Origin of the sequence: Planococcus sp. FY231025 (assembly GCF_052078085.1) — a bacterium.
Classification (GTDB): domain Bacteria; phylum Bacillota; class Bacilli; order Bacillales_A; family Planococcaceae; genus Planococcus.
This window is the reverse complement of the sequence record NZ_JBQJJG010000005.1, coordinates 287389-345059: the sequence shown is the minus strand read 5'-3', so window position 1 is coordinate 345059 and position 57671 is coordinate 287389. Positions and strand designations below refer to the sequence as shown.

Below are 57671 nucleotides of genomic sequence, written 5' to 3'. Positions count from 1 at the left end.
ATAGTCTACCAATTCAATAATGTTCTCGAAATGGTCGCCGATCCGTTCGATGTCGCGCACCGTTTCAAGCAATACCGTGTGGCGCGTCGAATCGGTCGCAGACAGCGATTCAGCAGAGATCAGGATCAGGTAATCCGTGATTTTGCCATCAAGATTGTTGATGGCGTCTTCGAGCTGATAGCCCATCTCTGCGTTCTTTTTGCTTTTCGATAGAAGATAAGCATAAGACTCTTCCAATCCCTGGACAGCGTAATTACCCATCCGCAAAATTTCTTCTTTCGCCTGTCCAAGCGCGATTGATGGAGAAGCTTCGATAAAGCTATTATCCAAATGCTTCGGTTTGAATTCGATCAGCACTTCTTCCCCCGGGATGACTTTCGTCACGAGGTATGCCCAAGCGCCGATCAATGGGAACTGGATCAATGTATTGGCAACGTTGAATGTTCCGTGGGCGAAAGCGATCTGCATTTTCGCTTCCAATGCCAGCACCCCTGCAATCCATTCTACGTAAGCCGTGAACGGCACTAGGAGAATCATGAAAATGATTGTTCCGACGATGTTGAACAGGACATGGACTGCTGCTGCACGGCGTGCCGCAATCGATGTACCGAGCGCCGCCAGCACTGCTGTGATGGTCGTTCCGATATTATCCCCGAAGAGGACCGGCAATGACGCATCCAGGTTCAGGATGCCTTCATCATACAATGCCTGCAAGATCGCAATCGTACCGCTCGAGCTTTGTACGATGAATGTGAATACTGTACCGGCCAACACGCCAAGGATCGGCTGCTCGCTCAGGCTGATGGTCATATCGATGAACGCCGGAAGTTCGCGCAGCGGCTTCATCGCGCCGCTCATCGTTTCCATCCCGAAGAACAATCCACCGAAACCGAAAATGACTTGCCCTATGTTTTGAATCTGGTTTTTCCTAAAGAAGAAGATCAGGAAAGCACCGACTGCCATGATCGGCAATGCGTATGCTCCGACGTCCAAACCGATGATGAACGCCGTGACCGTCGTACCGATGTTTGCACCCATGATGACACCGATTGCTTGTCTCAATGTCATAAATCCGGCGCTTACCAGGCCGACTACGATAACCGTCGTCCCTGAACTCGACTGGATCAGGATCGTCACCAGGATACCGACAAGCACACCCATGAAAGGATTGGTAGTGAAGCGGTCGAGGATTGCACGCAATTTATCGCCTGCCGCTTTCTGCAAAGCGTCTCCCATATACTTAATTGAAAAAAGGAATATCCCCAAACCTCCTAGGAAGGAAAAGAGAATTTCTTGCCAGTTCGTCTCCACGATTTTCATTCAACTCCTATATTTGTGATTTCACACCTTGTCTATTATGAAGAGTTCGCTACTTCTTTGTAAATACCTTTATGGAAAATTTACAATGCCGTAACAAAGCAGAATATTTTGAGGCCCTTCACATGGTACGATACTCTTTAATAGAACGAAAGGAAGATGGCTTTGAATTTATTTCAACTATTGAAAGCAAGTTTGATGGAACCAAAAAAACAGGCAGCCGTCCGTATTATGGGAATCGGAAAGATCATGCAGTTCGTGTTCATGGTGATTGCACTGATGACAATCGTCAGTTTCGCCGGCTTGGCCGCAGGACTCGGCGAAACGGCGAGCGGCGTTGAAGGGCTGCTCCAGTTTGTCGAAGAAATCGAGTGGCTGCTTTATCCGTTCGCCCTGATTTTCCTCTTCGTCTCGACGACGCTTTACCATTTCGTGAAAATCAGTTTGTTTGCGCTCGCCGGATTAGGGCTGGTGCGCTTGAAGAACAAAAAAGGCGAATACCGCCACCTTTGGCGGACAGCGGCCCTTGCCGTCACAATTCCGACATTAATCTCGTTTGCAGCGAGTTTTTTCGTGTCCGGTTTATGGGTTTCAGCCGCTTCAAGCGGGCTTACGCTCCTCTACCTCCACCTGGCGACGAATTATTACCCGAAAATGCCGCCTGCTAAGAAGCCGGCCTAGCCGTCTTCCTTGTATTTTGTAGAGGCAGACTGCTAAAATGTCTATAGGCAATGGAATAAACTAGTCATCTTTCTAGTTGCAGAAATGTGGGGCTGGACGAATGGTTCCAGTCATCCCTAAAAGGAGAGATTTTTAATGAGTGAAGTTATTCACCGTACAAAAACACGCCCCGTGAAAGTCGGAGACCTGACGGTTGGCGGAAGCAATGAATTATTCATTCAAAGCATGGCAACAACAAAAACCCACGATGTGGAAGCGACGGTTGCTGAAATCCTGCGCTTGGAAGAAGCGGGCTGCCAGATCGTCCGCGTCGCTTGCCCGGATGAACGTGCAGCGTATTCAATCGGCGAAATCAAGTCACGCATCAACATCCCGCTTGTTGTTGACATCCATTTCGATTATAAATTGGCGTTGATCGCCATCGAACAAGGCGCGGACAAAATCCGCATCAACCCGGGCAACATCGGCCGCCGCGAAAAAGTGGAAGCGGTCGTTAATGCGTGTAAAGCAAAAGGCATCCCAATCCGCATTGGCGTAAACGCCGGTTCATTGGAACGCAAAATCCTCGAGAAATACGGCTATCCGACAGCAGACGGAATGGTCGAAAGTGCCCTTCACCACATTAGAATTCTTGAAGACCTGGATTTCCACGATATCATCGTATCGATGAAAGCATCGGACGTCTCTCTGGCGATCGAAGCCTACGAAAAAGCGTCGAAAGCTTTTGATTACCCGCTTCATTTAGGAATCACCGAATCCGGCACGTTGTTCTCCGGAACTGTGAAAAGCGCAGCCGGCCTTGGCGCCCTGCTTTCTAAAGGAATCGGCAACACGCTCCGCATCTCGCTTAGCGCAGACCCGGTCGAAGAAGTGAAAGTGGCACGCGAATTGCTGAAAGTATTCGGCCTGTCTTCAAACGCAGCGACATTGATCTCCTGCCCGACCTGCGGACGCATCGAAATCGACTTGATCACCATCGCCAATGAAGTGGAAGAATACATCTCCCACATCAAAGCACCGATCAAAGTCGCGGTTCTCGGCTGTGCCGTGAACGGCCCCGGCGAAGCGCGCGAAGCCGATATCGGCATTGCAGGCGCACGCGGCGAAGGCCTCCTGTTCATGAAAGGCAAAACCGTCCGCAAAGTTCCGGAAGAGACGATGGTCGAGGAACTGAAAGTCGAAATCGACAAGATCGCTCAGGAATACTTCGACAAACAAGCAGCGGAAAAAGCAGAAAAAGAAGCGCTTGAACAACAAGTATAAGGTTGTGACAACATGAGATACCGTTTTGGCATTGACATTGACGGGACGGTGACCTCGCCGACGTCGCTCATCCCGCACATCAACGAAGCTTTCAACAGCACACTGACGCTTGACGACATCCGTGAATATGATCTGACAGCGGCACTTCCCCACTTGCCGAGAGGCGAATTCTATGACTGGTTCAGAGGCGCGGAAGCGAAAATCTACGCCGCCTCCCCTGTTTCGGAAAACGCAAAAGCGATACTCGATAAATGGAAAGAGCAGTATGAACTTTTCTATATCTCCGCACGCGGCGAAAACGTGCGGGATATCACGCACGACTGGTTTGCGGAACACGCGATCCATTACGACCATATCGAATTGATCGGCACGCATAAGAAAATCGAGACGGCGAAGCAGTTCAACGTCCACCTCTTTTTCGAGGACAAACACGATAACGCGGTGGAGATTTCAGAAGAACTCGACATCCCGGTTTTGCTGTTTGACACTCCTTATAACCGTGATCCGGTGCCGAAGAACGTCGTCCGCGTCTCCAATTGGCTCGAAGCCGAGCAATGGGTGGAAAAAGAATTCGCTCTCCAGAAGAGCTTAAGCTCCAAATAAAACGAGGAAAGCCATCTGCATATTTTGTGCGGATGGCTTTTTTTCATGGATTTAGTCAAGCGAGGTTTCATCCTCCTGAAGGAAACGATCGGTTATTTGCGTTCGTACGAATTTATTAGCGTTCGTGACCGGCTTTTTTGCGTTCCTTAAGTTTTATTTGCGTTCAAATGCATTTATTTGCGTTCACCATTTTTCGACAATAAAAAACACAAGCAGATGGAGTTCTGCTTGCGTGAGTTTATTTGCATTCCGGGCATTTCCCGTAGATTTCAAACTTGTGGTTGGCAATTTCATATGCCGGAAGCGCAGCTCCGACCATTTCCATCGGGCACATCGGAATTTCCTTGATCTTGCCGCAGTCCATGCAGATGAAATGGTGATGATGATGATCGCTTTCGCATTGCATGCGGAAATGGCGTTCGCCGGACAGCTCCGTCTCCTCGAGAATGCCGAGCGAAACGAACGTCGCCAAATTGCGGTAGACCGTGTCGAAGCTCATGCTCGGATAATCTTTCTGCATGACATCAAGCAAATCGCGCGCCGTCAGATAGCGGTCGTCCTGCGAAAACATTTCCAAAATCTGAGCCCGTTTAGAGGTTTCCTTATAGCCGTTTTCCTTCAAGATGTCCCAAGCTTTCGTGATGTTCATGCGACTGCCCCCTTTTTCATTGAAACAGAAACTTTTTTAAAGCCGATAACGGCTAGCAGCAGGCCGACCGACGTCACAACAATCGTGCCGCCCGGCGCCAAGTTGAAATAGAATGCCATGACAAGTCCGGCGATGACGGAAATTTCACCGAAGGCGATCGATAGGATGATCGTCCCTTTAAAGCTTTTTGCAAGGCGCATGGCGGTCGCTACCGGTATCGTCATGAGCGACGAAACCAGGAGGATGCCGACAATGCGCATCGAACCGGCAATAACCAGCGCTGTGACGATCATGAAGAGAAAATGGATCCATTTTGCCGGCAGGCCGGAAGCTCTCGCGTACTCGTCGTCAAACGACAGCACGAACAATTCCTTGAAGAACAGCGCGATGAACAGCATGACGACCAACGCGATGGCCAGGACGATGAACAGGTCTTCCCGGCTCACGGCCGAAACCGAGCCGAACAAATAGCCGAACAGGTCGTTTGAAAAGCCTTCCGCAAGCGAAATAAAAATCGCGCCGAAACCGATTCCCGCTGATAAAATGATCGGGATGGCCAGCTCTTCATAATGCTTGTATAACGAACGCAGGCGCTCGATAAGGATCGATCCGCCGACCGATGCCGCAATTCCGAGAAACAGCGGGTTCAACAGGGCGAAAGCGGCAACGCTCTGGCTCAAATACAGGCTTCCGGCAATTCCGGCAAGCGTCACATGGCTCAGAGCGTCCGCAATCAGCGATAGGCGCCTGACGACGATGAACACACCGAGCAGCGGTGCAATGATGCCGATAATCAAACCGGACGCAAATGCGTTTTGAAGAAATTCATAGGATAGGATGGCATCGATCATGGTCAATGGGCACTCCCTGCATGATGGATTTTCCGGACGGAATGGCCGTACCAGGCTTTCCGCTGCGCATCGCTCATGGAATCAAGCTGATTCTTATAGCCATGGAAGTGGATGGTCTGGTTCAGGCACGCCACATGGGTGATCTTGTCGGTCACCGTATCGACGTCGTGCGTGACGAGGACGAGGGTGATGCCTTTTTCCCGGTTCAGAGACGCCAACATGTCATAGAACGACTGGACGTTCTGGTGGTCGATGCCGACCGTCGGTTCATCAAGGATTAGCACTTTCGGTTTGGCGACCAGCGCCCGGGCGATGAACACCCGCTGCTGCTGCCCGCCGGAAAGTTCGCTGACGCTGCGGTCGCGGAAGCTTTCCATGCCGACCGCCTCCAGCGCTTCTCCGACCGATTCTTTGTAATCTTTCGGAAAACGGTGGAACAAGCCCGATTTTTTCGCCAGCCCGCCGGCGACGACTTCTTCCACTGTCGCCGGGAAACCGGAATTGAACGAATTCGATTTTTGCGAGACATAGCCGATCCATTCGCGGTGCTTGAAATTCTTGGCGTCCTGGCCGAACAATTCGATGCTTCCGCGCGTCGGCTTGATCAAACCGAGCATGATTTTCAGCAGCGTCGATTTGCCTGAGCCGTTCGGGCCGAGGATCGCTAAAAAGTCGCCTTCCTCCACTTTCAAGGAAATATGGTCGAGCGCTTTTGTCTGTTCATAGTCAAAACTGATGTCCTTGATATTGATCAATGGCGCGTTCATAACACAGCCTCTTTTCTAATTCATAATGATTACGATTTGGGTCATTAGAAAAGTATAGAACAGCATTCGGTCAATGTAAACCATAAAAGCTCAAAAAACCGCCTCTTAAGCAAGAGTAGTTTCAGACTGTAGTCAAAGTCTAATTAAGATGAATAGAGATGTATAAGCCCGACCGGGCTGGCCACTTCGCTTTCCGTGGGCTCGGCTTCAGCCGCTTCCCTCGCTTCGCTCAGTCCAGGGTCTTCAGCCCGAGCTGGTCCCACAGGAGTCTCCGTGGCCAGCCCAGTCGGGAGCGTCACCTGTATCTAAAATAAGGATTAAGACGCTTATCCTGCTTATTATTGCGGGGTCCAAGCCACTGGCTTCAGAATCCGCAACGGAAGGCGGCGACTCCAGCGGGATAGCGAAGTGCCGAAATCCACTCGGACGCAAGTCCGAGTTAGTTCGGCGCAAGCCCGCGGAAAGCGTCCGCCTGAAGTGGAGGATCTGATACAGCTTCTTCTAATTATATGTTTATTCTTAAAAAGATTTACACATAAAAACCCCTCTTAAGCAAGAGGGGTTTTCATGTCTTCTATGACGCCCGGCGAGAAGATGCCGTTTTTGAACATTTCGATTTCAAATGCGTAAGGCGCTTTTTTATTTTTGGCATCCGCCCCGACATACGGGGTTTCCAGGATTTTCGGCACATGCATCAAGTCCGGGTGATGGACGATGCCGTTCAGTGCTTCAAATCCGATTTCACCGAAGCCGATGTTTTCGTGCCGGTCTTTGCCCGCTCCGCGGACGTTCTTGCTGTCGTTGATGTGGAGGACCTGCAGCCGATCCTTGCCGACGATGCGGTCGAACTCTTCAAGCACGCCGTTGAAATCATGCTTGATGTCATATCCGGCATCGTGCGTGTGGCACGTGTCGAAGCACACCGACAAGCGTTCGTTATGCGTGACGCCGTTGATGATCGCAGCGATTTCTTCGAAGCTGCGGCCGATTTCCGTGCCTTTTCCGGCCATCGTCTCAAGCGCGATGTTCACCGGATAGTCCTGGGACAGCACTTCGTTGAGGCCTTCGATGATCTTCGCAGTCCCCACTTCCACTCCGCCGCCGACATGGGCGCCGGGATGGAGGACGATCTGTTTGGCGCCAAGCGCTGCAGTGCGCTCGATCTCCTTTTGCAGGAATTCGACGCCGTGTGCGAATGTGTCCGGCTTCAGGCTGTTGGCGATATTGATGATATACGGGGCATGGACGACGATATTCGACAGATTGTTCGCTGCCATATGCGCCTGCCCTGCCTCGATGTTCAATTCCTCTATCGGCTTGCGGCGCGTGTTCTGCGGCGCACCGGTATAGATCATGAACGTTGTGGCCCCATAAGAAAGGGCTTCTTCGCTTGCTCCGAGCAGCATTTTCTTGCCGCCCATCGATACGTGGGAACCTAATAGCATATTAAAAACTCCTTACTTTTTGCGGTTTTTGCGGCGTTCGATTTTCTTGATTTCATCCATTTGCCATTTCATTTTCTTTTTATAGCCCGGTTTCACGGCTTTCGGCTTATGGACCATCGTCTTCGCTTTAGCATCCGCTTCATTCTGTACTCTGACGCGCGTCTTCCGGCTGTGGCGGCTCTTCAGGTCGACAAATTCGCCTTTGACGATATCTTTCTGCTGGAATGGAATGCCCATTTTCTCAACGCGGACAATTGCATCTTCCTCTTCCGGATTGAAGATTGTGATGGCCAAGCCCTTCATGCCTGCACGGGCTGTACGGCCAACGCGGTGAATGAAGAATTCCAGGTCTTCCGGCAATTCGTAGTTGATGACGTGGCTGACGCCTTGGATGTCGATGCCGCGCGCTGCCAAGTCTGTAGCAACGATATACTGGTATTCCAAATCGCGGATCTGTTTCATCATCTTGACGCGCTCACGCGGCGCCAGGTCGCCATGGACGCGGCCGACACGGATGCCAGCTTTGCCAAGTTCTCCAGCGACGTAGTCGGCATTGGTCTTGGTGTTGACGAAGATGATGCACAAATACGGATTGATGATTTCCATGATTTCCTTCAGGCGCTCGACTTTGCGCTTGCTGCGCGACGGCACCAGATAGAAGTCCAACCCTTCAGCAGTCGGGCGCTTGTCGCCAATATTGATGTGCACCGGCGATTCCATGTATTTTTTCAGGAACGGCTTTAATTTTTCCGGAATGGTTGCTGAGAATACATACATCTCCAAATCATCCCGCATCTTGCCGGCGACTTGGTCGATTTCTTCGATAAATCCGAGGTCGAACGCCAGATCCGCTTCGTCGACAACCAGGATTTTCCCGGTGTGGACCAATAGCGCATTTTCGTTGACCAGGTCTTTCAACCGTCCAGGCGTACCGATGACGATATGCGGCTGGGTCTTGAGTTTGTTGATCGACCGCTTTTTGTCGGTTCCGCCGATAAAGCTTTTCACTTCGATATCGGATCCTTCAACGAGCTTCATCATTTCAGCGTAGATCTGCGTACCCAGCTCACGTGTCGGAGCACAAATGACCGCCTGCACTTCCTGGCGGCTTGTGTCGATGCGTTCTGCGATCGGGATGATAAAACTATGCGTTTTCCCGGTTCCTGTATGGGATTGTCCGATCGCGCTCGAGCCTTTCAATATATGGGGCATGATTTCTTTTTGGATCGGTGTCGGTTCTTGGAACCCTAATTTTTCGACCGCTTCAAGTATAAACGGCTTCAAGTCATAGTCTTTAAATTTTGTCATGGGATTGAATCCCCTCCTTATGCTCTTGACATTATAGCACGAATTCGCTTTTTCCGTATTGCAACTTTTGTAATGCCGCGGCGTCTCCGTTATAATGAAGATATGATTTTGAAAGGAGTGCGGTTATGAAAGTAATGAAAATATCGCCAAGAGGCTATTGCTACGGAGTCGTGGATGCAATGGTGATCGCGAAAAATGCAGCAATGGACGAGACACTGCCTCGGCCGATTTATATATTAGGGATGATTGTTCATAATAAACACGTGACCGACGCATTCGAACAGGACGGCATCATCACGCTCGACGGCAAAAACCGCCTGGAAATCCTGGAGAAGGTGGAAACCGGCACCGTCATTTTCACAGCGCACGGCGTATCGCCGCAAGTGCGTGAACTGGCGAAGCGCAAAGGTCTGGTATCGATCGATGCCACGTGCCCGGACGTCACCGTCACCCATGACCTGATCCGTGAAAAGACCGCTGAAGGCTACCACATCATCTACATCGGCAAAAACGGCCATCCGGAACCCGAAGGCGCAATCGGCGTCGCTCCCGACCTGGTCCACCTTGTCGAGACGGTTGAAGACGTAGAGAGACTGGAACTCGATTCCGATAAGATCATCGTCACCAACCAAACGACAATGAGCCAGTGGGATGTTGTCGAATTGATGGAACGCCTCAAAGAGAAGTTCCCGCAATCGGAAGTCCACAAGGAAATCTGTCTGGCTACCCAAGTACGCCAGGAAGCGGTCGCGACACAAGCCGTCGACGCAGACCTCTTGATCGTCATCGGCGACCCGATGAGCAATAACTCGAACCGCCTGGCACAAGTATCACAGGACATCGCCGGCACACCGGCTTACCGAATATCCGATTTGTCGGAACTGAACCTTGAATGGCTGAAAGGCATCGAAACGGTCGCCATTACGGCCGGAGCCTCGACGCCGACGCCGATCGTCAAAGAAGTGATGGCATTTTTGGACAAATACGACCCGGAAGACCCATCCACCCACGATTTGGCGCGCAGCGTGCCGCTCAACAAGATCTTGCCGAAAATCAAACACCCGAAACCGTCGGAACGCATTGAGCCGTATCCGGTCGGAGAATAACTTTTCAGGCGCGCCGGAACCTCCGGCGTGTTTTTTTAGGCCATTAATCTAAATTAATTTAATAATTATCATCTTTAATCCGCTTGAGCGCTTTGGGCATGGCTCTTGCATAGAGCCGGGAAAAAACACCCGCCTCCTTGCTTCGCCTAGCCCTTTAACGCGCCCGCGCTAGTTGAGCTCATTAACACGAATAAAGTCTCTTTTACAGCTTTGTTATAGTAGTTCAGCATTGTGTATTTCGGATATAACCTTTTGCACTCATAGTCAAAAGAAGGCGCCGCCCATTCGCCGGGCAGCGCCTTCTTTTATTCGAACCGGAAAGGTTCGGTATTCACTTCGGAAGGCAGGAACTCGCAAGCGAGTTTGCTGTTCTTCTTCATCCAGTCGACAACGCCCTGGATCATGATTTTCTCGACATGATGGCCGGGGTCGACGACGGATAGGCCCATTGCCTGTGCGTCCTGAGCGACGTGGAAATAAAGGTCCCCGGTCACGTAGACGTCAGCGCCCGAGCGTTTGGCTGCATTGATGTATTTATTGCCATCACCGCCGAGCACCGCGACTTTTTTGACGGGTTTGGACAAATCGCCGACAACGCGTGCTGCCGGTACGCCGAGCCGCTCTTTGACAAAAGCAGTGAATTCGCCGAGCGTCATTTCCTCGTTCAATCGGCCGACGCGGCCAAGACCCATCGGCAATTCCTTGTTTTCAAGCGTAAAGACGTCATAGGCCACTTCCTCGTATGGATGGGCCGCGATCATCGCCTTGATGGCGCGGTCTTTTTCGGTTTTGCGGATGACCACTTCGATTTTCGATTCCTCGGTCTTTTCCATCTTGCCTGCTTCCCCGATATACGGATCCGCATCTTTCGTCGGACGGAAGCGTCCGGTGCCGGACAAGGTATAGCTGCAGAACTCGTAATCGCCGATTGCGCCTGCACCGGCTTTGCCGAGCGCTTCCCGCACAGCTTCTTCGTGGCTTTCGGGCACGAATACGGCAATCTTCACCAGTTCCGCTTCGTAGGTCGTCACGAGCACGCTGGAATCGGACAAGCCGAGCGCTTCCGCCAGCATGTCATTGACGCCGCCCCAGGCGACATCCAGGTTAGTGTGCGCAGCATATACTGCTATATCATTTTTGATTAGTTTTTCCATCAAGCGCCCCTGCGGAAAATCGGTCTGCAGGTTGCCGAGCGGCCGGTAGATCGGCGGGTGGTGGGCGATGATCAGCCCTGCTCCCTGTTCGATCGCCTCATCAGCGACAGCTTCATTGACGTCAAGCGTCACAAGGACCCGCTCTACGCGTTTATTGAGCGTCCCGACATGCAGGCCGACCGGATCGCCTTCCATCGCCAGATATTTCGGCGACCATTTTTCAAACTCTTCGATGATTTGCTGTCCGTTAGGAATTTTCACCATGCAGCACCTCTTCAACCAGTTTTATTTTCCGTACAAGTTCATGTTTCTTTTCGACAATTTCCATTGTCTGTTCCGTGGATTCCATCGATGCAATGATGTTCTTCCATTGGGCGGCTTCCCTCTGCCATTTTGTGCGGAATACAGCTGTGCGTTCTGCCATCAGTTTCGGCCCGAGGATCAGCTCAGCTTCCGTGAAGCGGACCTCTTCTTCAGCCGGCTCCAGCACCACGATTTCGTAAATCTTCTGGTTCTCTTCGATAATTTCTTCTTCAGCGATGGCCCAGTTATTGGCCGCCGCCCATTCCCGGATTGCCCGCGCATGGACGTTCGGCTGCAGGATAAGGCGCTGGACGCCTTCGAGCCTGTCTTTGTCCTGTTCGAGGATCGATGCGATCAACGGACCGCCCATGCCGGCGATAACTACTGCTGTAACGCTGTCAACCGGTTCGATCGCAAGGAGCCCGCTTGCGAGCCGGACCGTGATCCGGTCTTCCAATCCTTCTTGCTGCACTTGTTTTTTGGCCGATTCGTACGGGCCTTTGACCACTTCACCTGCAACCGCACGATCCGCAAGGCCATTGCCGACGAGGTAGCACGGCAAATAGGCATGATCGCTGCCGATATCCGCCACGACGGCGTGCTTCGGAACAAAATGGGCCACCCGTTCGAGCCGATGTGATAATTGTTGAGCGTTCATAAAATCCTCCTGACTTGAAAAAAAACTGGGACAGCCTTCTGCCCTTCGTTCGCCTGACATGTATAGAAAAACCCTTAGCTCAAAGAACTAAGGGTTTTCATACTATTCGAGTGTTAAAATCCACTCAGCCATAGCCGGGATGTTTTCTTCTTCAACAAGCCCGCCTGGCATTGCGCCTTTACCGTTAGCAATAATCTCTTCGATTCCTGCCTGGTCAAGTTCTGTGTCGATAAGTGATGGCCCTACGCCGCCTTCATAGCTTGAACCGTGGCAAGAAATACATTGTGCTTGTGCAACAGATTCCGGATCGAATTCGCCGCCTGCGTTTTCTTCGCCGCCATCTGGTGCAGCGTCGCCGTTTTCTGCGCCTTCTTCTCCTGCTGCATGTTCTTCAGCGATTTCCTCTTGGTTGCCTGCTCCTTCTAATGATAAGAAGAAAATTAGACCAATACCGAACGCCATGATTAAGATATAAGGTACAATTGCATTTTTTTGCATCCGTTACCCCTCCCTCTTCAAGTTCTGCATTAATGATAGTAATCGTATCATTCATTATTGTACTGTATTATTTGCAAAACGAAAAGCGATATCGGATAACTTTTAGCCTTTTGTGACAAAATCAGCAATTTAACAACCGATTGCACGGGCGATGACCATGTGCTGGACTTCGGAAGTCCCTTCTCCGATTTCAAGAAGTTTCGCGTCGCGCATATAGCGCTCGACTTCGTATTCCTTCATATAGCCGTAGCCGCCGTGGATCTGGATGGCTTCGTCTGCCACTTCCATCGCCATTTCCGATGCGAAAAGTTTTGCCATGGAGGCCTCTTTTGTGAACGGGCGCCCCTCGTCTTTCAGCCAAGCCGCTTTGTAGACCATATTGCGGGCCAATTCGATTTTCAGCGCCATCTGCGCCAGCTTGAACTGCGTCACTTGGAATTCGGATAATGTTTTTCCGAACTGCTTGCGTTCTTTCGAGTAGTTCAAGGCTTTGTTGAATGCCGCTTGTGCGATTCCGACCGCCATCGCTGCGATGCCGATGCGACCGCCGTCCAATGTCACCATGAATTGCTTGAAGCCTTCTCCGCGCTTGCCGAGCAGGTTCTCTTTCGGCACACGTACGTTTTCAAGGACCAGCTCCGTCGTGTTGGAAGCATTCAAGCCCATTTTTTCATAGTTGTCGATGATCGTGAAGCCTTCTGCATCCGTCGGCACGATGATGGCACTAATTTCCTTTTTGCCGTCTTTCATGCCCGTGATTGCAGTGATTGCCAAATGCTTCGCATGGCTGGCATTGGTGATATAGACTTTCGATCCGTTGATGACCCAGTCATCGCCGTCTTCGATGGCACGGGTTTCCGTGCCGCCTGCATCCGATCCGGCATTCGGTTCAGTCAGTCCGAACGCGCCGAACGATTCGCCAGTACAGATCGGCGTCAGGTATTTCTGTTTCTGCTCTTCTGTGCCGAACAGGTTCAGCGGCGCGCCGCCGAGTGAAATATGCGCGGAATACGTGATGCCCGTCGAAGCGCATGCACGGCTCAATTCTTCTGTGACGATCGCGAAACTGACCGTATCCGCTCCTGCTCCGCCGTATTCTTCTCCAAACGGCAATCCCATCATCCCCATGTCGGATAGCTGTTTGAAGATCTCTTTCGGGAACTCCTTCGTCTTATCGCGTTCAATCGCCCCTGGTGCAACGGCCTTATCTGCGAATTCCTTGATCGTCTTTTTGATCATCTGTTGTTCTTGAGTCAAATCGAAATTCATTTGTCCTACATCCCCTTTGTTGTGTATACGCTTTCATTATTCATTATATAGGAAAAATTTAGACAAACTCAACCATTAACCGGATTTCATCGAAAAAAGCTTCCGGAAAGTCGGCTTTCAACAGTGAACAGGTGGAGAGGCATTGCGGTCAACAGCATTTTTAACAATAAAAAAAAGCTGTTCCTTCCATGGGAAGGAAACAGCCGTTTATTCTAGGAAATCTTTCAAGCGTTTGCTGCGTGACGGGTGGCGCAATTTGCGAAGCGCTTTCGCTTCGATCTGTCGGATCCGTTCGCGGGTCACGCCGAACACCTTGCCCACTTCTTCAAGTGTGCGTGTGCGTCCGTCATCAAGGCCGAAACGGAGGCGAAGCACGTTTTCTTCGCGGTCTGTCAACGTGTCGAGCACGTCTTCCAACTGCTCTTTCAGCAATTCATAGGCGGCGTGGTCGGACGGAGACTGTGCGTCCGAATCTTCGATGAAATCGCCGAGATGCGAATCGTCTTCTTCACCGATCGGCGTTTCAAGCGATACCGGCTCCTGTGCAATCTTCAGGATTTCACGCACCTTTTCTGGAAGCAGGTCCATTTCTTCCCCGATTTCTTCAGGCGACGGCTCGCGGCCCAAGTCCTGAAGCAATTGGCGCTGGACGCGGATCAGTTTATTGATCGTTTCGACCATATGCACCGGGATGCGGATGGTCCGCGCCTGGTCGGCAATCGCACGGGTGATGGCCTGGCGAATCCACCAAGTGGCATACGTACTGAATTTAAAGCCTTTTGAGTAATCGAATTTCTCGACTGCTTTGATCAAGCCCATATTCCCTTCCTGGATCAAATCCAGGAACAGCATGCCGCGGCCGACATAACGTTTCGCGATAGAGACCACAAGACGCAAGTTGGCTTCAGCCAAGCGTTTTTTCGCTTCTTCATCGCCCTGTTCGATCAATTTGGCCAAACGGACTTCTTCTTCCGCTTTCAAAAGGTCGACGCGGCCGATTTCTTTCAAGTACATCCGCACCGGGTCATTGATCTTGACGCCCGGCGGCACGCTCAAATCGTTCAAATCGAATTTCTCTTCGGTCGGTTTCATGAGGCGGTCCAAATGCTCTTCGTCATCGGATTTCCGCTCCAGCTCAATGCCATGGCCCTCCAGCTGGTCGATAAATTCTTCGACAGCGTCGGATTCCATTTCAAAAACGGCTAATTTATCGGCAATCTGCTCATAATTAAGTTCTCCGGTTTTCTTACCCACTTCAATCAGTTGTTTTTTTGCTTCTTCCACTGTCATTTCAGGGCCTTCCGTGCTCAATGAAACATTGCTTGCTTCAACTTCGTTTTGATGTTCTGATTTCTCAGCCATACAACTTCCTCCTTTAAAAAAACCGGAATTGACTTACAATGATTTCCGCAAGGCAATCGCTTCCTGCGCCAGCAGCAGCGCGCGTTTCATATCGTGCTGCTTTTCCGCTTCCTTCGACTGCTGGATCTTCAGATGGATCTGCTGCTCGATGCGGTGTTTGTCGAGATGCTTGAGGCAATCATCGATTTCTTCCTCCCCGTGATCGGGATCCCGTTCGGCCAGCGCTGTTTCCATCACCAATTTGCGGAGTTCGGGGTCTTGGAGCGTTTCCAGGAATTTATGGAAATCCGCTTTGTCCCATTCTTCATAAAAACCGAGCAGCTGGACATACAGCGCTTTGTATTCTTCACTGACAAACGGCATGCCGTCTGCGGCATTCGCCAATTTTTCCATGACCCGCGGTTCAGCGAGCGCATGGGCGAACAATAGGCGCTCCGCCCGGTTCAGGGAAGAGGTCCGCTTGGGCTCGCGCTTTGGCGGCCTTGCAGACGGCGCTTCTTCTGCCGGGCGCTGCGGGCGGCTGCGTTCGATCGACTTGTTTTCCAGCTTCCGGTATTGCTGAAGAATCGCTTCTTCCGACAATCCGGTTTCTTTCGATAATTGCTTGATATACAGGTCCCGCTCAATCGGCGAAGACCGGCCTGCCAGCAATTGAAGCACTTCCTGGATATATTGCAGCAGATCGTTTTCATACTGGAAGTTTTTATGCCTCCGGGCATGCATCATGGCAAACGCGATAAAAGCGTGCGGCTTGCCGATGATCTGCTCTCTAAAAGCCTCGCCGCCGTTCTCTCTGACAAAATCATCTGGATCCATTTTCCCAGGCAGGACGGCAACTTCAACTTTGAAATTTTCTTCATTCAATGCGATGGCGGCTTTTTTGGCCGCTTCCCATCCGGCGTCATCCCCGTCAAAGCAAACGACCACTTCCTGCGCAAAGCGCTTCATGGCCCGGATGTGCTGTGAGGTCAGCGATGTCCCCATTGTTGCAAGGGCGTTTTCCACGCCGGCCTTCGAAGCCGCAATGACGTCCATAAATCCTTCGAACAAAATGATTTTCCGATTTTTCCGGATGGCATTCCGTGCTTGGTGGACGTTGTAGAGCACTTGGCTTTTCTGGAATATCGGCGATTCAGGGCTGTTCATGTATTTCGCTTCCTGTTTCGTGTTCTCCAGGATACGGCCCGAAAAGGCAATTGTCTTGCCGCTTTCATTCATGATCGGGTACATTATTCTACCGCGAAAACGATCGAAAAAGCCATTCCCCTGCTCGCGCTCGATCGCCAGCCCGCTTTCGACCAGCTCCGCTTCGCTGTAGCCTTTTCGCTGCAGTGCTGTTGCCATATAATTCCATTCAGGCAATGACCAGCCGATGCGGTATTTCTCGATCAGTTCGCGGGTGAACCCGCGGTTCTCCAGGTAATCGAGCGCCGCCTGGCCTTCTTCTGTGTTCAACAGAATATGGTGGTACATCTCTGCTGCAAATTCGTGCATGGCGACCAATTGGCTGTCCGTTTTCGACAGCGCCTGGCTGGCTTCAGAGGGAACATTGACATCCACTTCGATTCCGGCCCGGCTGCCAAGCTTCGACAGCGCTTCCTGGAAAGAAAGGTTTTCGATATCCATCAGAAAAGTGATGACATTTCCGCCGGCGCCACAGCCGAAGCAATGGAAAATCTGCTTATCGGAAGTCACGGAAAAGGATGGCGTGCTTTCGCCGTGGAACGGGCATAGCCCGAACCAGTTGCGTCCGCGTTTTGTTAATTGGACATATTCACCGACGATATCGACAATATCCGCTGAAGTGCGGATCTGCTCAATGACTTCTTCAGGAACTCGGATTGACATTTCATCACCATCTTTTTTCGCTTAACATACTTAATTCGAGATTATGGGGTGAATTCCTTCATCTTTTTAAAAAAGATGGCATCCAAAACATTGGCCTCGTTATACTTTTATCCACAATTCTTCATTATAAAACGTTTTGATGAAATAATCCACATTTAAAACAGAAAAACCGCCTTTTCAGGTGGTTTCAACGCTTCTGCTATTTTATTAGGCTTTATTTTATTTTATTCATGATCAGGTTGGCGGTCTCTTCTACTGCGCGGTTTGTTACATCCAACACTTCGCAGCCGATGCGGTCCACCACTTTTCGGAAATGGGTGATTTCCTCATGAATGCGGTTGATCTGCGCATAGTTCGCGTCATCATTCAATCCGAGCGCGATCAGCCGTTCTTTGCGGATGTGGTTCAGCTTCTCAGGAGAGATGACCAGGCCGAAGCATTTGGCCGGATCGACTTGGTACAATTCTTCCGGCGGGTCCACTTCCGGCACCAGCGGCACGTTCGCCACTTTCAGCCGCTTGTGCGCCAGATACTGGGACAGCGGCGTCTTGGAGGTCCGGGAAATGCCGACGAGGACGATGTCGGCCATCAGGATGCCGCGCGGGTCGCGCCCGTCGTCGTACTTCACGGCAAATTCGATCGCTTCCACCTTCTTGAAGTAATCGTCGTCGAGTTTCCGGACAAGCCCTGCCTCCTGGAGCGGCACCGAGTCGAACTCCTTCTCGAGTGCATCCATCAACGGGCCCATTAGATCAATCGCCCGCACGTTGTACTTCGCGGTTTCTGAAATCAGGTACGTCCGCAATTCCTTTGAAACGAGTGTAAAGACGATGAATGCTTTCTGTTCAGCAGCCATTTTGATGATGTCCTGCAAATGGTCGACCGTATCAATATAGGGAAATCGTTTCATGACCGCATTCTGGTCAGCGTATAGGAACTGGCTGACTGCCGCTTTGGCGACAAGCTCCCCAGTTTCTCCGACTGAATCGGAGACGATGAACAAACGGAGTTGTTTCATTTTCTGCACCTCACAATTCATGGCTTTCCGACAAAGACAAAAATGCCCGTGTGATGTTGGTCTTCGTCAGGCGGCCTACTACTTTATAGCCTCCGGGCTGCTCATCCACGACCGGCAGCGCATCAATCTGCTGGTTGATCAGTCGGTTTGCGGCTTGGATCAGCGAATCATTCTTCATGCAAAACGTGATATTCGGCATCCGGGTCATGATGATATGTACAGGGATGGCGCTCAGGTTCTGGCTGCCGAGGCTGGTGCGAAGCAAATCCTTGCGCGACAGCACACCCGTCAGAAACGACTCTTTATCGACGACGAACAGCGTGCCGACATCGTCGAGGAACATCTGGCTGATGGCATCGTAGACGCTGACGTCTTCGCGCACAACCACCGGAATCGACTGGAAGTCCTTCACTTTCATGTTGTTCATCGTGTCGGTAATGTCGTGCCCCGGTTTTTTGCCGGAATAAAAATAGCCCACACGCGGACGGGCATCCAAAAAGCCTGCCATCGTCAGTATGGCCAAATCGGGTCTTAGCGTCGCACGCGTCAAATGCAGCCGGTCGGCAATCTGTTCGCCGGTGATCGGGCCATTGCCTTTCACGATGCGCAATATCTCTTCTTGTCTCTTATTGAGTTCGATCGGACTCACCGCCTCAAAATATGTTATACTCAATGTTAATTATTATATACTAATTGGCGGCATATTGCGAAGAAAAGAATGCCATGTTACAATACTATAGAATTTAATAGCCGGCAATGAAAGAGAAAAAAGTACTGTTGCATTCAGCGAGCGGGGATGGTGGAAGCCCGCAACCAAACAGGAAAAGGCACTCTGGAGCCGGATTTTTTCAAGAGGGCTGCTGCTGCAGCCAATCGGGGTGGAACCGCGGGTCATAACGTACTCGTCCTCGGACTTTATGTCCGGGACGGGTACGATTTTTTATTTTAATGGAGGTTTTTATATGTCAATGGAAGATGTAGTATCGTTAGCAAAACACAGAGGTTTCGTATTTCCAGGTTCGGAGATCTACGGCGGCCTGGCCAACACATGGGATTACGGCCCGCTTGGCGTCGAATTGAAAAACAACATCAAGAAAGCCTGGTGGAAGAAATTCGTCCAGGAATCCGTACATAATGTCGGATTGGACGCTGCGATCCTGATGAACCCGAAAACGTGGGTCGCGTCTGGACATGTCGGCAACTTCAACGACCCGATGATCGACTGCAAGAGCTGCAAGACGCGCCACCGCGCCGACAAATTGATCGAAGACGCACTGGATGCAAAAGGCATCGAGATGGTCGTCGACGGATTGTCGTTCGAGCGGATGGCGGAATTGATCCAGGAACACGAAATCAAATGCCCGGTATGCGGCAAGCAGGACTATACAGAAATCCGCCAGTTCAACTTGATGTTCAAGACATTCCAGGGTGTAACCGAGGCTTCTACAAACGAAATCTACCTGCGCCCGGAAACGGCGCAAGGGATCTTCGTCAACTATAAAAACGTCCAGCGTTCGATGCGCAAGAAAATGCCGTTCGGCATCGCCCAAATCGGCAAAAGCTTCCGCAACGAAATCACGCCCGGGAACTTCACGTTCCGCACGCGCGAATTCGAACAGATGGAACTTGAATTTTTCTGCAAGCCGGGCGAAGACCTGGAATGGTACGCCTACTGGCGCGATTTCTGCAAAAACTGGCTGCTTGACCTGAACATGACGGAAGACAATATGCGCCTGCGCGAACACGACGCAGACGAATTGTCCCATTACTCGAACGCGACAGTCGACATCGAATACAAATTCCCGTTCGGCTGGGGCGAGCTATGGGGCATCGCGGACCGCACCGACTTCGACTTGAAGCGCCATATGGAGCATTCCGGAGAAGACTTCAATTATATCGATCCGATCACGAACGAGCGCTACGTGCCGTATTGCATCGAGCCGTCACTAGGTGCTGACCGCGTGACACTTGCGTTCCTGGTCGACGCCTATAATGAAGAGGAACTGGAAAACGACGACAAACGCACCGTCTTGAAATTCCACCCGGCACTGGCGCCGTATAAAGCGGCTGTCCTTCCGTTGTCGAAGAAATTGGCAGAAGGCGCGACGGAAGTGTTCGCCGGCCTTGCCAAGCACTTCATGGTGGATTACGATGAGTCCCAGTCGATCGGCAAACGCTACCGCCGCCAGGACGAGATCGGTACGCCGTTCTGCATCACGTACGACTTCGATTCCGTGGAAGACGGCCAAGTAACTGTCCGCCACCGCGACTCAATGGAGCAAGTGCGCATGCCGATAGCCGACGTGCAGGCTTACATCTCTGAACGTATCCAATTCTAATTTTTACAACCCGAAGCCTCCTTGAGAGGCTCCGGGTTTTTTATTGACCTTGCTTGTTTTGTGAGGTTTTGTTGGGTCCGGACAGTATTATAGTGGTCGCGGACAGGTTTTCCGCCGAAAAGGCAGCCTTCTACGGTGAAAAGAAAGTATTTCATTGCAAATGGAAAGTATTTCACCTCGGACAGAAAGTATTCCACTCCGAAAGGGAAGTAAATGAAAATACGGGCAACAAAAAAGACCCGCTCAGGACAATTCGTCCTCCTGCGGGTCTTGCACTTCTTCTTTTTTCGGCAAAAATTCAGGCGTACGGTCGAGCTGCTCGAGAAAGCTCCTCGATTTCAGCCGGATTCCCGCCTGCTCTTCGTAGATCGTGCGGACGATCCCTTTCAACAGCGACTTGGACTCTTTTTTCAGCTTCACCGACCCGACCCGGTCAATCGGCACGAAATACAGCGTGCGGACCAATTTCACGAGCGACGGGCTCAGGCGGATGATATAGCGGTCGATATGGAAGCAGCGGTGGCACAGGAAGCCGAGTTCCTGGAACGAAAAAGCGAACTCCCCTTCCGTCGCACCGCAATTGGCGCATTGGTGGAGTGTCGGCGTCAAGCCGGCGTACGGCAGCATCTTCCATTCGACAAACAGCGAAATCGCTTCCGAGTCATAGCCTTCTTCGATGGCGTGGAGCGCCTGGTAGAGCATGTCGTATATAGACGGCTGCGGCTCGTCCTGTTCCGTCAGCCGGTCGATCAACTCGACGATATAGCTGGCATAGGCGGTCTTCATGATGTCTTCCCGGATATGCCGGAGCGATTCGAGCTGGTCGCCTCCCTGCAGCGTGCCCATGCCTTTCCCTTTGAATACCGAAAAGCTGCCATGGGTGAACGGCTGCGTCACTGCGGCTAAGCGGCTCGATGGTTTCTTTGCCCCGCGCGCCATGCAAGTGATCTTGCCGGCGTCGCGCGTGAACAGCGTGACGATTTTATTGTTCTCGCCGTAAGGGCGGGCCCGGATCACAATACCTTCTATTTGATTCAGCATGACACCGACTCCTTAGTATTCGTCGTCTCTGAAACCAAAGTCGCGAAGATGCATCGCTTTATTGCGCCAGTCTTTCTGTACTTTGACCCACAGCTCGAGGTACACGCGTGAACCGAGCAGGTTCTCGATGTCCTTGCGGGCGCGTGAGCCGATTTCCTTCAAGAGGACGCCCTTTTTGCCGATGACGATCCCCTTTTGGGAGTCGCGTTCGACCATGATCGTCGCCTGGACGCGGATCATGTCTTCGTGTTCGCTGTCCGGTGCGATCTTCTCTATTACGACCGCAATGGAATGCGGAATTTCTTCCCGCGTCAGATGAAGGGCTTTCTCGCGGATCAGTTCCGAGATGATAAAGCGCTCCGGATGGTCCGTCACTTGGTCGGACGGGTAATATTGCGGCCCTTCCGGCAGCCGTTCAGCGATTTTCGCCAGCAGGTTGTCGACATTATTGCCCTGGATGGCCGAAATCGGCACAGCTTCAGCGAAATCGAATTCCTTCTTGTACGACTCGATCATCTTCGGCAGATCGTCCGGGTGCACCTGATCGATCTTGTTGAGGACCAGGAAAACCGGTACGTCGATGCCGCGGAGCATATCGAGCACGAAACGGTCCTGTTTGCCGATGCGTTCATCCGCACTGGCAACAAACAGCAATACGTCCACTTCGCGGAACGTATTTTTCGCCACCTTCAGCATAAAGTCCCCGAGTTTATGGCGCGGTTCGTTGATGCCCGGCGTGTCGATGAAGACCATCTGGCTGTCATTTGTCGTCACGACGCCCTGGACTTTATTGCGTGTCGTCTGCGGCTTGTCGCTCATGATGGCGATCTTCTGCCCCACGACGCGGTTCAAAAACGTCGATTTCCCGACGTTCGGGCGGCCAATGATGGAAATGAACCCTGACTTGAAGCCTTTATTTTCTTGATGCATAATCGAGATCCTCCGTTGAAAACGCCCCAGGCAACAGTTCGCTGACTGTCGTTTCCTGAACGTCCCCGTTTAGATTTGTCAAATAGACCGGCATATCCGGCGCACAGAATTCGGCCAGCACCTGGCGGCAAGCGCCGCACGGGGAAACCGGGCCTTTTGTATCTGCCACGACAGCCAGTGCCGCGAAGGTTTTGTCGCCTTCGGAAACCGCCTTGAACATGGCCGTGCGCTCAGCGCAGTTGGTCATGGAGTAGCCGGCGTTTTCAATGTTGCAGCCGCCGTAGACTTTGCCGTCTGCTGTAAGGAGCGCAGCGCCGACCTGGAATTTCGAATACGGCACGTATGCCCGTTCTCTTGCTGATTTTGCTTCGTTGATCAATTGTTCTTTTTCCATTCCGAATCACCTCTGTAAGTTAAAACCATTTTGGTAGAAAGATTAGTAAACCAATTATAGCACTAGCGGCGGCAAATACCAAAACCGCACCTGCCGCAATGTCTTTCGCTTCTTTTGCGAGCGGATGGATGTCCGGCGAAGCCAGGTCGACCACCCGTTCAATCGCGGAGTTGACGAGTTCAAGCGCAATCATGCCGCCGACTAGGCCGATGACAACGAGCCATTCCGTGTAGGACAGGCCGGTGAAAAAGCCGGCAACAAAGACGATGATGCCTGCGAGCAGGTGGAAGCGGATGTTCTGCTCGCGCTTCACCGCCGACGCGATGCCTTGGGCGGCATAGGTGAACGACCGGAGGAACCTATTCAGCCCCATGCTCGCCACGCGTGATGCCGAGTGATGACAGGATTTCCTCCTGCTTGGAAAACATCTTTTTCTCGTCTTCTTCGGTCATGTGGTCATAGCCGAGCAGATGCAAGAACCCGTGCACAGCCAGGAATCCAAGCTCCCGTTCTAAGGAATGCCCGTAATCTGCCGCCTGTTCCTTTGTCCGGTCGAGCGAAATGATGATGTCGCCCAGCATGCGCGGCTCGGAAGAACCGAAGATTTCCGGTTCGCCTTCCCCCAGCTCCTCCATGGCAAATGAAATCACATCCGTCGGCGCGTCCTTGCCGCGGTATTCCTTGTTGATGTCCTGGATGGCTTCGTTCGTCACGAATGTCACCGACACTTCCGCCTCCCCGACCGCTTCTGCCGCTGCGGCATGCTGCAGGATCTTCTCCACAAATTCCAAATCCTTTTCAGCCAAAGTAGCTGTTTCATCCAGCAAGTCAATCGAAATCATCGCTGTCCACTCCTTTTATTTCGTCTCTTTCGGATATTCGATCCGCGAATGGAAAATGCCATTCAGCGTTTCACACATGATGTGCTTAACCGTTTTCAATTCCTTCATTGTAAGATCACATTCATCAAATTGTCCATCTTTCAGTTTATCTTCTACGATCGCATCGACCAATTTTTTTATTTTTTCTGAAGTCGGCTCTTTCATCGACCGCACCGCAGCTTCGATGCTGTCTGCTATCGTAATGACCGCGATTTCCTTGGTCTGCGGTTTCGGTCCGCTATAGCGGAAATCGGCTTCCGGAATCTCAGGATCCGCCTCTTTCGCTTTGTGATAGAAGAATTTCAGCAGGCTTGTGCCGTGGTGCTGCGCCGCGATATCGACGATTTCCTTCGGCAGCTTGTGTTTTCTGAGAATCGCCGCGCCGTCGGATCCGTGCGACAGGATGATATCTCGGCTCGTTTCCGGCGGCAGCGAATCATGCGGATTTTTCATGTTCACCTGGTTTTCGATGAAAAATTGCGGCCGCACGGTCTTGCCGACATCGTGGTAATAACAGCCGACGCGGGCGAGCAGCCCGTTTGCGCCGATCGCTTCGCATGAAGCGTCCGCCAGGTTCGCCACCATAACGCTATGATGATAGGTCCCTGGGGTTTCCGTCAGGATTTTCTTGATCAGCGGATGATTGGGGTTCGACAATTCAATGAGCTTCATTGTCGACAGGAGCCCGAATGCCGATTCGAAAAACGGCAGCAAGCCGATGGCCATGGCACCCGACAGGATGCCGGAAACAGCCGCTGCAGCGAAATAAAAGCCGATCTCCGTCAAGTCGTACTGGCTTTGCCCGATAAGCAGGTAAAAGCCGATGAACAGCGCATTGACTCCGCCGACAGCGAGGCTGGTCTGCAGCAGGCGGGCACGGCGGGCGTCCCTTTCGATCAGGTAGACGCCGGCCATTCCGCCGAACAGGATATACAGCGCAATCTCCATCTGCAGGGTCACCGCGCTGCCTTCCTGCAGCATCATGCCGCCGATCGCGCCGAGCAGGAACGTGACATAGACCGCAAGCCGTTCGTTCAGCAGCAGCCGGAGCAGCATGCCCGCAAGCGCCGTCGGAAACAGGAACGCGATGACGACATCAAAATTATCGCTGACAGCCGCGAGCAGCTTCATCAAGGCGAGCGTAATGAGGAGGACAGCGAGCAGGACGAGCAGCGACGTCACTTTCTCCGGCTGAGAGGCTTCGCGGCGCTCCAGAACCATCCACAAGAGGCCGGTGCTGGCCAGCACGAACAACGCAAGGCCGAATGCCGGCTTGTAATCCGCCTGTTCTTCGGTCATGCCGACAAGCTCAAGCTGCCGGTAGATTTCCCGGTCCACCACTTGGCCTTCCTGTACGAGCACCTGGCCTTGAAGGATACGCGTCGGCTCCACGCTCGCTTTTGCCTGTTCAACCTGCATCGACGTCAGCTCTTCATTGACGGTTTCCGTCGGGATAACCGCAAAACGCCCGATGGTAATGGCTGCCTGGAGAACCGCAGCCGGAATTCGTTCATTTTCCCGGATGTCCTGTTCGACTGCACTTCTGGCAGCCGCCACTTCTTCCGCCCGGATCGGCTGCTCGAGCCTAGAAGAAACGATGGATTCCAGGTTCTGCTGCAGCGATTCGAGTTCCTTCTCGCGCAGGCGAAGCAGTTCGCGCAGCATATCGTCCGTCAGCCGCAGCCCGTTTTCGCTGGTTTCCATAAGCCGCAGGTTTTCCCGAAGCTTTTCGAGCATCTGCGGGAGGGTCGGCTCTTTTCCGGCGATTTCATCCGGCGCTTCGCTGATATAGCCGAACAGCGAATCCATGACCGCGCTCTGGTTGTCCGCGATGCCGTCATTGAATTGATAGCTCGGCTCCAGGTCCGCTGCGACCCGCTGGCGCTCCTGCTCGGTTTTGACAGGGTCCACCACCGTTTTTGCGGAGCGCACTGTTTCACCTGAAAGCTGGAAAAGCTCCAAGTCGTAATGGTCGCTCCGCACCGCTCCGAATAGGAAAATGTACATGGCGATGCCGATCAACAAGATGATTGCTGCCGCTATCCAGCGGTAGCCGGCTTTGCGGCAAATTTTCTGAATCCACGTCTGCATAGGAACACCCCACCTTTAGTACTTTAATCATAACAATTAAAAGAGGGGTTATCACGGACAATTTCAATTTATTTCAAATTAATCAGAATTCAGCGCGCAAAAAACCAGCCCTAGGAACTCGGCTGGCTTTCGTATGCATGAATGATTTTAGTGACAAGCGGATGGCGGACAACATCTCCGCGCTCCAAATATTGGATATGGATGCCAGGTACGTCCAGCAAAATCTTCTCAGCGGCAATCAGGCCGGATTCCGCCCCGCGCGGCAAATCGATCTGCGTCTTGTCTCCGGTGATGATCATTTTCGAACCGAATCCGAGGCGCGTCAGGAACATTTTCATCTGCGCTTTTGTCGTATTCTGCGCTTCGTCGAGAATGACGAATGCTTCATCAAGCGTACGCCCTCTCATATAGGCAAGCGGCGCCACTTCAATCGTCCCGCGCTCAATGAACCGGTTGGTCTGTTCAAGCCCCAGTACGTCATGGAGTGCATCATAGAGCGGACGCAGATAAGGATCGACTTTTTCTTTCAAGTCGCCCGGCAAAAATCCGAGGCTTTCGCCGGCTTCAACAGCCGGACGCGTCAGGATGATTTTTTTGACATGGCCATTTTTCAGCGCCTGTACAGCCATGACGACCGCCAAATAGGTTTTCCCTGTGCCGGCCGGCCCGATAGCGAACACTAAGTCATTCGAGCGGATCGCATGGATATAGCGGCGCTGTCCGATCGTCTTCGCCCGGATCACTTTGCCTGTAGCACTGCGTGCCACTTCTTCGTCGTACAGTTCGGCGAAATACTCGATGGTTCCGGCTTTCGCCATTTCGATTGCTGAGACGATATCGCGCTGGTCGATGTTGATTCCTTTGCGGATGACTTTCAGCAATTGTTCTATTAATAATTTACCGACTTGTTTTCCTTCATCCGAACCTGATAGCCGGATGACCTCACCCCGGGTAATTATTTGAATTTGGAATGCTTCTTCGATCAATGTCATGTGGTTATCGGATATCCCCAGCAGCAGCACCGCTTCATTCGGGTCCTTCACATGTAGTTCTAACAACTGGTTTTCTGTCATGTAGTCGCTCCTTGAAACGTATTTTCTATTGATTAACTGTATCACTCTTTAGGAATAGTTGTAAAACAATTTACTTTTCATCGATTTTACATAATATAGTTATGATAAACATAAAGAGCTGTCTAAAAAGGCTGTTGTCCATTGCGGCGGACGCTTTCCGCGGGCTTGCGCCGAACTAACTAAGAACCTGTGCTCCTGCGCAAGCTCGTCGCAAATACTTGCCCTCGCAAGCTTCGGTCAAGCATTGACTGGCGTCCGAGTGGATTTCGACACTTCGTCGCTACGCTGCCCCGCTGGAAAAACCGATGCTCCTGTCTCTGCATCGCTGCGCTAGCTTCGAGACATGAAAGGGCGTTGCATCGCTGCGCTAGCTTCGAGACATGAAAGGGCGTTGCATCGCTTCGCTGCTTCGTCGCAAACAAGTTGGCCGAAGTGCCTTCGGCCAACTTGCTCGCCGCCTTCATTCCCAACAGCCATTTTAGAATAAAGAAAAAGCCAGAGGAGGAAAAGCAATTGCTTTTTCTCCTCTGGCTTATCGTTTTGGGCTTTTCAGACAGCCCCATGGTTCAACGTTTCGATTTTGGCGGCATTAAGATTTCCGCCAGAATGATCGCTTTTTTCATTTCGTCCGGGCGAAGTGAGAAGCCTTCGTCTGCCGGAGTTTCGGTTTCTATGGCAGGCGCACCGATTTCCTGATGTTCAATATGGCGCCCGACCGAATACGGCTGTGCGCGCGGCGGCCGTGTCGGTTCCTTGCGCGGCATCTTTTCGATCGCCTGCCTGCCCCGGTCTGCCGCCTGCTTTGCCCGCTCCCGTTCCCGTGCCGGCAGCCTTTCCATCATTTGATCCGCTTTTTCGGACAATTGCTTGGTTCGCTGCGGGTTTTCGTTCATCTGCCCCTGCAGTTCGCCATAGACGTTTTTGGCGTAATCCTCGACCCGCTTGAAGGTTCGCTGGCCGCGCTCGGCGGCTGACCCTTGGGCGCGCTTTACGGGATCCGGCAATTCTTTGTCCTCTTTCTTCTTGCCGCTGAAAAATGCTCCCAAAGCCATAATGATCAAGGCGAATATGAGACCTTCCATCTGAAATCACTCCCTTACAGCCGGCAGCTTTTATTTTTCGTCGGATTTCTCTGTTCCGGTCCGCGCGATCGAATCGCGCATGCCTGTGTCCGCTTGGATGTTTTTGTAATTCACGTAATCCATGACGCCGATATTGCCGCCCCGGAGCGCTTCTGACATTGCAAGCGGCACTTCCGCTTCCGCTTCGACGACTTTCGCTCTCATTTCGACAACTTTCGCTTTCATTTCCTGTTCGCTTGCAACAGCCATTGCCCGGCGTTCTTCCGCTTTTGCCTGGGCGATTTTCTTATCGGCTTCCGCTTGCTCCGTCTGGAGTTCGGCGCCGATGTTCTTGCCGATATCAACGTCCGCAATATCGATTGAAAGAATTTCGAACGCTGTACCGGAATCGAGCCCTTTGCTGAGGACCGTCTGGGAAATCAAATCCGGATTTTCCAGAACTTTTTTGTGGCTTGTGCTCGAACCTAGCGTCGATACGATCCCTTCACCGACACGGGCAACGATGGTTTCTTCCCCGGCGCCCCCGACGAGGCGGTCGATGTTGGCGCGCACCGTGATACGGGCTTTCGCCTTCACTTCGATCCCGTCCATTGCGACACCCGCGATAAACGGTGTTTCGATGACTTTCGGGTTTACGGACATCTGGACCGCTTCCAAAACGTCGCGTCCGGCCAAATCGATGGCCGCTGCGCGTTCGAACGGCAACTCAATGTTCGCCCGGTGTGCAGCGATCAGGGCGTTAACGACCCGGTCCACGTTCCCTCCTGCAAGGTAATGGCTCTCCAGCTGGTTGATATGGACATTCAAGCCGGCTTTTGATGCCTTGATCAACGGATTGACGATGCGCGAAGGGATTACCCGGCGCAAGCGCATTCCGATCAATGTGAAGATGCTGATGCGGACGCCAGCTGCTAAAGCCGAAATCCATAGGGTGATCGGTACGAATGTGAAGAATATTGCCAGTACGATAATAATACCAATTATTGCTGCGCCTAAACCAATCAGTTCAAAGCCCATAACTGTTATTCCTCCTCTTGTTTTTCAAGCTCCCTCACGACGATCCGGGAGCCTTCCACTTTAATGATTTTCACTTGCTTTTTCGGATCGATGAACCTGCCTTCAGAAACCGCATCGATCCGCTCTTCCCCAAGTACGATCGTTCCGGACGGACGCAGAGCGGTTGCCGTCACGGCTACCTGCCCGATCAGTTCGGGCCGGTTGACGGCGGAAACATAGCCGCTTTCCGTATCGGTGGCGTCTGTCAGAATCAGCCGTTTGAACAAATGGGGCCTTTTGCCAAAGAATTTCACTATGATCACCATCCCTGCTGTAGCTGCGATTAACGCGATGAAAACTGAAATGGCAGTCGACACCAGATCACTGCCGGCCAGCAGGATGCTGACCAGTATGGATGTGATGCCCAACACTCCCAGAATGCCGCCCGGAATCAAGAATTCTCCGAACAGCAGGCCGAGCCCAATGATCAGCAAGATGATCGAGCCGATCCCTGCATACCCTGCCGCAAAATGCCCGTAGAAGTATAGGAGCAGCGATGATAGGCCAAGTATTCCGGGAATGCCTAGACCGGGGGTGAAAAATTCCAGCATGAGCCCTAAAGCGGCGGCTGTCAGCAGAAGCGTCACGATCAGGGGATGCGTCAGAAACTCCACCAGCTGGTTTGCGGAAGCTTCAGCTGCCGGAGCAGCCAATGCCCCCGAAAAAGCCGAGGGTTCCGCTGCAAAAGCGGAAGAAGCGCCCCAGATTGCAGACAGCGCATCGGAAAGCAGCAAAAATGGAAAAACCAGAAGACTGGATGCCAGCAAACCTTTCAAGCCGTCCACAGAGATCGCCCCTTTCACTCTAACTGTACACTTTATATACGGACCAGCGCGCCGATGGTTTCAAAACTGCCATTAATATTATTATAGAGGAAACGCAGAAGAATAACGAAAGAATGCGCTTACAACCGCACCATAGAAAAACCGCCTGCACAAAGATTGTGCAGGCGGTTTCGGCTGTCGTTCATATTTTTTAATGTCGATTAGATGTCAATTAAAATTTACGTTTACGCGCAGCTTCTGATTTTAATTTGCGTTTTACGCTCGGCTTATCATAATACTCGCGCTTTCTTACCTCTTGCATTGTTCCGGACTTAGAAACAGTGCGTTTGAAGCGGCGAAGAGCATCTTCAATTGATTCGTTTTTACGAACAGTTGTTTTTGTCATCTCTTTTTCCCTCCCTCCGAACACACGTTGAAGCATACAACAACAAGTGTTATATACTAAAAAATTATATCGCAACTTGCAGAGTGAGTCAATAGTTAATAATCCGAATCAGACGATAAGCCCTGCATGATCTTGACGCCTGAACTTGCGCCGATCCGTGTCGCTCCGGCTTCAATCATCGCCTGGACATCTTCCAGGCTGCGGACGCCGCCGGAAGCTTTGACGCCAAGGTCCGGGCCGACAGTTTTGCGCATCAATTTCACGTCTTCTACCGTTGCTCCGCCAGTCGAGAACCCGGTGGATGTTTTAACGAAATCCGCTCCGGCTTCCTTCGATAGACGGGACGCAGTTTCTTTTTCTTCGTCCGTCAACAGGCTCGTTTCGATGATCACTTTGACGGTCGCTTTGCCTTTTGCCGCATCGACAACCGCTGCGATGTCGCTTTTCACCAATTCCACATCGCCGCTCTTCAATGCGCCGATATTGATGACCATGTCGATCTCTTCTGCGCCTTTTGAAATTGCGTCCGATGTTTCGAATGCTTTTGTTTCAGAAGTCGAAGCTCCCAACGGGAAGCCGATGACCGTGCATACCTTTACCGGGCTGTTTTCCAACTCGGCAGCAGCCGTCGCTACCCACGCCGGATTGACGCAGACAGAAGCGAATACATATTGCGCAGCTTCTTTGCATAATTCAACAATTTGTTCTTTTGTCGCTTCCGGTTTCAAAAGCGTGTGGTCAATGTACGAAGCAATGTTTGTCATATCAATAAACTCCATTCTGATTCTCTTCAAGATTTTAAGTAATCGCCAATTCGTCCAGGACTCGCACGAACTGGCCTTCGTTGTACGGATAACCTGCCTTGGAAATCTTCACTTTCACGAGTTTCCCGATGAGCGACTCATCCCCCGGCATAACGACTTTCAGGTAATTGTCGGTATAGCCTTCGAGGAGCTCGCTTTCGGGATTTTCTTTGAAGCGTTCTTCCGGGATGATTTCCAGAAGCTCGCCTTCGAATTTGGAAGCGTACTCTTTGGCAAGCTGGCCGTTCAAAGCAATCAGCCTGTGCACACGTTCGTTTTTCACTTCTTCGTCAATTTGGCCATCCATTCGCGCAGCTGGCGTGCCTGTGCGCTGCGAATACGGGAAGACGTGGAGTTCGGAAAATCCATGGGTCTGAATGAAATCATACGTTTCCATGAATTCCTCTTCGGTCTCCCCCGGGAAACCGACGATGACGTCCGTGGTAATCGCCAAATCCGGCAGCGCGCTTCTAAGCTTTTCGAGCCGGCCGGCGAAAAAGTCCATCGTGTACTTCCGGCGCATCCGCTTCAGCACGGTGTCCGACCCGGATTGGATCGGAATGTGGAGATGGCGCACGACGGTTGGGGATTCCCGCAGGACTTCAATCACTTCATCGGTCAATTGGCTTGCTTCGATCGACGAGATGCGGAGGCGCTTCAGCCCGGGAACTTCTCTTTCCAGGTCGCGCAGAAGCTTGGCCAGATTGTAGTTTTTCAGATCTTCCCCGTAGCCGCCGGTATGGATGCCGGTCAGGACAATCTCCAAATAGCCGGCCCCGACCAGCTGCCGGGCTTGTCGGACGACTTCTTCGGGATCACGCGAGCGCAAAAGCCCTCTTGCCCAGGGGATGATGCAGAAAGTGCAGAAATTATTGCAGCCTTCCTGGATTTTCAGCGAAGCACGCGTCCGGTCTGTAAAAGCCGGAACATCAAGCTCTTCATATACCCGGTTTTTCATGATGTTGCCAACGGCATTGATCGGCTGGCGTTCGGTTTTGAACCGCTCGATATAGCCGATCAACTCCTTCCGGTCCTGTGTGCCGACGACAATGTCTACTCCCGGAATCGCCATGATCTCCGCAGGGGACGTCTGTGCATAGCATCCAGTGACGCAGATGACGGCGTCCGGATTCGTGCGGACCGCGCGCCGGATGACCTGCCGGCTTTTCTTATCGCCGGTGTTCGTGACGGTGCATGTGTTGATGACGTATACATCTGAATGATGGTCGAAATCTCCGCGCTCATAGCCGTGTTCTTTGAACAATTGCCAGATTGCTTCGGTTTCATAATGATTCACTTTACAGCCTAAGGTATGGAATGCAACCGTTGACATAAGTGCCACCTCTTTCACTCAAATTCATAAGACATTGCAGACAATGCATATAATGGAGCGGTTTCTGTGCGCAGTATCCGGGGCCCGAGCGACGTGAACAAAGCGCCCGCCTCTTTCAGGAGGGCGACTTCGCTTTCGGAAATGCCGCCTTCGGGACCGAATACCAGGAGGATTGAGTCTTTATCATACAATGATTTCACGGTTTCAGCAAACCGCGTTCCGGTGCTGTCGCGCGCTTCTTCTTCATAGCCGACGACGACCGCATCGAACTTCCCGGCCGCAGCCAGGAGCTCTTTAAAGCTATGGATCGTATGTATTTGCGGAATATGTGTGCGGTGGGATTGCTCCGCTGCTTCCTTGGCAATTTTCTGCAGCCGGGCCGTCTTCTTCTCGCTTTTGGCAGCATCCCATTTGACGACGGAGCGTTCCGCCGCATATGGAATCATTGCATGCATGCCGAGCTCCGTGGCTTTTTGGACAATCAGGTCCAGCTTGTCGCCTTTCGGGAGACCGCAGGCAATGGTGAATTTCTTCGGCATCTCCACAACCGCATCCAGCGGTTCGCCAATCTCGATTTCCACATCATATTCCGCTGATAGGATGGTTGCGGCATAAGCCGCCTCCCCAACTACGGCAATCAGCCGATCCCCTTCCGTCTGGCGCATAACTTTGGCGATGTGCTTCGCATCATCGCCGGTTATGGTCATTTTTCGGTTGTCGGGAACGTTGCCTTCAATAAAATATCTTTGCATCTCAGCACCCCGTTATTCCGGTTTTTTTGAAATGATCGTGACCCAGTCTTCCATCATCATGACGTCTTCTACGACAAAGCCGGACGCTTCGAGCGCGTCTTTCACATCGTTTTTCTTCGCGGAAATGATGCCGGACGTGATGTAGATCCCGCCCGGTTTCACCACTTGGAACGCGTCATCAGTAAACGACATGATAATCTCCGCCAAAATATTGGCCACGACGACGTCGCCCGGCGCTTCGATCGTATCCAGCAGATTGCCCTTGACGACATTTACACGGTCCTGGACTTTGTTGAGCTTGACATTGATTTTCGCAGCATGCACTGCAATTTCATCAAGGTCCAAGGCATGCACTTCCCGGGCTCCTAAAAGCGCCGCGCCGATAGCCAGAACGCCCGAACCGGTGCCGACATCGATGACCCGTTCGCCCTTTTTGACTGTCTTCTCGAGCGCTTGCAGGCTCATGACAGTCGTCGGATGCGTGCCCGTACCGAACGCCATTCCGGGATCCAGCTCGATGATCAGTTCATCGCTCGATACCGGTTCATAGGTCTCCCACGTCGGGACGATTGTAAAGCGCTGTGAAATTTTCACCGGGTGGTAATACTTTTTCCACGCCGTCGCCCATTCCTCTTCATTCACTTCGCTGATCGTCACGATATTCGCACCGATGTTGATGTCGTACGTGACCAGGTTGGTGACGGCCAGCTTGATCGCTTCGACCGTCTCGCCCAAAAAGGAATTGACCGGAAGATACGCTTTTACGACCACGCCTTCTTTCGGGAAGTCATCCGGATCCAGCGCCCAGATCTCCCCGAACTGGTCTGCGCGCTCTTTCCCCAAATCTTCGGAGTCTTCGATGACAACGCCGCTTGCGCCTGCTTCGTGCAAAATATTCGAAACGGGTTCAACCGCTTCGTTCGTCGTGAGGATCGATAGTTCTGACCATTTCATATCGGACTGGCTCCTTTATTCACCTTTGATGGTGCGTTTGATTTTATCGAAAAGCGAGCTGCCTTGCTCTTCCGGAATATCCCCGCTGATCTCTGCGAATTCACGGAGCAGCTGCTTCTGGCGTTCGTTGAGTTTCGTCGGCGTCTTCACGCGCACGACGATGTGCTGGTCGCCGGTTCCGTAGCCATGGACGTTTTTGACGCCTTTGCCTTTCAGGCGGAACCGTGCACCGCTTTGCGTGCCGGCAGGAATTTTCAATTTCACTTTGCCGGAGACGGTCGGTACTTCGATTTCGTCGCCGAGCGCCGCCTGTGCGAACGTGATCGGCAAGTCAAGGTAGATATCATCGCCTTCACGCTCGAATTGCTTGTGCGCACGGACGCGGAAAACCACATACAAATCGCCGGCCGGACCGCCGTTGATGCCAGGACCGCCTTGTCCGCTTACGCGCAGCTGCTGACCGTCGTCAACGCCTGCAGGGATGGTGACTTTGATTTTCTTGACTTTCCGGACTGTACCTGCGCCTTGGCATGTTGCACATTTCTCTTCGATGATTTGCCCGCTGCCTTGGCAGTGGTGGCAGGCACGGCGGTTGACCATACGGCCGAACGGCGTGTCCTGTGCCACATTAAGCTGGCCGGAGCCTTCGCAATACGGGCATGTTTTCGGTGATGTGCCGGGCTTTGCGCCGGAACCGTGGCATGTGCCGCATGTTTCATCTTTCGGCAACTCGATTTCGCTTTCTTTGCCGAACACTGCATCCATGAAATCGATCGTCATGGAATACTGCAGATCGTCGCCTTTGCGCGGCGCGTTTGGATCGCGCCGGCGGGAGCCGCCGCCAAAGAACGTGCTGAAAATGTCTTCGAAGCCGAATCCGTCCGCGCCGCCGCCGAATCCGCCGAAGCCCTGGTTCGGATCTTGATGGCCGAACTGGTCGTATTGCGCCCGTTTCTGGTCATCGCTCAGCACTTCATAGGCTTCTTTGACTTCCTGGAACTTCTCTGAAGCATCCGCTTCTTTATTGATATCCGGATGGAACTGTTTGGACAGTTTCCGGTAGGCTTTTTTGATTTCTTCTTTTGAAGCGCTCTTGGAAACGCCGAGCACCTCGTAATAATCTCGCTTGTTCATAAGTCACTCTCCCTCTTGCAATCAATTGTAATTGTACACGGTTTGGATTGGGCTTGCAAAAACTCTTGCCGGTCCTTCCACCGCCGGTCAGGCAGGCATAAAGAAAACCAGCGAAGCGGCGCTACTTGCCACACAGCTGGTCTTCCTTATGCCCAGACCGGCTAGGCACTGGAAACTGGACGCCAGAGTGGCATAGACCAAAGAATCCGGGCGCTGAATCCGAGACATGGATCCGATATGGAAAGCTTTTGAAGCCGAATCAAACCGGCATCCATCCTAAAGTGGGAAAAAGCCAAAGCATGTTGCTTTGCTTTGACTTTTCCAGGCCTTACTTTTTGTTGTCGTCGTTCACTTCTTCGAATTCTGCATCGACGATGTCGTCGTTGCCAGGCGCTCCGCCTTCTTGGCCGCCGGCTGCTTGTTGTGCTGCAGCTGCCTGCTCATAAGCTTTCATCGCCAATCCTTGAAGAATTTCGTTCAATTTGTCTTTCTTCTCGCGGATTGTATCGATGCTGTCGCCTTCAAGAGCCGATTTCAACTCATCGCGCGCTGCTTCCGCTTGTTGCTTCTCTTCGTCAGTAACCACTTCGCCAAGGTCTGCAATCGTCTTGTCCGTTTGGAAAACAGCTTGGTCGGCTTCGTTGCGAAGTTCAACTTCTTCTTTCACTTTCGCATCCGCTTCCGCGTTTTCTTCCGCTTCTTTGATCATGCGTTCGATTTCTTCATCAGACAATGAAGTGTTCGATTGGATCGTGATTGTTTGTTCTTTCTGTGTGCCAAGGTCTTTCGCTTTAACGCTCACAATACCGTTTTTGTCGATATCGAAAGTCACTTCGATTTGCGGAATGCCGCGCGGTGCCGGTGGAATATCCGCCAATTGGAAACGGCCAAGCGTTTTGTTGGCTGCTGCCATCGGGCGCTCCCCTTGCAATACATGGATATCTACAGCTGGCTGGTTGTCAGCAGCAGTTGAGAATGTCTGTGATTTTGATGTCGGGATTGTCGTGTTGCGCTCGATCAGCTTTGTGAACACGCCGCCCATTGTTTCAATACCTAGAGACAATGGAGTTACGTCAAGAAGGACAACGTCTTTTACGTCTCCTGTCAGAACGCCGCCTTGAACAGCTGCACCCATCGCTACTACTTCATCCGGATTAACGCCTTTATGCGGATCTTTGCCAGTTTCTTTCTTCACTGCTTCCTGTACGGCAGGAATGCGAGTTGAACCACCGACAAGGATAACGCGGTCAAGTTCTGAAGCTGAGATGCCGGCGTCTTTCAATGCCTGGCGAGTCGGCCCCATCGTACGTTCAACCAACGGACGTGTCAATTCGTCAAATTTCGCACGGCTCATTGTCACTTCCAAGTGAAGCGGTCCAGCTTCCCCTGCAGTGATGAACGGCAATGAAATCTGTGTTGAAGAAACACCGGAAAGGTCTTTTTTGGCTTTTTCAGCAGCATCTTTCAAGCGCTGAGTCGCCATTTTGTCTTTCGATAGGTCGATGCCGTTTTCTTTTTTGAATTCCTGTACCAGGTAATCGATGATCACTTTATCGAAATCATCGCCGCCAAGGCGGTTGTCGCCGGCAGTTGATTTAACTTCGAATACACCATCGCCAAGTTCAAGGATTGAAACGTCGAACGTACCGCCCCCAAGGTCATAAACAAGGATTGTTTCATCTTTTTCCATTTTATCCAAACCGTATGCAAGAGCTGCTGCTGTCGGCTCGTTGATGATGCGTTCCACTTCAAGTCCTGCGATGCGGCCGGCGTCTTTTGTCGCCTGGCGCTCTGCATCGTTGAAATAAGCCGGTACAGTGATAACTGCGCGAGTGACTTTTTCGCCGAGATATTCTTCAGCATAGCCTTTCAAATATTGAAGGATCATTGCAGAAACTTCCTGCGGCGTATATTCTTTGCCTTCAGCAGTCACTTTCTGCTGCGTGCCCATCAAACGTTTGACGGATTGGATCGTGTTCGGGTTCGTGATGGATTGGCGTTTTGCAACTTCGCCGACTTGGCGTTCGCCGTTTTTAAATGCAACAACTGAAGGAGTTGTACGGTTGCCTTCAGGGTTTGGAATGATTTTTGGCTCGCCGCCTTCTAGGACTGCGACTGCTGAGTTTGTTGTACCTAAGTCAATACCGATAATTTTGCTCATTTAAAATTCCTCCATTACTAGTTTATTCGTTAACTTTAACCATTGCCGGACGGAGAACTCTGCCTTTAAGGGTATACCCTTTTTGAAGTTCCATTAACACGGAACCGGGCTCGGCGTTCTCGTCTTTTTCCTGCATGACTGCCTGATGGAAATTCGGGTCGAACGGTTCGCCGACCGCTTTGATTTCCTCGAGGCCTTCGCGTTTCACAGCTTCAAGCAGAGATTTCTGGATCATTTCAACACCCTTCACAAGCGAAGCGGTTTCTTCGCTCGTTCCGGCCGCAGCCAATGCTCGTTCGAAATTGTCGAGCACCGGCAGCAGGTCAGCTAGTAGGGATTGCGAACGGAATTTCTCCGCTTCCTGCCGGTCTTTCACGGCGCGGCGCTTGTAATTGTCGAAATCAGCCATCAGCCGCAAGTATTTGTTTTGCTCGGCTTCCAATTCTTCGCGAAGCTTCTGGGCTTCATCTTCTTGCGGGAGGTTGTCCGCTTCGCCTTCAGCAGGCTTAGCTTCAGCCGCTTCACTTTCCCCGGCTTCCACCACCGTTTCTCCGGAAGCGACTTTCTCTTCTTCCAAGAGTTCTTCAGTCTTTGTTTCTTCTTCAGTTTGAGGTTGTTTTTTCTTAGCCAAATCCTGTTCCTCCTTTTATTCACTTGCCCCGGATCATTCGGGTCAATTCTTTCGAGAGATCACCGCTTAAAATATCCAAAAGCGTGACTACGCGCTTATAGTCCATGCGTTTTGGCCCGACGATGGCGACTGAACCCGTCTGTTCTTCCCCGATGGCATAAGATACGGTAATGACGCTGCAATCTTCCATTGCCGTGAGCGCATTTTCCGATCCGATGCGGATCTGCAGGCCAAGGCTTCCGGCTGGCACGATCATCGGGATATGCTTGGCTTCTTCGATGACGTCCATCAAATCCCGGATTTTCTGGATATCATGGAAATCCGGCTGTTTCAGGATGTTCAGCTTGCCGCCGTAGTAGACGTTGTCTTCATGCGGCACAATCACCGCCTGGCGGAAAGTTGAGAGCAGCTCTGCGTAGCGGTTGACATGCTGGCGGAACACCGTCAATGTCTCCTGCTCGAGCCGTTTGTGCAACTCATTCAATGAAACACCTGTCAGCCGTTCGTTCAGGATATTGACCATTTTCTCGATATCGGAGGGATCAAGCCCTGCCGGAATCGGGAAGACGCGGTTTTCCACATGGCCGCTGTCCGTCACGATGATCGCCACTGCCGTATCTGCCCCTAAAGGGACGATCGACAGCCGCTTCACGGTGTGCTTCCGGATGTCCGGCCCCAAGAGAATCGCCGTGTAATTGGTCAGCTCCGAAAGGATCATCGCTGAACGCTTGATGATTTCTTCCGTTTCTGCAATTTTGTCGTCGAATATCGAATGGAGCTGCATGATATCTTGCTTTGGAAGCGCCCGCGGCGTCAATAGATGGTCGACGTAATAGCGGTAGCCTTTTTGGGAAGGTATCCTCCCCGAAGACGTATGGGTTTTTTCAAGAAAACCCATTTTCTCCAAGTCAGCCATTTCGTTGCGGATGGTTGCCGGACTAAATGGAAGTTCGGATTTTTTTGATAGTTGGTTCGATCCGACCGGCTGAGCAGATTGAATATAATCATCTACCGTCACTTTAAGAATGAGCAACTGCCGTTCTGTTAACATGATCATCACCTCTGTTAGCACTCTATGAGGTCGAGTGCTAATACTACATTAAAATTAACAAATTCCATTTGCCTTGTCAACGCAGAAGCTCTTGATTTCTTTTATCTCGTTTTACTCTTCATTCTTTGGGCATTGCAAGGCGCACCAGCTTTTCTTTTTGTCCAGCTCCAGCTGCCAGATTCTCGGGGTCATAAGCCGTTTCGTGTCCAGTCTCCAGTGCCCAGCTCTTCTGGTCATAAGTCAAACCTGCTTTGTGGCACAGTACGCCACTCCACTGGTTCACCTTATGCCTGCCAGAGCTAACCGGGCACTTCCGCTTTTCGAGGCTGTGCGGCTGGAAACACGCCGCTTCGGCAAACCGTCTTATGCCCTTCGAATCTACATGGCAGCTTCCGCTTTTCTTTTTGTCTAGCTCCAATGGCCAGATTCTCGGGTCATAAGCCACTTCGGCTGTGCGGCTGAAACCATGCCGCTTCGCCGAATCGTCTTATGCCTGTCGAATCTAAACGGCCATTTCCGCTTTTCTAGTCACCCAGTAAAAATTGTTCGAATACTTCGTTGCCAACGAAGCGGCCTTTGCGGGTCAGTTTCAGGCAGCCGTCTTCAAGTTCGAGGTTGCCTTTGCCAATCTCGGCTTCCAGGATCTTTCCGTAGATCTGCTCGAGCGATTCCCCGAATTTGGCGGTGAAGCCGCTGACGGATACGCCGGCAGTTTTGCGGAGCCCAAGGAACATCTCCTCTTCCATCGCTTCATGCACCGGCACTTCGTGCGTGCTAAGGATCGGGCGGACGCCTTCATCGAGCGGCCCCATGTATTTTTTCAACGGGCCGGCATTCGAATAGCGGATGCCGTTGACATAGCCGTGGGCGCCTGCACCGACGCCGATGTATTCGGCATTGTCCCAGTACAAAAGATTATGGCGGGATTCATGCCCGGGAAGGCCGAAATTGGAGATTTCGTATTGCTTCAGCCCGTGGGCTTCCATTTCATTCATCAGTTTGTCGTACATGTCGGCTTCCAGATCTTCCGTGACGGTGTTCAATTTTCCTTTTGTCATCAAATTATAGAAGACGGTCTTCGGCTCGATGATCAATGAATACGCGGAAAAATGCGGCAGGTCGAATGCAAATGCCTGCTTCAGCGTATCTTCCCATTCCTCCATCGTCTGTCCCGGCAGCCCGTACATCAAATCGAACGAGATGTTCGTGAAGCCGACTTCGCGAGCCGCTTTGACGGCATCCGCGACATCGTTGTTGCTGTGGGTGCGGCCGAGCCGTTTTAATAGATCTGCATCAAATGACTGCACGCCCATGCTCAGGCGGTTGACGCCTCCGTCAAAAAGCACCTGCATCTTCTCGCGCGTCAATTCATCGGGATTGGCTTCTGACGTCCATTCAAGGTTTGCAGCCATTGGGGCGTATTGATGGATGTATCCCAATAGCTTCTTGAGCTGCTCGGGCGTCAATGACGTCGGCGTCCCGCCGCCGAGGAAAATTGTCTCGAGCGGCTTGTCGAGCGCGCCTTCCGCTTTCCAAAGCGCCAGTTCTTTGCCGAGCGAATCGATATAAGCATCCACCGGCTGGTCTTTGAAAAAGACTTTATTGAAATCGCAGTAATGGCAGATTTGGTGGCAGAACGGTATGTGGATGTACAATCCCTTTACCATGTTAGTTCGTCCTTCTTTCTAATAGGAAAAGGAGGCTCAAAATCGGCCTCCTCCTTTTGTTTATTTTGATTGGTCGTCCATTTTCAGGATGGCCATGAATGCCTCTTGCGGCACTTCTACTGATCCTACCTGTTTCATGCGCTTTTTGCCTTCTTTTTGCTTGTCGAGAAGTTTCCGTTTACGGGAAATGTCCCCTCCGTAACATTTTGCCAGGACGTTTTTGCGCATCGCGCTGATGGTCTGGCGCGCCACGATCTTCTGTCCGATCGCTGCTTGGATCGGCACTTCGAATTGCTGGCGCGGAATAAGGCCTTTCAATTTGTCGACGATGACTTTGCCGCGTTCATACGCGAAATCGCGGTGGACGATAAAGCTTAGCGCATCGACTTGTTCACTGTTCAACAGGATATCCATCTTCACAAGTTTCGACTCTTTGTAGCCGATGAGCTCATAATCGAATGACGCATAGCCTTTCGTGCCGGATTTCAGCTGGTCGAAGAAATCGTAGACGATTTCCGCAAGCGGCAATTCGTAGACGATGCTGACCCGAGTCGCATCGATGTAGTCCATCGTCAGGAAGTTGCCGCGTTTCTTCTGGCAGATTTCCATGACCGCGCCGACATAATCGTTCGGCACCATGACCGTCGCTTTGACATAAGGCTCTTCAACTTTCGAGATTTTCTGTGCATCGGGCATCATCGCCGGGTTATCGACTTTGACGACTTCCCCGTCTGTCATGTGGACATCATAGATTACGCTTGGTGCAGTGGTGATCAAATCGATATTGAATTCGCGTTCGATGCGTTCCTGGATGATTTCCATGTGGAGAAGACCGAGGAATCCGCAGCGGTAGCCGAAGCCGAGCGCTTGTGACGATTCAGGTTCGAATTGAAGTGCTGCATCGTTCAATTCCAGCTTTTCCAAGGCATCGCGAAGGTCGTTGTATTTCGATGTATCAATCGGATACAGTCCGCAATAAACCATCGGGTTCAAGCGGCGGTAGCCCGGCAGCGCATCGGTCGCTGGGTTTTTTGCCAGCGTAATTGTGTCGCCGACTGTCGAATCGCCGACATTCTTGATGCCGGCTGAAATAAATCCAACATCGCCGACTGTCAATTCTTCCAATAATAAAGCGTGGGGCGTGAAGACGCCTGTTTCGATCACATCGAACTCTTTGCCTGATGCCATCATCTTGATGCGGTCTCCCGGTTTAACTGTACCTTCGACAATACGGATATATGCGATAACGCCTCTGTAAGGATCGTAAAGCGAATCAAAAATCAACGCTTTTAACGGTGCACTCGGGTCGCCAGTCGGTGCAGGAACTTTTTCCACAATCTGTTCCAAAATATCTTCAATGCCGATGCCTGCTTTCGCAGATGCAAGAACCGCCTCTGAGGCATCAAGACCGATCACTTCTTCTATTTCATGGCGGACGCGCTCAGGATCGGCGGCCGGCAAATCGATCTTGTTGATAACCGGCAAAATCTCCAGTTCGTTGTCCAGCGCCAAATAGACGTTCGCAAGCGTCTGGGCTTCAATCCCCTGTGCGGCATCCACAACAAGCACTGCGCCTTCACAGGCAGCCAGGCTTCGGGATACTTCATAGGTAAAGTCGACGTGTCCCGGAGTGTCGATCAAATGCATGATGTACGTTTCTCCGTCTTTCGCTTTATAATGCAGCTGCACGGCATTCAATTTGATGGTGATGCCGCGTTCGCGCTCCAAATCCATCGAATCCAGTGATTGTGCTTTCATTTCGCGGGAAGTCAACGCTTCCGTTTTTTCCAATATGCGGTCAGCAAGCGTAGATTTCCCATGGTCGATGTGCGCGATAATGGAAAAGTTACGGATCTTGCTTTGCCGTGCTAAACGTTCCTCATGATTCATTCTCTTCACTCCTATATAAACTACTCTGAATTATAACAGTACCGCCTCTATTGAGCAATGATAGCCTGTTGGGACTGCTTCTGTGTCAAGGGAAACTTCTTTGCACGTATCTATTGCATTCCTTTCCGGTATTTGATAAAATAACTCATGTTGTATAGAGACATAAAAGAGTCGAGACATCTTGTCTCTGTTCCTATTTGTCTAGGAGGTGAAATACATGCCAAACATTAAATCTGCTATCAAACGTGTACGCACGAATGAAACGAAAAATGCTCAAAACGCTCACATGAGATCGACTATGCGTTCAACTGTTAAAAAAGCTGAGCAAGCGATTCTTAACAAGGATGAAAACGCTAGCGACTCTATCAAAGCGGCAATCAAACAAGTGGAAAAAGCGGCTTCTAAAGGCCTTATCCACAAGAACACTGCAGCTCGTAGAAAATCTCGCTTGATGAAACAAGCGTAAAACACAAAAGGCCGGTTCCCTTCGGGGGACCGGCCTTTTTGCTTTGTTTATTGAACTTGCGGCGCTTTTTTTGCCTGTTTCCGCTTCATCAGGAAAAATTCCAGAATCCGCTCGCGGTTGCCGCTTTGGGTCTTCAGCTGCAGATCGATGTCCGCCAGGTCGTTCAAAACTTCAAGGAGGCGCTGCTCGGAAATCTGCTGCCTGCGCTCCACCAGAAGTTTGACGCGGTACGGATGGGCTTTCAGCTGCTTGGAGATGGCTTGGGCATGATAGCCTTTTTTCTGCAGGTAGAACACATGCACCATGAAACGGATCTGGGACGCCAGCAAAGCGGTCAGCGCGACCGGCTCCTCTTTTTGGCGGATCAGGTCGTAATACACACTGAGCGCTTCTGAAATATTGCCGTCCAGATAGGCCTGCAGCATCTTGAATGCATCCTGCTCAAGCGTACGGGCCGTCATCCCTTCGATCAGCGGCACTGTGATTTCTTCTTCTGCACCGAGGTACAGCGACATCTTCTCGATTTCAGAAGACAGGAGCGTCAGGTTCGTGCCGGCCATCTCGATGAGCTTCTGCGCCGAACGCCGGTCGATGTGCTTGCCGAAACTCTTCGCTTCGTGCTCCACCCAAACTTCGAGGTCGTTCGCCTGCAGCGCTTTCGCTTCGATCATCACCGCATGCTGCTTCATCAGCTTGGTGATTTTTTTCCGCTCGTCCAGTTTTTCATAAGGCGCGACAAAAATCGTCACCGAACTTGACGGCGGATTCAAGAGCCAGGCTTCGAGCGCTTTCATGTCGTGATTGATCTTCTCTTTGCCGCGCTCTGCCGCTCGCAGGAACGAAGCGTTTTTCGCGATGATCAATTTGCGGTCGCTGAAAAACGGAATCGTGTCCGCTTCGTCGATGACGTGGTCGACCGGCACTTCGTCAAGGTCGAAGTTGATGAATTCCGGCTCGCCTTCGGTCATTTTCTCTTTCAATAAATTCAAGGTTTTTTCAATGAAATAGCTTTCGGTCCCGGCGATGACATAGACCGGGTCTATTTGTCCGTTCCGGATGGCTTTCCATACTGAAGTAATCATGAATTGCACCCCCTCCTTCTACTATATCGGATTTCGGGCCGCTTTGGTAATTTGACATTTCTGTGTCAGCAGCTATTTTCATCCATTTATATTCAGTTCATTCTAGATTTTTCCCTTTGCTTCACTTATAATTAGAGGGAATTAGGAGGGGTAGCAATGAATGAATTTGAACAGAATGTACAGTCGAAGCGAAACGATGCGATAGACGCTGGAATGGGGTTTGTTGTTTCATTCGGTTTCTTTGCACTTGTCTTTATCATTGCGGCTGTCGTAGAATTCGTAGCACGCTAAATAGAAAGAAGGCTTCTGCTCCTGCAGAGGCCTTTTTTATTATCCGAAGCTTGATTCGGTTCGGCTAAATTCTTATGAATATAAATGAACGCAACAAATTAATTACACCGCTCCGGCTGCTTTGGGCAAGGCTTTCGCCATGAGCCGAGAAGGACACTCGTCTCATAGCTTCGTCCAGCCCCTGACGCGCCGGCGCTGGTTTCGCTCTTTAAAAACTTGATACCTTATCCGATTTAGTAGAGCTATCTGAGATATGAAGCAAAACAGCGGAGACGCCTGCGGGGCAGCGGAGCGACGAGACAGCCGAGACCCCGCAAGTCGCGTAAGCGACTGAGGAGGCTTGGCGCTCGCCCGCGGCAAAGAGATGGCTCTAAGGAAGTTTGAGCCATCTCTTTGCGACGAGCGCATAGCGCGCAGGAGCACAGGGTTTTACGAAGCTGTTTTGCGGAATATCGATAAAGAGACAAATATTTTATATCTTTCTCAACGAGCTAAAAGGCGGAATCCAGTTGTGGAACTGGATTCCGCCTTTTCTTTCTGCCATCAGCTGCCCGCTCAGTGGGTTTTATTCGGTTTCTGCCACATTTTGAGGTGCATTGTTCTTCAATAGTACTTTCAAGCCTTGGCCCATATCCGATGCGAGCACATAGTTGCGGTCCACGAATACGCCCCAGACATCTGCCTGGTCCGGCGTGTATTGGCCGATTTGCACAGGCTTGCTCGGATCCGTGATGTCGACAGCATAGACGCCGCCAGCATAATGGCTCAGATACAATGTGTTGCCCTGCACTTTCGGATCATGGACGGTATTTGCAAATGTCGGCCCATCTTCCACTTTTTCGGTCAAGTCCGTTTTGAACTCGCTCAATAGTTTCGGGTTCGCCTTGTCTTTGATGTCGAAGATCCGCGTATAACCATATGATTTCTCATAACCAGGTCTTACCGGACTCGAAACTTCGCGCGTTTCGATCAGCACATTGCCACCTTTGGCAAGCGCCGCCGAATGCGCCGCTCCTTGCTGTTCAGAAGAGAAATCTGTGCGTCCGACGTATACCGGATTTTCAGGGTCTTTGATGTCGAAGATGACCGTCCCTAAATCCCACATGGAGACATAAGCGAAATGCGCATTATGGTCGGTGATGACGCTGTGGTTGAATACTGCTCTCGTTTTGCCGTCCGGTGCGTTCCAGTTATAGCCGTTAAAGGAATCCGGCACTTCCGGAAGGGAGCGCGGATCAAACTGCCAAAGCGTTTCCGGATTTGCCGGGTCTGAAACATCGACAATCTGGAAATCCTTCTGCTCTCCGTGGCTGTAATAATCGGCGTACGGATTCGATGCAAACACCAACGCGCGGTCGCCTTGCATCGTCAAATAAAGTTCGTGCGTGCCGCGGGTGGAAGCATAGGTTTCCCAATAGCCTAGTTTTTCTGGGTTCGCAGGATCTGTAACGTCATACAGCAAAAATCCGCCTGACGTGTCGGGATTGTTCCGGTCGAGCTGCTGGACGCTGACCACTGCCAGGTCGCCTTTGAAATGAGGCGTGTTGATGCTCTTGACGATGACTTTTTCCTGCCAAGTCCCCGGCACGTCGTCATGTCCGAAAACGGCCACTTCTTCAGGGTTGGAAGGATCCTTCAAATCGAAGACACGGACGCCCCCGTTTCCGCCATTGGCCGTATGCGTCCCGAGGTATGCATAGCCTTTATGGGCATAGACATCTGCCGTGTTGTTCTGCACGCCGTTGATTTCCTTAAGCTGGGCGGCTGCGCCTTCGTTCAGGAACGACAGGTTCTTCGACCCGCTGATGCTCGGATCGCTCAAGTTCATGATTTGTTCATTGGAGAAAACACTGCGCTGCCCTTTCGACAAATCGCTGCCATCGAGCGCATCGTGCGCAAGGACGCCAGGCGCCGCCGACAGAAGCAAGAGAGCAGCGAGTGAAGCATTCAAAAACGGTTTCTTAATGACCAAATGAATTCCTCCTATTGGATGTATTATAATAATTACCAAATATAGTATATTCATTTCATCCAGAATAACGCAATGGCTTTTCCGTTTAATTGTTCCAATATTTAAAAAATAAACATTTTGGCTTATTCCGTTTTATTCCATATTGCTTAGTGTTCCGAAGAATACGCATTTATTTTTTGAACCTATTGGAAAATAGGACCAGAAGGCTTTTCTTTCTTCAAAATAAAAAAGGCTTCCGAATTGCAGAAGCCTCTACTCTGAGTTTTATCAGGAATTCCCCAAAAACCTTTTATCAGCTTAAAGATTAAACCTAAAAATGAAACTGTCCGGTCAGCGCATCGGCGAGATTTCCGCCCAGCCGCTTTCCACTTGTATCTCGATTGTCCCGTTTTCAGCTGTATTCATCGTCGTAAGTCCCAGTTTCTGAAACCGCTCCACAACTTCCGGTGCGGGGTGGCCATAGCGGTTGTCTTTCCCCGTTGAAAAAATTGACAGGGCCGGAGCGGCCACTGCCAAGAATTCCTTCGTGCTCGACGTCTTGCTGCCGTGGTGGGCGACTTTCAGGATGTCGAGGCCCGCGATTCTTGCGCCGCTTGAAGACAGAAGCTCCCGTTCGCCGCCGGCTTCCAGGTCGCCGGTTAACAGCAGCTTGAATTCCCCGCTTTCCAGCAGCAGGACGAGCGAGTCGTCATTGCCGCCGTATTTGAGGTCCCCGGGCGACAGGTAAGTGAAACGGACGCCTGCCTCTTGCCAAGACGCACCACGAAGCGGCCCTTCAACCGCCGCTTCTCCCGCAAAAGGGGCAAGCTCCTGCATAATACCCTCTTTTTCCGATCCGGGCGAAAGATGAAGTTTTTCGATTTCGAGAAGCTTGAACAATTCATCCGCACCTTCCACATGGTCAGCATCGGCATGGCTTAAGACCAGGAGGTCCACTTTTGAAATTCCGGATCCTTTCAAATAAGGCACCACGACTTGCCGCCCCACTTCATATGGGCGGTCGGTTTCCAGAAAACTCTCTGTCTGAAACCGCAGCACACCACCTGTGTCGATGACATAAACACCCCGCCGGTAAGGCAATTCGATAACGGCGCTATCCCCTTGCCCGACATCCAGGAATGCCACTTTCAGCGCCGGATCCAGATAAGGCGCCGCTGTAAACGCCGTTGCCGGGACCAGTATGAATGCCAGTTGCCGCCAGCGGAATCCCTTTTCCGCCAAACTGTAGAAAATGATAAGGCATGCAAAAAAAAGCAGGACCAGCCAAAGCGGCGGTTTTCCCGGATTCCACATCTGATGCGGGACTGCTGCCAGTACCTCCATGAAATCACCGACCCATCCCCTAACCGGCACATAGAGGGCGAACAGCCCTTCTGCAGCCGAGAGGTGGATCAGCGTCAAACCGAGCAGCACCAGGTTCACGGGCAGGATCACCGCCGTATAGAGCGGCACAAACAAGCTGTTCACGAAAAAAGCGGACAGCGACACTTCGTAAAAATGATAGAGCAGCAAGGGAAACAGCGTTAGTTGGGAGATGCAGGTGAGCAGCAGTCCCTGGACAATGGATGATTCAGCCCCGCCCAGGAATTTCGCTGAATAGATGATGGCGAAAGTTGCGCCATACGACAATTGGAAGCCGATATTGTACATCATATAAGGATCCCACAGGATGAATAAAATAAATGTTGAAAGCAGCACATCCGCAATCGCCACGTTGATCTTTATCAACCTGCCGAAAAGCACTATGCAGACCATCGCCACCGAGCGCAATACGGACGGTGCGGCGCCTGCCAGCACCGCGTAAAGCGGCAAGGCGAAGAGAAGCAGGACGAGTGCCGCTTCTTTCCGGACATGCAGGCGGACCAGCAGGAAATACAAAAGGCCCGAAAGAATCGCGACATGGAGCCCTGAGATGGCGAACAGATGCGTGATGCCGAGCGTCTGGTAGACCTGCCGCTCCTCCGGACCCATATTCCCCTGCTCGCCGATCAAAAGCGCTTCGGCTTCTGTGGCAAGGCTTTCCGGGAATGTTCCGCGGATATGGCGCTGCACCTTTTTCCGCTGGACGGCAAGCCGCGCGCCGATGGTATCAAGAGGCTCCATGCGCTCGAGCTTCCGGATTTCCAATATGGCGGACGCCTCGTTGTTTTTCAAATAGCGCGCCATATCGAATGAGAACCGGTGGGCAGCAGGCGGCGGCGGTTCGAATTGCCCCGCCGCGAAAAGGACGACACCCGGCATTGCTTCCTCAACCTTCTTCTTCTCCTCGGCCGAAGCGAATCGGTAGCGCACATAGGCGATCCGTCCGCCGTCCAGTTCCGCAAATCCCCGCATGCTGCCGCCGTCGATCGTGTAGCCGCCCTGAAACGCAAGTTTCCCGTTATAGGAAGCCGGCAATGCCGCGGCTTCTTCGGAGCGCAAATCCTGCACGACGAAAACCAGGACCGCGAATGCGCCAATCCGGATACATCGTCTGAGAGGTTCCTTTTTCCAACCCATCCAGCAAAAAAGCAGCGCTATGAACCCGAGAACCATCGGTGTTTCATGCGCTGCCAAACTGGCAATGGCAGCAGCTGCCGCCATGTACATCAATCCGTTTCCGTTTACACTTCGATTTCTCCGAATAATTCGCTCACCCGTTCAGTGTAATGGGCAATTTCTTCTTCGGTGCCGCCTTTTTCGCGCAGCTTTTCGAGCAATTCCATGTACAGGACCGATTTTTCGGCACTGAGGAAATCGATTTTCCGTTCGTCGAACATCACCTGGACCACTTCCACGCCGGCTTGTTCGAACAATTCAATGGCGTAGGAATGGTTTTTGTAATCCGCCGCATAATACAGGCGACCGATGCCCGCCTGGATGATCGATTTCGAGCACTGCAGGCACGGGAAATGGCTGACATACATGTCAGCCCCATTGACGCTGACGCCGTATTTGGCGCATTGCAGCAAGGCGTTCATTTCGGCATGGATAGTCCGGACGCAATGGTTGTCGACCACATAGCAGCCTTTGTCGATGCAATGGTCGCCGCCTGAAATGGAGCCGTTATAGCCCCCGGCCATGATGCGCCGGTCCCGGACGATGGTCGCTCCGACCGCCAGCCGTGTACATGTGCTTCTGAGTGCCAGCAAATGGCTTTGCGCCATGAAAAATTGATCCCAAGTTATTCGCTTCATCGTGAATGCCTCCTGCTTCTTTGTTTAAAATAAGTGTAGCAGAGGGGGGATTTTCGTCAACCGGCCGTTCGGCTCATCTGCCGTTCATTTGGCCGTGATGCCGTCTTTCAATTGCTCGAATGTCTTATCGCCGATGCCGGTGACATTGGTCAGGTCTTCGATTTTTGCAAACTTGCCGTTCTCGGTCCGGTACGCGATGATGGCTGCCGCCTTGGAAGGGCCGATGCCTGGAAGTTCCATCAATTGGGCTTCTGTCGCTGAATTCAGGTCGACCAGCGCCTCGCCGGATGGCGCAGCCGCTTGCGGCGGCAGGACCGCTTCTTCGCCTGTTTTCGGCACATACAGCACCATTTCATCTGCTACTTTCATCGCCAGATTGATCGCGCGAGAATCGGCTTCCGGCAAAAATCCGCCGGCCGCGGCGATGGCTTCCTGCGCACGCGCGCCGTTCGGCAATTCATAGACGCCGGGTTTGGCAACGTGGCCTTTGATGTCGACCATGACGTTTTCAGGGAGTTCTTCTTTTTGGGTGGGGGTTTCCGTCTGCTGAGAGGAATCAGCCTGGATCAGTTCTAAAGATGTGCCCGGAACGGTGTCCGGTTCTTCACGGGGAATGAAAAAATAGATTGCCAATGCGATCGCTGCCGCGGCCGGAATCACCAGCCAGCCGGCTTTGTCGCGAAGTTCGGATAGTTTCAGCCGTCATCCCTCATTTCTTCAGGAGGCAATCCGATAAAGCTGTCTGAATTGTATACGAACTCCCGGAATTTGTCCATACCTGATGGAGGGGTGCAGACGCCTTTTTTCCTTTGCTTTTTGCAAAACAAAAAACCCGCACAGAATCGCAATTCCATACAGGTTTGAATAGTATCCGGTTTTATTTTACAGCGTGGAAAAAGATCCGTTCACTTTCTGCTCCGGGCTCTTCAGCGGTGAAATCCGCTGTTACCGAACCAATCGTGAAGCCGGCATCCTTCAGCCACTGGACATACGTCTCCAGCGGATAGGTGCGCTGTTCATGGGTTTCTTCAAACCGCTCGAACCGCTCGCCTTGCCGCATGAAAAACGTGATGTCGTGGACCACGCTGTGCGGATGGTCGCCGGGCTCGGTGTGCCAGATATAAGCCACATCCTCCCCGTCCATGACGAACGGGCTGTCCATGTAGATCACATCCATCTTGAAGACGGAATGGACATCAAAGAAAAAATGCCCGCCTTCATTGAGGGCCGCGTAAACTTGGCGGAACGTCTCCTGGACTTGATCTTCCGTTTCCAGGTAGTTGAGCGAATCGATGGCGATTGTTACCGCATCGAATCCCTCCAGCCCTTCCAGATTGTCCATCGACAATTGCAGAACCGGAATATCCAGCCCTGCTTCCTGGAAGCGCTGATTCGCCACGGTCAGCATGTCTTCCGACAGATCGCTGGCCGTGACGTCAAAGCCCACTTCGCTGAACAGCTGCGAAAGGGTTCCGGTGCCGCATGCCAGGTCCAGGAGCTTCCCGGACCTGATATGGCCGCCGACCCATTCGACATAGCTTTCATACGGAATGTCAGCCATCAGTTCATCGTAAACCGAGGCGAATTTCCCGTATTTCATATTTCCATCGTCGGCGCTTCTCTCCACAGCCGCTCGAGGTTGTAATAAGACCGCTCGTCTTTATGGAAAACGTGGACAACCACATCGCCCAAATCGACAAGGATCCAGCGGGCTGCGTCAAAGCCTTCGACGCTTTTCACTTCGTTGCCCGCTTCGTTCGACTGCTCGATCACTTCGCGCGCAATCGCCTGCACTTGGCGGTCCGAGTTCCCCGTACAGATGATGAAGTAATCCGCCAATAGCGAGATTCCCTCCATGTTCAATACGACGATATCCTCGGCCTTTTTATCTTCAGCAGCGTTATACGCCATTTGCAATAATGTTTGTTTAGTCATTCGTTCACTTTCCCTTTCTGTTTTGTGAAGTCATTCAAGCACTTCAGTGAATCCGGATAAACCGGTTGATTTTTGGAAACCAGGAATTCAATCGTATGTTTGATGCTGGCTTCCATCATAACATCCAATCCCTGTTCTTTTAATTGTCGCAATTCATCGACTCCTGCAAACTTGCGGTTAGGTTCGACAAGATCGGCGATATAGATGATCTTCTCGAGGTCCGACATGCCGGCACGGCCCGTCGTATGGTAGCGGATGGCATTCAGGATATCTTCGTCCTGCACGCCGAATTCATAGCTGGCCACATAAGCCCCGACCGGCGCATGCCAGAGTTCGGCATGGTAATCGAGAAGCAGCGGATCCATGTTTTCTTTGATGATGATCGACTTCATCCAGTCCCGGTCCGCAAACTTGGCGACGTCGTGAAGGATTGCCGCCACTTGCGCCTTGGGTTCCGGCACGCCGAAGCGCCTTGCAAGCTCCGTTGCGGTGGCCATGACCCCGATGACATGGATATAGCGTTTCTCAGGAAGGCGTTTCTTCACTCTCTGAAGCATCGTGCTTTGGTCCATACAACTGCTCCTTTCGAATAAAAGCTTCGACTTTCTTCGGCACTAAAAATGAAATCGTCCGTCCGGCAGCCACCCGTTCCCGCAGCATCGTCGATGACAGCAGGATTTCCGGCGAATCGATCATCAGCACCGGATATGGCGTTTCGTTCTTGAATCCGGGGCGGCTGATGCCGACAAACCGCACCAGCTCCGCCAATTCATCGATCCGGTGCCAAGTCGGCAAGCCTTCGACGCTGTCGCCTCCGATGATGAAATAGAACTCGGTCTCCGGCTCCCGCTCGATCAGCTTGACCATCGTATCGTACGTAAACGACACGCCGCCCTGGCGGATCTCGAAATCCTCCAGCCGGAAGATCGGATAGCCTGCGATGGCCAGCCGGGTCATTTCCAGCCGCTGCTCCGCGCCTGCCCCGTCCACTTCTTTGTGCGGAGCGATGAAGTTCGGCATAAAGCGGACTTCATCCAAGCCGACGGAATGAAAAGCTTCATTCGCCATGATGAGATGGCCGAGATGAGGAGGATTGAATGTCCCACCCAAAATCCCGACTTTCCTCATCCTTTTCTCGGCAGCTCGATGCGTTTATTGTTGACGGACTGTTTGTAGAGGATCACGGTGTGCCCGATCAACTGCACCAATTCCGCAGCTGTTCCTTCAGCCAATTGGCTTGCGACGTCATTTTTGTCGTCTTCGTTGTTTTGGAGGATGCTGATTTTCACCAGTTCACGCGCTTCAAGCGCTTCCTCGATCTGGCGCAGCATCGTGCCGCTGACGCCGCCTTTCCCGACTTGGAAAATCGGATCTAAATGATGCGCTTCGCTGCGCAAAAAACGCTTTTGTTTACCTGTTAACATAATTGCCTCCTAATTTTTCCGTGATGATTCCAATCATTTTGTCGGTATCCGGCTCCACGCCCGTCCATTTTTCAAAGGCGATCGCACCTTGGTAGACGAACATGCCGACTCCGTTCAGAGCCGTGCAGCCTTTTTCTTTCGCCGCTTTCAAAAACGGCGTCTCGAGCGGATTGTAGATGATGTCCGCTGCAAGTGAACCGGCTGCCGCAAGTTCCATAGACAGCGGCAGCCCTTCATCTTTCGCCAGGCCGACTGAGGTCGTCTGGATGAGTATATTGTATTGCCCTAAAGCAAGTTCTGCTTCTTTCAAGGTCACGGCCGTACATCCTGCCGCGTGCGCCAATTCCTCGGCGCGGCGGTAGGTCCGGTTCGTGACAGAGACATCGGAAAAGCCGGCACGCTTCAAGGCAAACACGATGCCCCTAGCTGCCCCGCCTGCTCCGATGACGAGTATTTTCGGGTTTTCCGGCAGCGGATTAGCGGCCAGCGAGCGAACAAAGCCGTCGCCGTCCGTATTCCAACCGACCGATTTTCCGCCTCTAAACGTCACTGTATTCACTGCATTCATCTTGACCGCTGTTTCATCCAGCCGGTCGAGAAACGGAATGATCGAACTCTTATGCGGCAGCGTGACATTCAGCCCGCAGATCCCAAGCGTCTTCATCGCTTGGAATGCCTTTTCGAGCTTGGCAGGTTCAGCATGGATCGGGATATAGGTGGCGTCGATGCCGTGCTCCTTGAACCATAAATCGTGCATGAACGGCGACATGGAGTGGGCAATCGGGTCGCCGACAACGGCATACCATTTCTTCATGTGAATCCCCCTAGATCAGTGATGGGCGCAGCAGCACTTCGACTCCCTTTGGAGCATGGGCTGCCACTATGACGTTCGGGTGCTGCACCGTGATCCAGCCAAGGCCCGAAAAGACGATGTCGGTTTTGGCGTCCTTGACACGGAATTCATGTCGGACAAGCTCCGGAAAGTCGTCCTTGAATTCCGCTGACGGCGGAGCAAGCATGCCGCCAAGATGCTGTTCATAGAGGGCATCGGCGTTTTCCAGCTTGGTCCGGTGGATCGGCAGATCATTCGCCACATGGACAGTGAACGAAGAACGGTCGCCTTTGATGAAATCGAAACGGGCAAGCCCCGCAATATAAAGCGTCTGTTCGGCATTCAACTGGAACACACGCGGTTTGATCTCTTTTTTCGGCATGATCATCTTCAAGTCCTGCGTATGGAGATGATGCGCCAATTGATGATGGTTGATGATCCCCGGCGTATCGAAAAGCGATTTCTCGTCATCGAGCGGGATTTCGATCATATCAAGCGTCGTACCCGGGAAATGGGACGTCGTGATGATATCCGACTGGCCGGTCGCCTGTTTAATGATGCGGTTGATGAACGTCGACTTCCCGACATTCGTGCTGCCGACGACAAAGACGTCTTCGCCTTTGCGGTAATGGTCGATCGCTTCCATCGCTTCCTGGATGCCTGTGCCTTTATGGGCGCTGACAGTCAATACGTCAACCGGCTTCAAGCCCAGTTTCTTCGCTTCCTGCTTCATCCAATTGATGAGCTTCTGCTGCTTCACGGATTTCGGCAGCAAATCGGATTTATTGGCAATCAACAAGATGTCGTTGCCGCCGACAAAACGGTGGAGGCCCGGAAGCCAGCTGCCGTTGAAATCGAAAATATCGACGATTTTCACGATCAGCCCTTTGCGTTCGCCTAGGGCGTTCAGGATTTTCAGGAAATCATCATCCGTCAACGATACCGGCTGCAATTCGTTGTAGTTTTTCAGCCGGAAGCAGCGCTGGCAGATGATCTCTTCTTTATTCAATGAAGATGCAGGGGCATAGCCCAGCTCTCCAGGCCGTTCTGTCTGGATGGGTGCTCCGCATCCGATGCACGTAGGTGTTTCGTTCAATTTTCTTCCTCCCACATAATTTGTCCTTTTTCTTTCAAGCGTTTCATGATTCGGCGCTCCACCAGTCGGTTGAAGCGCGTGAAGAATCCGTCAGACTGGGCAACCGGCAGCACTAAGATCGTGTGCAATTTGTTCAAGTTGCCGCCAAAGATATCCGTCAGCATCTGGTCGCCGATGACGACGACCTTTTCGCGCGGGGCATTCAATAGTTTCAGCGCTTTGCGGAATGCGCGGCCCATCGGCTTTCTCGCCTGGTAAATGAACGGGATGCCGAGCGGGTCTGCGAATGATTTCACGCGCAGCTCGTTATTATTGGACACGATAACCACTTGAATCCCTGCGTCCTTCATCGACTTCAGCCAGTCGATCAGCATCGGCGTCGCATCCGGCCGGTCCCATTCCACCAATGTATTGTCGAGGTCGGTGATAATCCCTTGGATCCCTCTTTTCAGAAGCGATTCGGGCGTGATGTCGAACACTTTTTTCACATATTGGCTTGGCACAAATTTATGGTACATAGTCAACAACTCCTGTTTTATCCGGACTTAATTCATCTGATTATAACATACGAGCCAGGGCTTCTCCCACCTTGACCCGTTTTCCGTTCTGGACATTTTCCGTGAATTCGATTTCGCCTTCCTTGAAAAACAGGACGACGGTCGAACCGAAGCTGAAATAAGCCACTTCTTCGCCTTTATTCCATTCGGCGCCCGTTTTTGTCAGCTCAATGGAATTGACGAACATGGCACCCACTTTGACGACCAACATCGGGCCGAATTCTGTCTCCAGTTCGGTGATCAGCCGGTAATTGCCGCTGATCGGCGCTTTCCCGTAGGACAGGCCTGACTGGTTGACCGGATAGGATTTCTTCCCGAGCACATATTGCTTGCGAAGCGTCCCGTCGGCCGGGCTATGGATGCGGTGGTAATCCGCAGGCGACAAATAAAGGACGATGTAGTCGCCATTTTGGTAAACGCGCGCCAATTCGTCGCTGCCAAGCAGGTCGCCGAGGGAATATTGCTGGCCCTTGACCAGAAACGAGATGCCCTCATGGAGTTTTCCGGTGATTTCAATCTTTCCGTCCACCGGGGACACAACCGGTTCTTCAGCGACCGGACGGCTTTCCGATTTCAGCCGCCGGATAAAAAAGTCATGCAGTGTGCCGAACGAGCCAAGCGGCTGCCCGACGTCTGCAGTATCAATTTGATAGGTTCGAATATAACTTGGAATCACCCAGCGGCTCAAGCGAGACTGCGCAAATTGCCGGATCATGCCTGAAGTGAGCGGTCCATTTGTCAGTTCGATCGAGCGCTGGTAAATCTTTTTCTTCACACAGACACCTCCGTCGCTTAAAATAGTCTACCATTTTTTGGCCAAAGGCAGTATAATGAACTGAATAACTTTATGAAAAAGGAGTGTTTTCCACTGCTACTCATAGACCGTATGGACCATACAATCAAAAAAATGAGATCCCAGACTGCAAACATGATCACAATTGGAAATCTGGCTTTTGGCGGCGCATCGTTGATGGCGGCCATCGGCGGTTATTATAGCTTCAGTGTCCTCTTTATCTTCATCGCAGCATTTCTTGACCGCTTCGACGGCATGGTCGCCCGCAAGTTCAATCAGGAATCCGAGCTCGGCAAACAGCTTGACTCGATGGCCGATATCATATCGTTCGGCGTCGCCCCTGCCATCTTGATGTATGAATTGGTGCTGGTAGATTTCGGCATCGCCGGCATGGCCTTCACTGTCATCTACATCGCAAGCGGCGCGTTCCGTTTGGCGCGCTTCAATATCTCGGAATCCAGCGGCTATTTCACCGGCCTGCCAATCACCGCTGCCGGAACCGTCGTGACGCTGTCCTATTTCGGCTTGTCCGTGTTCCCGCCGGTCCTTTACATGTTCCTGTTCGTCCTGTGCTCACTCATGATGATCAGCACATTCACACTCAGAAAAGTTTAAAAGCTGGAGGCGATTTCCGCCACCAGCTTTTTTTGTCGTCTTATTTGACGCTGAGGCGCTCAACGACATTGAGGACGATCTCGGTTGAATGCTTTGCAGCGACCGGAAGGAATTCATCAAACGAAATGTCCGACTCCTTGCCGGCGATATCCGAAAGGGCACGGATGACAACGAACGGCACGCCGAATTGGTGGCACACCTGCGCGACTGCCGCCGCTTCCATCTCCGCCGCCTTCATGTCCGGGAAATGGCCGCGTACTGTCTCGACGCGGACCGGATCGTTCATGAATGAATCGCCCGTTGCAATCAGACCGACTGCATAAGCGTGCTCCCCGACTTCTTCCACCGCTTTTTCAGCCAATTCCATCAGCGCGGCATCCGAACGGAACGCTGCCGGCATCTGCGGCACCTGCCCCATTTCATATCCGAATACCGTTACATCCACATCGTGGTGGCGGACTTCATCGGAAATGACAATGGCACCGACTTCCAGGTTCTGATCGAAGCCGCCGGCCGAACCGGTGTTGATGACGACATCCGGCTGGTATTTCTGAAGCAGCAGCGTCGTCGACATAGCTGCGTTCACTTTCCCGATGCCGCTTTTCAGCAAAACGACTTCCTGTCCTTTATAAGTGCCAGACGTGAATTCGCAATTCGCGATTTCCTCTGTTGTAACATTCTCCAAACTGCCGCGCAACAATTCCACTTCTTCTTCCATTGCACCAATAACTCCGATTTTCATCTTTTCAACTTCCTTCCGGATAATAGTATTATGTAAATTAAGTTTATTCCTTGTTCTTTAGGTGCTTCGGCGCTTTGGGCATGGCTTTCGCTATGAGCCGAGAAAACCGCTCGTCTCATAGCTTCGCCCAGCCCGTTAGCGCGCCGGCGCTGGTATA

59 protein-coding genes (1 of these 59 running past the window's edge) are annotated in these 57671 nt (G+C 51.8%); 8 read left to right on the top strand and 51 right to left on the bottom strand.

Annotated features, from left to right (window positions below):
• Positions 1–1311, bottom strand: the 5' portion of a protein-coding gene (locus ACTL32_RS08045; RefSeq protein ID WP_441341201.1) for a Na/Pi cotransporter family protein. It extends 321 nt beyond the left edge of the window; 1311 of the gene's 1632 nt are visible here — the first part of the coding sequence; its start codon is at positions 1309–1311; its stop codon lies off the left edge, out of view.
• 171 nt (positions 1312–1482) lie between these two features.
• Between ACTL32_RS08045 and ACTL32_RS08040 the strand changes: the two genes are divergently transcribed.
• The 3 genes from ACTL32_RS08040 (at position 1483) to ACTL32_RS08030 (ending at position 3864) form a co-directional block, all read left to right on the top strand.
• The gene (locus ACTL32_RS08040) at positions 1483–1998 is read left to right on the top strand and encodes a DUF1189 family protein (RefSeq protein ID WP_441340960.1); all 516 of its coding nucleotides are present in this window, start codon (positions 1483–1485) and stop codon (positions 1996–1998) included.
• Between the two features lie 135 nt (positions 1999–2133).
• Positions 2134–3261, top strand: coding sequence for a flavodoxin-dependent (E)-4-hydroxy-3-methylbut-2-enyl-diphosphate synthase (ispG, locus tag ACTL32_RS08035; protein ID WP_441340959.1), 1128 nt, complete (start codon positions 2134–2136; stop codon positions 3259–3261).
• A 12-nt stretch (positions 3262–3273) separates the two neighbouring features.
• Positions 3274–3864 (top strand): 5' nucleotidase, NT5C type, encoded by a 591-nt coding sequence (locus ACTL32_RS08030; protein ID WP_441340958.1) that lies wholly within the window; start codon positions 3274–3276, stop codon positions 3862–3864.
• A gap of 238 nt (positions 3865–4102) precedes the next feature.
• Here the strand turns inward: ACTL32_RS08030 and ACTL32_RS08025 are convergent, their stop codons facing one another.
• From ACTL32_RS08025 to ACTL32_RS08005, 5 genes are all read right to left on the bottom strand, one after another.
• Complete coding sequence (locus ACTL32_RS08025; RefSeq protein ID WP_441340957.1) at positions 4103–4513, bottom strand: Fur family transcriptional regulator; 411 nt, start codon at positions 4511–4513, stop codon at positions 4103–4105.
• Positions 4510–5364 carry a metal ABC transporter permease gene (locus ACTL32_RS08020; RefSeq protein ID WP_441341200.1) on the bottom strand — a complete coding sequence of 285 codons (855 nt, stop codon included), beginning with the start codon at positions 5362–5364 and terminating at the stop codon, positions 4510–4512. Before ACTL32_RS08020 ends, ACTL32_RS08025 begins: the two co-directional genes overlap by 4 nt.
• Before the next feature lie 2 nt (positions 5365–5366).
• Entirely contained in the window at positions 5367–6131 is a 765-nt protein-coding gene (locus ACTL32_RS08015) for a metal ABC transporter ATP-binding protein (protein WP_441340956.1), read from the bottom strand.
• Positions 6132–6679: 548 nt separating this feature from the next.
• Positions 6680–7576 carry a deoxyribonuclease IV gene (locus ACTL32_RS08010; RefSeq protein WP_441340955.1) on the bottom strand — a complete coding sequence of 299 codons (897 nt, stop codon included), beginning with the start codon at positions 7574–7576 and terminating at the stop codon, positions 6680–6682.
• A 12-nt stretch (positions 7577–7588) separates the two neighbouring features.
• Positions 7589–8884 (bottom strand): DEAD/DEAH box helicase, encoded by a 1296-nt coding sequence (locus ACTL32_RS08005; protein ID WP_441340954.1) that lies wholly within the window; start codon positions 8882–8884, stop codon positions 7589–7591.
• Positions 8885–9009: 125 nt separating this feature from the next.
• Here ACTL32_RS08005 and ACTL32_RS08000 point away from each other — a divergent pair, with 125 nt between their 5' ends.
• Positions 9010–9990: a 4-hydroxy-3-methylbut-2-enyl diphosphate reductase gene (locus tag ACTL32_RS08000; protein WP_441340953.1), complete on the top strand. Its 981-nt coding sequence runs from the start codon at positions 9010–9012 to the stop codon at positions 9988–9990.
• Positions 9991–10295: 305 nt separating this feature from the next.
• On the opposite strand, the gene ACTL32_RS07995 is transcribed toward ACTL32_RS08000, so the two are convergent.
• The 8 genes from ACTL32_RS07995 to ACTL32_RS07960 form a co-directional block, all read right to left on the bottom strand.
• Entirely contained in the window at positions 10296–11405 is a 1110-nt protein-coding gene (locus tag ACTL32_RS07995; RefSeq protein WP_441341199.1) for a Nif3-like dinuclear metal center hexameric protein, read from the bottom strand.
• Positions 11392–12105: a tRNA (adenine(22)-N(1))-methyltransferase gene (locus ACTL32_RS07990; RefSeq protein WP_441340952.1), complete on the bottom strand. Its 714-nt coding sequence runs from the start codon at positions 12103–12105 to the stop codon at positions 11392–11394. Before ACTL32_RS07990 ends, ACTL32_RS07995 begins: the two co-directional genes overlap by 14 nt.
• Before the next feature lie 102 nt (positions 12106–12207).
• Entirely contained in the window at positions 12208–12603 is a 396-nt protein-coding gene (gene cccA / locus ACTL32_RS07985; RefSeq protein ID WP_441340951.1) for a cytochrome c550, read from the bottom strand.
• A gap of 129 nt (positions 12604–12732) precedes the next feature.
• Positions 12733–13872 carry an acyl-CoA dehydrogenase family protein gene (locus ACTL32_RS07980; protein ID WP_441340950.1) on the bottom strand — a complete coding sequence of 380 codons (1140 nt, stop codon included), beginning with the start codon at positions 13870–13872 and terminating at the stop codon, positions 12733–12735.
• Positions 13873–14079: 207 nt separating this feature from the next.
• On the bottom strand, positions 14080–15234 hold the full coding sequence (gene rpoD / locus ACTL32_RS07975; RefSeq protein WP_204890448.1) for an RNA polymerase sigma factor RpoD: 1155 nt from the start codon (positions 15232–15234) through the stop codon (positions 14080–14082).
• A gap of 33 nt (positions 15235–15267) precedes the next feature.
• Entirely contained in the window at positions 15268–17082 is a 1815-nt protein-coding gene (dnaG, locus tag ACTL32_RS07970; protein ID WP_441340949.1) for a DNA primase, read from the bottom strand.
• A 214-nt stretch (positions 17083–17296) separates the two neighbouring features.
• Entirely contained in the window at positions 17297–18100 is an 804-nt protein-coding gene (locus ACTL32_RS07965; protein WP_441340948.1) for a pyruvate, water dikinase regulatory protein, read from the bottom strand.
• Positions 18101–18110: 10 nt separating this feature from the next.
• Positions 18111–18749 carry a helix-turn-helix transcriptional regulator gene (locus ACTL32_RS07960; RefSeq protein ID WP_441340947.1) on the bottom strand — a complete coding sequence of 213 codons (639 nt, stop codon included), beginning with the start codon at positions 18747–18749 and terminating at the stop codon, positions 18111–18113.
• A gap of 313 nt (positions 18750–19062) precedes the next feature.
• Here ACTL32_RS07960 and ACTL32_RS07955 point away from each other — a divergent pair, with 313 nt between their 5' ends.
• On the top strand, positions 19063–20439 hold the full coding sequence (locus ACTL32_RS07955; RefSeq protein ID WP_441340946.1) for a glycine--tRNA ligase: 1377 nt from the start codon (positions 19063–19065) through the stop codon (positions 20437–20439).
• 243 nt (positions 20440–20682) lie between these two features.
• On the opposite strand, the gene recO is transcribed toward ACTL32_RS07955, so the two are convergent.
• The 22 genes from recO to lepA all read right to left on the bottom strand — a co-directional run bounded on the left by recO (position 20683) and on the right by lepA (position 42533).
• Positions 20683–21480, bottom strand: coding sequence for a DNA repair protein RecO (gene recO, locus ACTL32_RS07950; RefSeq protein WP_441340945.1), 798 nt, complete (start codon positions 21478–21480; stop codon positions 20683–20685).
• A gap of 12 nt (positions 21481–21492) precedes the next feature.
• On the bottom strand, positions 21493–22410 hold the full coding sequence (gene era, locus ACTL32_RS07945; RefSeq protein WP_441340944.1) for a GTPase Era: 918 nt from the start codon (positions 22408–22410) through the stop codon (positions 21493–21495).
• Positions 22394–22804, bottom strand: a complete 411-nt coding sequence (locus ACTL32_RS07940) for a cytidine deaminase (protein ID WP_441340943.1) — start codon at positions 22802–22804, stop codon at positions 22394–22396. Before ACTL32_RS07940 ends, era begins: the two co-directional genes overlap by 17 nt.
• Before the next feature lie 19 nt (positions 22805–22823).
• Positions 22824–23177: a diacylglycerol kinase family protein gene (locus ACTL32_RS07935; RefSeq protein WP_441340942.1), complete on the bottom strand. Its 354-nt coding sequence runs from the start codon at positions 23175–23177 to the stop codon at positions 22824–22826.
• Entirely contained in the window at positions 23164–23646 is a 483-nt protein-coding gene (ybeY, locus tag ACTL32_RS07930) for an rRNA maturation RNase YbeY (RefSeq protein WP_441340941.1), read from the bottom strand. Before ybeY ends, ACTL32_RS07935 begins: the two co-directional genes overlap by 14 nt.
• Positions 23647–23661: 15 nt before the next feature.
• Positions 23662–25776: an HD family phosphohydrolase gene (locus ACTL32_RS07925; RefSeq protein ID WP_441340940.1), complete on the bottom strand. Its 2115-nt coding sequence runs from the start codon at positions 25774–25776 to the stop codon at positions 23662–23664.
• A gap of 110 nt (positions 25777–25886) precedes the next feature.
• The gene (locus ACTL32_RS07920; protein WP_441340939.1) at positions 25887–26849 is read right to left on the bottom strand and encodes a PhoH family protein; all 963 of its coding nucleotides are present in this window, start codon (positions 26847–26849) and stop codon (positions 25887–25889) included.
• A 566-nt stretch (positions 26850–27415) separates the two neighbouring features.
• Positions 27416–27931, bottom strand: a complete 516-nt coding sequence (locus ACTL32_RS07915; protein WP_441340938.1) for a hypothetical protein — start codon at positions 27929–27931, stop codon at positions 27416–27418.
• 30 nt (positions 27932–27961) lie between these two features.
• On the bottom strand, positions 27962–28948 hold the full coding sequence (gene floA / locus ACTL32_RS07910; RefSeq protein WP_204890435.1) for a flotillin-like protein FloA: 987 nt from the start codon (positions 28946–28948) through the stop codon (positions 27962–27964).
• A gap of 5 nt (positions 28949–28953) precedes the next feature.
• Entirely contained in the window at positions 28954–29772 is an 819-nt protein-coding gene (locus ACTL32_RS07905) for an NfeD family protein (RefSeq protein WP_441340937.1), read from the bottom strand.
• Positions 29773–29983: 211 nt separating this feature from the next.
• Positions 29984–30157, bottom strand: coding sequence for a 30S ribosomal protein S21 (rpsU, locus tag ACTL32_RS07900; RefSeq protein ID WP_008431605.1), 174 nt, complete (start codon positions 30155–30157; stop codon positions 29984–29986).
• Positions 30158–30252: 95 nt separating this feature from the next.
• The gene (deoC, locus tag ACTL32_RS07895) at positions 30253–30921 is read right to left on the bottom strand and encodes a deoxyribose-phosphate aldolase (RefSeq protein ID WP_441340936.1); all 669 of its coding nucleotides are present in this window, start codon (positions 30919–30921) and stop codon (positions 30253–30255) included.
• A gap of 34 nt (positions 30922–30955) precedes the next feature.
• Complete coding sequence (gene mtaB / locus ACTL32_RS07890) at positions 30956–32293, bottom strand: tRNA (N(6)-L-threonylcarbamoyladenosine(37)-C(2))-methylthiotransferase MtaB (protein ID WP_441340935.1); 1338 nt, start codon at positions 32291–32293, stop codon at positions 30956–30958.
• A gap of 14 nt (positions 32294–32307) precedes the next feature.
• Complete coding sequence (locus ACTL32_RS07885; protein ID WP_441340934.1) at positions 32308–33045, bottom strand: 16S rRNA (uracil(1498)-N(3))-methyltransferase; 738 nt, start codon at positions 33043–33045, stop codon at positions 32308–32310.
• Between the two features lie 12 nt (positions 33046–33057).
• Positions 33058–33999 carry a 50S ribosomal protein L11 methyltransferase gene (gene prmA / locus ACTL32_RS07880; RefSeq protein WP_441340933.1) on the bottom strand — a complete coding sequence of 314 codons (942 nt, stop codon included), beginning with the start codon at positions 33997–33999 and terminating at the stop codon, positions 33058–33060.
• Between the two features lie 15 nt (positions 34000–34014).
• The gene (gene dnaJ / locus ACTL32_RS07875) at positions 34015–35133 is read right to left on the bottom strand and encodes a molecular chaperone DnaJ (protein ID WP_441340932.1); all 1119 of its coding nucleotides are present in this window, start codon (positions 35131–35133) and stop codon (positions 34015–34017) included.
• Positions 35134–35461: 328 nt separating this feature from the next.
• Positions 35462–37294: a molecular chaperone DnaK gene (gene dnaK, locus ACTL32_RS07870; RefSeq protein WP_441340931.1), complete on the bottom strand. Its 1833-nt coding sequence runs from the start codon at positions 37292–37294 to the stop codon at positions 35462–35464.
• 22 nt (positions 37295–37316) lie between these two features.
• Positions 37317–37925, bottom strand: a complete 609-nt coding sequence (grpE, locus tag ACTL32_RS07865) for a nucleotide exchange factor GrpE (protein WP_441340930.1) — start codon at positions 37923–37925, stop codon at positions 37317–37319.
• A gap of 19 nt (positions 37926–37944) precedes the next feature.
• Complete coding sequence (gene hrcA, locus ACTL32_RS07860; protein WP_204890427.1) at positions 37945–38976, bottom strand: heat-inducible transcriptional repressor HrcA; 1032 nt, start codon at positions 38974–38976, stop codon at positions 37945–37947.
• A 118-nt stretch (positions 38977–39094) separates the two neighbouring features.
• Positions 39095–39259 carry a hypothetical protein gene (locus tag ACTL32_RS07855; RefSeq protein ID WP_441340929.1) on the bottom strand — a complete coding sequence of 55 codons (165 nt, stop codon included), beginning with the start codon at positions 39257–39259 and terminating at the stop codon, positions 39095–39097.
• Between the two features lie 241 nt (positions 39260–39500).
• The gene (gene hemW / locus ACTL32_RS07850; RefSeq protein WP_441340928.1) at positions 39501–40643 is read right to left on the bottom strand and encodes a radical SAM family heme chaperone HemW; all 1143 of its coding nucleotides are present in this window, start codon (positions 40641–40643) and stop codon (positions 39501–39503) included.
• 60 nt (positions 40644–40703) lie between these two features.
• Positions 40704–42533, bottom strand: a complete 1830-nt coding sequence (gene lepA, locus ACTL32_RS07845; protein WP_441340927.1) for a translation elongation factor 4 — start codon at positions 42531–42533, stop codon at positions 40704–40706.
• A gap of 217 nt (positions 42534–42750) precedes the next feature.
• On the opposite strand from lepA, the gene rpsT reads away from it, so the two are divergent.
• Positions 42751–42999, top strand: a complete 249-nt coding sequence (rpsT, locus tag ACTL32_RS07840) for a 30S ribosomal protein S20 (protein WP_441340926.1) — start codon at positions 42751–42753, stop codon at positions 42997–42999.
• 47 nt (positions 43000–43046) lie between these two features.
• Here rpsT and holA read toward each other — a convergent pair whose 3' ends face one another.
• A complete protein-coding gene (holA, locus tag ACTL32_RS07835) occupies positions 43047–44081 on the bottom strand; it encodes a DNA polymerase III subunit delta (RefSeq protein WP_441340925.1) in 1035 nt (344 codons plus the stop codon).
• A 156-nt stretch (positions 44082–44237) separates the two neighbouring features.
• Here holA and ACTL32_RS07830 point away from each other — a divergent pair, with 156 nt between their 5' ends.
• The gene (locus ACTL32_RS07830) at positions 44238–44372 is read left to right on the top strand and encodes a YqzM family protein (protein ID WP_204890422.1); all 135 of its coding nucleotides are present in this window, start codon (positions 44238–44240) and stop codon (positions 44370–44372) included.
• A 565-nt stretch (positions 44373–44937) separates the two neighbouring features.
• Here the strand turns inward: ACTL32_RS07830 and ACTL32_RS07825 are convergent.
• From ACTL32_RS07825 to ACTL32_RS07765, 13 genes are all read right to left on the bottom strand, one after another.
• A complete protein-coding gene (locus tag ACTL32_RS07825; protein WP_441340924.1) occupies positions 44938–46344 on the bottom strand; it encodes an LVIVD repeat-containing protein in 1407 nt (468 codons plus the stop codon).
• Between the two features lie 330 nt (positions 46345–46674).
• Positions 46675–48933: a DNA internalization-related competence protein ComEC/Rec2 gene (locus tag ACTL32_RS07820; protein WP_441340923.1), complete on the bottom strand. Its 2259-nt coding sequence runs from the start codon at positions 48931–48933 to the stop codon at positions 46675–46677.
• Between the two features lie 14 nt (positions 48934–48947).
• The gene (locus ACTL32_RS07815) at positions 48948–49520 is read right to left on the bottom strand and encodes a ComE operon protein 2 (protein ID WP_204890420.1); all 573 of its coding nucleotides are present in this window, start codon (positions 49518–49520) and stop codon (positions 48948–48950) included.
• Between the two features lie 84 nt (positions 49521–49604).
• Positions 49605–50153 (bottom strand): helix-hairpin-helix domain-containing protein, encoded by a 549-nt coding sequence (locus ACTL32_RS07810; RefSeq protein WP_441340922.1) that lies wholly within the window; start codon positions 50151–50153, stop codon positions 49605–49607.
• Between the two features lie 244 nt (positions 50154–50397).
• Positions 50398–51120, bottom strand: coding sequence for a class I SAM-dependent DNA methyltransferase (locus tag ACTL32_RS07805; RefSeq protein ID WP_441340921.1), 723 nt, complete (start codon positions 51118–51120; stop codon positions 50398–50400).
• The gene (gene rsfS, locus ACTL32_RS07800; protein WP_204890418.1) at positions 51117–51455 is read right to left on the bottom strand and encodes a ribosome silencing factor; all 339 of its coding nucleotides are present in this window, start codon (positions 51453–51455) and stop codon (positions 51117–51119) included. Before rsfS ends, ACTL32_RS07805 begins: the two co-directional genes overlap by 4 nt.
• On the bottom strand, positions 51452–52027 hold the full coding sequence (yqeK, locus tag ACTL32_RS07795; protein WP_441340920.1) for a bis(5'-nucleosyl)-tetraphosphatase (symmetrical) YqeK: 576 nt from the start codon (positions 52025–52027) through the stop codon (positions 51452–51454). Before yqeK ends, rsfS begins: the two co-directional genes overlap by 4 nt.
• The gene (locus ACTL32_RS07790; protein WP_441340919.1) at positions 51981–52583 is read right to left on the bottom strand and encodes a nicotinate-nucleotide adenylyltransferase; all 603 of its coding nucleotides are present in this window, start codon (positions 52581–52583) and stop codon (positions 51981–51983) included. Before ACTL32_RS07790 ends, yqeK begins: the two co-directional genes overlap by 47 nt.
• Complete coding sequence (yhbY, locus tag ACTL32_RS07785) at positions 52580–52879, bottom strand: ribosome assembly RNA-binding protein YhbY (RefSeq protein ID WP_441340918.1); 300 nt, start codon at positions 52877–52879, stop codon at positions 52580–52582. Before yhbY ends, ACTL32_RS07790 begins: the two co-directional genes overlap by 4 nt.
• Positions 52866–53693, bottom strand: coding sequence for a shikimate dehydrogenase (gene aroE / locus ACTL32_RS07780; protein WP_441340917.1), 828 nt, complete (start codon positions 53691–53693; stop codon positions 52866–52868). Before aroE ends, yhbY begins: the two co-directional genes overlap by 14 nt.
• A gap of 10 nt (positions 53694–53703) precedes the next feature.
• Complete coding sequence (gene yqeH, locus ACTL32_RS07775; RefSeq protein WP_204890413.1) at positions 53704–54807, bottom strand: ribosome biogenesis GTPase YqeH; 1104 nt, start codon at positions 54805–54807, stop codon at positions 53704–53706.
• Positions 54804–55325: a YqeG family HAD IIIA-type phosphatase gene (locus ACTL32_RS07770; RefSeq protein WP_441340916.1), complete on the bottom strand. Its 522-nt coding sequence runs from the start codon at positions 55323–55325 to the stop codon at positions 54804–54806. The genes yqeH and ACTL32_RS07770 overlap by 4 nt, the downstream gene beginning before the upstream one ends.
• Positions 55326–55365: 40 nt before the next feature.
• Entirely contained in the window at positions 55366–56139 is a 774-nt protein-coding gene (locus tag ACTL32_RS07765; protein ID WP_441340915.1) for a phosphatidylserine decarboxylase, read from the bottom strand.
• A 93-nt stretch (positions 56140–56232) separates the two neighbouring features.
• Between ACTL32_RS07765 and pssA the strand changes: the two genes are divergently transcribed.
• A complete protein-coding gene (gene pssA / locus ACTL32_RS07760) occupies positions 56233–56772 on the top strand; it encodes a CDP-diacylglycerol--serine O-phosphatidyltransferase (RefSeq protein WP_441341198.1) in 540 nt (179 codons plus the stop codon).
• 40 nt (positions 56773–56812) lie between these two features.
• Here pssA and mtnN read toward each other — a convergent pair whose 3' ends face one another.
• Positions 56813–57514, bottom strand: a complete 702-nt coding sequence (mtnN, locus tag ACTL32_RS07755) for a 5'-methylthioadenosine/S-adenosylhomocysteine nucleosidase (protein WP_441340914.1) — start codon at positions 57512–57514, stop codon at positions 56813–56815.
• Between the last annotated feature and the right edge of the window lie 157 nt (positions 57515–57671).

Bases quoted from the DNA above. Each gene is read 5' to 3' on its own strand.
- ispG (WP_441340959.1), top strand. From the start codon at position 2,134: ATGAGTGAAGTTATTCACCGTACAAAAACACGCCCCGTGAAAGTCGGA.
- ACTL32_RS08030 (WP_441340958.1), top strand. From the start codon at position 3,274: ATGAGATACCGTTTTGGCATTGACATTGACGGGACGGTGACCTCGCCG.
- ACTL32_RS08025 (WP_441340957.1), bottom strand. From the start codon at position 4,513: ATGAACATCACGAAAGCTTGGGACATCTTGAAGGAAAACGGCTATAAG.
- ACTL32_RS08020 (WP_441341200.1), bottom strand. From the start codon at position 5,364: ATGATCGATGCCATCCTATCCTATGAATTTCTTCAAAACGCATTTGCG.
- ACTL32_RS08015 (WP_441340956.1), bottom strand. From the start codon at position 6,131: ATGAACGCGCCATTGATCAATATCAAGGACATCAGTTTTGACTATGAA.
- ACTL32_RS08010 (WP_441340955.1), bottom strand. From the start codon at position 7,576: ATGCTATTAGGTTCCCACGTATCGATGGGCGGCAAGAAAATGCTGCTC.
- ACTL32_RS08005 (WP_441340954.1), bottom strand. From the start codon at position 8,884: ATGACAAAATTTAAAGACTATGACTTGAAGCCGTTTATACTTGAAGCG.
- ACTL32_RS08000 (WP_441340953.1), top strand. From the start codon at position 9,010: ATGAAAGTAATGAAAATATCGCCAAGAGGCTATTGCTACGGAGTCGTG.
- ACTL32_RS07990 (WP_441340952.1), bottom strand. From the start codon at position 12,105: ATGAACGCTCAACAATTATCACATCGGCTCGAACGGGTGGCCCATTTT.
- cccA (WP_441340951.1), bottom strand. From the start codon at position 12,603: ATGCAAAAAAATGCAATTGTACCTTATATCTTAATCATGGCGTTCGGT.
- ACTL32_RS07980 (WP_441340950.1), bottom strand. From the start codon at position 13,872: ATGAATTTCGATTTGACTCAAGAACAACAGATGATCAAAAAGACGATC.
- rpoD (WP_204890448.1), bottom strand. From the start codon at position 15,234: ATGGCTGAGAAATCAGAACATCAAAACGAAGTTGAAGCAAGCAATGTT.
- dnaG (WP_441340949.1), bottom strand. From the start codon at position 17,082: ATGTCAATCCGAGTTCCTGAAGAAGTCATTGAGCAGATCCGCACTTCA.
- ACTL32_RS07965 (WP_441340948.1), bottom strand. From the start codon at position 18,100: ATGAAACAACTCCGTTTGTTCATCGTCTCCGATTCAGTCGGAGAAACT.
- ACTL32_RS07955 (WP_441340946.1), top strand. From the start codon at position 19,063: ATGTCAATGGAAGATGTAGTATCGTTAGCAAAACACAGAGGTTTCGTA.
- recO (WP_441340945.1), bottom strand. From the start codon at position 21,480: ATGCTGAATCAAATAGAAGGTATTGTGATCCGGGCCCGCCCTTACGGC.
- era (WP_441340944.1), bottom strand. From the start codon at position 22,410: ATGCATCAAGAAAATAAAGGCTTCAAGTCAGGGTTCATTTCCATCATT.
- ACTL32_RS07940 (WP_441340943.1), bottom strand. From the start codon at position 22,804: ATGGAAAAAGAACAATTGATCAACGAAGCAAAATCAGCAAGAGAACGG.
- ACTL32_RS07935 (WP_441340942.1), bottom strand. From the start codon at position 23,177: ATGGGGCTGAATAGGTTCCTCCGGTCGTTCACCTATGCCGCCCAAGGC.
- ybeY (WP_441340941.1), bottom strand. From the start codon at position 23,646: ATGATTTCGATTGACTTGCTGGATGAAACAGCTACTTTGGCTGAAAAG.
- ACTL32_RS07925 (WP_441340940.1), bottom strand. From the start codon at position 25,776: ATGCAGACGTGGATTCAGAAAATTTGCCGCAAAGCCGGCTACCGCTGG.
- ACTL32_RS07920 (WP_441340939.1), bottom strand. From the start codon at position 26,849: ATGACAGAAAACCAGTTGTTAGAACTACATGTGAAGGACCCGAATGAA.
- ACTL32_RS07915 (WP_441340938.1), bottom strand. From the start codon at position 27,931: ATGGAAGGTCTCATATTCGCCTTGATCATTATGGCTTTGGGAGCATTT.
- floA (WP_204890435.1), bottom strand. From the start codon at position 28,948: ATGGGCTTTGAACTGATTGGTTTAGGCGCAGCAATAATTGGTATTATT.
- rpsU (WP_008431605.1), bottom strand. From the start codon at position 30,157: ATGACAAAAACAACTGTTCGTAAAAACGAATCAATTGAAGATGCTCTT.
- deoC (WP_441340936.1), bottom strand. From the start codon at position 30,921: ATGACAAACATTGCTTCGTACATTGACCACACGCTTTTGAAACCGGAA.
- mtaB (WP_441340935.1), bottom strand. From the start codon at position 32,293: ATGTCAACGGTTGCATTCCATACCTTAGGCTGTAAAGTGAATCATTAT.
- ACTL32_RS07885 (WP_441340934.1), bottom strand. From the start codon at position 33,045: ATGCAAAGATATTTTATTGAAGGCAACGTTCCCGACAACCGAAAAATG.
- prmA (WP_441340933.1), bottom strand. From the start codon at position 33,999: ATGAAATGGTCAGAACTATCGATCCTCACGACGAACGAAGCGGTTGAA.
- dnaJ (WP_441340932.1), bottom strand. From the start codon at position 35,133: ATGAACAAGCGAGATTATTACGAGGTGCTCGGCGTTTCCAAGAGCGCT.
- dnaK (WP_441340931.1), bottom strand. From the start codon at position 37,294: ATGAGCAAAATTATCGGTATTGACTTAGGTACAACAAACTCAGCAGTC.
- hrcA (WP_204890427.1), bottom strand. From the start codon at position 38,976: ATGTTAACAGAACGGCAGTTGCTCATTCTTAAAGTGACGGTAGATGAT.
- hemW (WP_441340928.1), bottom strand. From the start codon at position 40,643: ATGGTAAAGGGATTGTACATCCACATACCGTTCTGCCACCAAATCTGC.
- lepA (WP_441340927.1), bottom strand. From the start codon at position 42,533: ATGAATCATGAGGAACGTTTAGCACGGCAAAGCAAGATCCGTAACTTT.
- rpsT (WP_441340926.1), top strand. From the start codon at position 42,751: ATGCCAAACATTAAATCTGCTATCAAACGTGTACGCACGAATGAAACG.
- holA (WP_441340925.1), bottom strand. From the start codon at position 44,081: ATGATTACTTCAGTATGGAAAGCCATCCGGAACGGACAAATAGACCCG.
- ACTL32_RS07830 (WP_204890422.1), top strand. From the start codon at position 44,238: ATGAATGAATTTGAACAGAATGTACAGTCGAAGCGAAACGATGCGATA.
- ACTL32_RS07820 (WP_441340923.1), bottom strand. From the start codon at position 48,933: ATGTACATGGCGGCAGCTGCTGCCATTGCCAGTTTGGCAGCGCATGAA.
- ACTL32_RS07815 (WP_204890420.1), bottom strand. From the start codon at position 49,520: ATGAAGCGAATAACTTGGGATCAATTTTTCATGGCGCAAAGCCATTTG.
- ACTL32_RS07805 (WP_441340921.1), bottom strand. From the start codon at position 51,120: ATGAAATACGGGAAATTCGCCTCGGTTTACGATGAACTGATGGCTGAC.
- rsfS (WP_204890418.1), bottom strand. From the start codon at position 51,455: ATGACTAAACAAACATTATTGCAAATGGCGTATAACGCTGCTGAAGAT.
- yqeK (WP_441340920.1), bottom strand. From the start codon at position 52,027: ATGGACCAAAGCACGATGCTTCAGAGAGTGAAGAAACGCCTTCCTGAG.
- ACTL32_RS07790 (WP_441340919.1), bottom strand. From the start codon at position 52,583: ATGAGGAAAGTCGGGATTTTGGGTGGGACATTCAATCCTCCTCATCTC.
- yhbY (WP_441340918.1), bottom strand. From the start codon at position 52,879: ATGTTAACAGGTAAACAAAAGCGTTTTTTGCGCAGCGAAGCGCATCAT.
- aroE (WP_441340917.1), bottom strand. From the start codon at position 53,693: ATGAAGAAATGGTATGCCGTTGTCGGCGACCCGATTGCCCACTCCATG.
- ACTL32_RS07770 (WP_441340916.1), bottom strand. From the start codon at position 55,325: ATGTACCATAAATTTGTGCCAAGCCAATATGTGAAAAAAGTGTTCGAC.
- mtnN (WP_441340914.1), bottom strand. From the start codon at position 57,514: ATGAAAATCGGAGTTATTGGTGCAATGGAAGAAGAAGTGGAATTGTTG.